General features: G+C 71.2%; 47 protein-coding genes (1 of these 47 only partly in view). 27 read left to right on the top strand and 20 right to left on the bottom strand.

Going from position 1 to position 46,580, the window contains the following annotated elements; genetic code table 11:
- Positions 1-155: 155 nt before the first annotated feature.
- The gene (locus tag AB0C15_RS24835; protein ID WP_357355654.1) at positions 156-632 is read right to left on the bottom strand and encodes a MarR family winged helix-turn-helix transcriptional regulator; all 477 of its coding nucleotides are present in this window, start codon (positions 630-632) and stop codon (positions 156-158) included.
- 83 nt (positions 633-715) lie between these two features.
- On the opposite strand from AB0C15_RS24835, the gene AB0C15_RS24830 reads away from it, so the two are divergent.
- Complete coding sequence (locus AB0C15_RS24830; protein WP_357355652.1) at positions 716-1,270, top strand: carboxymuconolactone decarboxylase family protein; 555 nt, start codon at positions 716-718, stop codon at positions 1,268-1,270.
- Between the two features lie 10 nt (positions 1,271-1,280).
- Here AB0C15_RS24830 and AB0C15_RS24825 read toward each other — a convergent pair whose 3' ends face one another.
- On the bottom strand, positions 1,281-2,156 hold the full coding sequence (locus AB0C15_RS24825; RefSeq protein ID WP_357355650.1) for an alpha/beta hydrolase: 876 nt from the start codon (positions 2,154-2,156) through the stop codon (positions 1,281-1,283).
- Positions 2,157-2,396: 240 nt separating this feature from the next.
- On the opposite strand from AB0C15_RS24825, the gene AB0C15_RS24820 reads away from it, so the two are divergent.
- On the top strand, positions 2,397-3,857 hold the full coding sequence (locus tag AB0C15_RS24820; protein ID WP_357355648.1) for a menaquinone biosynthesis decarboxylase: 1,461 nt from the start codon (positions 2,397-2,399) through the stop codon (positions 3,855-3,857).
- Positions 3,857-4,768 carry a menaquinone biosynthesis prenyltransferase MqnP gene (gene mqnP / locus AB0C15_RS24815; protein ID WP_357355646.1) on the top strand — a complete coding sequence of 304 codons (912 nt, stop codon included), beginning with the start codon at positions 3,857-3,859 and terminating at the stop codon, positions 4,766-4,768. Before AB0C15_RS24820 ends, mqnP begins: the two co-directional genes overlap by 1 nt.
- On the opposite strand, the gene AB0C15_RS24810 is transcribed toward mqnP, so the two are convergent.
- Positions 4,757-5,740, bottom strand: a complete 984-nt coding sequence (locus tag AB0C15_RS24810) for a terpene synthase (RefSeq protein ID WP_357355644.1) — start codon at positions 5,738-5,740, stop codon at positions 4,757-4,759. The two genes, mqnP and AB0C15_RS24810, sit on opposite strands and share 12 nt — an antisense overlap.
- Before the next feature lie 151 nt (positions 5,741-5,891).
- Between AB0C15_RS24810 and AB0C15_RS24805 the strand changes: the two genes are divergently transcribed.
- Entirely contained in the window at positions 5,892-6,521 is a 630-nt protein-coding gene (locus tag AB0C15_RS24805; protein ID WP_357355642.1) for a UbiX family flavin prenyltransferase, read from the top strand.
- A 125-nt stretch (positions 6,522-6,646) separates the two neighbouring features.
- On the opposite strand, the gene AB0C15_RS24800 is transcribed toward AB0C15_RS24805, so the two are convergent.
- On the bottom strand, positions 6,647-6,913 hold the full coding sequence (locus AB0C15_RS24800) for a BldC family transcriptional regulator (RefSeq protein WP_007454516.1): 267 nt from the start codon (positions 6,911-6,913) through the stop codon (positions 6,647-6,649).
- A gap of 270 nt (positions 6,914-7,183) precedes the next feature.
- Between AB0C15_RS24800 and AB0C15_RS24795 the strand changes: the two genes are divergently transcribed.
- The 3 genes from AB0C15_RS24795 to AB0C15_RS24785 are packed head-to-tail and all read left to right on the top strand — an operon-like array spanning position 7,184 to position 9,634.
- Positions 7,184-7,642 carry an Lrp/AsnC family transcriptional regulator gene (locus AB0C15_RS24795; RefSeq protein WP_091395696.1) on the top strand — a complete coding sequence of 153 codons (459 nt, stop codon included), beginning with the start codon at positions 7,184-7,186 and terminating at the stop codon, positions 7,640-7,642.
- Positions 7,643-7,692: 50 nt separating this feature from the next.
- Complete coding sequence (locus tag AB0C15_RS24790; RefSeq protein ID WP_357355640.1) at positions 7,693-8,520, top strand: SDR family NAD(P)-dependent oxidoreductase; 828 nt, start codon at positions 7,693-7,695, stop codon at positions 8,518-8,520.
- A 22-nt stretch (positions 8,521-8,542) separates the two neighbouring features.
- Positions 8,543-9,634, top strand: coding sequence for a PLP-dependent cysteine synthase family protein (locus AB0C15_RS24785; RefSeq protein ID WP_357355638.1), 1,092 nt, complete (start codon positions 8,543-8,545; stop codon positions 9,632-9,634).
- Positions 9,635-9,698: 64 nt separating this feature from the next.
- On the opposite strand, the gene AB0C15_RS24780 is transcribed toward AB0C15_RS24785, so the two are convergent.
- The 4 genes from AB0C15_RS24780 to AB0C15_RS24765 form a co-directional block, all read right to left on the bottom strand.
- The gene (locus AB0C15_RS24780; RefSeq protein WP_357355636.1) at positions 9,699-10,328 is read right to left on the bottom strand and encodes a putative glycolipid-binding domain-containing protein; all 630 of its coding nucleotides are present in this window, start codon (positions 10,326-10,328) and stop codon (positions 9,699-9,701) included.
- Between the two features lie 93 nt (positions 10,329-10,421).
- Positions 10,422-12,275 (bottom strand): DEAD/DEAH box helicase, encoded by a 1,854-nt coding sequence (locus AB0C15_RS24775; RefSeq protein ID WP_357355668.1) that lies wholly within the window; start codon positions 12,273-12,275, stop codon positions 10,422-10,424.
- Positions 12,276-12,603: 328 nt separating this feature from the next.
- On the bottom strand, positions 12,604-14,160 hold the full coding sequence (locus AB0C15_RS24770; RefSeq protein ID WP_357355634.1) for a hypothetical protein: 1,557 nt from the start codon (positions 14,158-14,160) through the stop codon (positions 12,604-12,606).
- 114 nt (positions 14,161-14,274) lie between these two features.
- Complete coding sequence (locus tag AB0C15_RS24765) at positions 14,275-15,858, bottom strand: NlpC/P60 family protein (protein WP_357355632.1); 1,584 nt, start codon at positions 15,856-15,858, stop codon at positions 14,275-14,277.
- Between the two features lie 239 nt (positions 15,859-16,097).
- Here AB0C15_RS24765 and mqnE point away from each other — a divergent pair, with 239 nt between their 5' ends.
- The 3 genes from mqnE to AB0C15_RS24750 all read left to right on the top strand — a co-directional run bounded on the left by mqnE (position 16,098) and on the right by AB0C15_RS24750 (position 18,084).
- Positions 16,098-17,267, top strand: a complete 1,170-nt coding sequence (gene mqnE, locus AB0C15_RS24760; protein WP_357355630.1) for an aminofutalosine synthase MqnE — start codon at positions 16,098-16,100, stop codon at positions 17,265-17,267.
- A 23-nt stretch (positions 17,268-17,290) separates the two neighbouring features.
- Positions 17,291-17,728 (top strand): hypothetical protein, encoded by a 438-nt coding sequence (locus AB0C15_RS24755; RefSeq protein ID WP_357355628.1) that lies wholly within the window; start codon positions 17,291-17,293, stop codon positions 17,726-17,728.
- Between the two features lie 74 nt (positions 17,729-17,802).
- Positions 17,803-18,084 (top strand): DUF4229 domain-containing protein, encoded by a 282-nt coding sequence (locus AB0C15_RS24750; RefSeq protein ID WP_357355666.1) that lies wholly within the window; start codon positions 17,803-17,805, stop codon positions 18,082-18,084.
- A gap of 147 nt (positions 18,085-18,231) precedes the next feature.
- Here AB0C15_RS24750 and AB0C15_RS24745 read toward each other — a convergent pair whose 3' ends face one another.
- Positions 18,232-19,569 carry a C39 family peptidase gene (locus tag AB0C15_RS24745; protein WP_357355626.1) on the bottom strand — a complete coding sequence of 446 codons (1,338 nt, stop codon included), beginning with the start codon at positions 19,567-19,569 and terminating at the stop codon, positions 18,232-18,234.
- Between the two features lie 210 nt (positions 19,570-19,779).
- On the opposite strand from AB0C15_RS24745, the gene AB0C15_RS24740 reads away from it, so the two are divergent.
- The 4 genes from AB0C15_RS24740 to AB0C15_RS24725 all read left to right on the top strand — a co-directional run bounded on the left by AB0C15_RS24740 (position 19,780) and on the right by AB0C15_RS24725 (position 24,899).
- A complete protein-coding gene (locus tag AB0C15_RS24740; RefSeq protein WP_357355624.1) occupies positions 19,780-21,660 on the top strand; it encodes a M14 family metallopeptidase in 1,881 nt (626 codons plus the stop codon).
- Between the two features lie 353 nt (positions 21,661-22,013).
- Positions 22,014-22,943, top strand: a complete 930-nt coding sequence (locus AB0C15_RS24735; protein WP_357355622.1) for an ABC transporter substrate-binding protein — start codon at positions 22,014-22,016, stop codon at positions 22,941-22,943.
- 127 nt (positions 22,944-23,070) lie between these two features.
- Positions 23,071-24,099 carry an iron ABC transporter permease gene (locus tag AB0C15_RS24730; protein ID WP_357355664.1) on the top strand — a complete coding sequence of 343 codons (1,029 nt, stop codon included), beginning with the start codon at positions 23,071-23,073 and terminating at the stop codon, positions 24,097-24,099.
- Positions 24,096-24,899, top strand: coding sequence for an ABC transporter ATP-binding protein (locus AB0C15_RS24725; protein ID WP_357355620.1), 804 nt, complete (start codon positions 24,096-24,098; stop codon positions 24,897-24,899). The genes AB0C15_RS24730 and AB0C15_RS24725 overlap by 4 nt, the downstream gene beginning before the upstream one ends.
- A gap of 16 nt (positions 24,900-24,915) precedes the next feature.
- Here the strand turns inward: AB0C15_RS24725 and AB0C15_RS24720 are convergent, their stop codons facing one another.
- The 5 genes from AB0C15_RS24720 to AB0C15_RS24700 all read right to left on the bottom strand — a co-directional run bounded on the left by AB0C15_RS24720 (position 24,916) and on the right by AB0C15_RS24700 (position 28,424).
- Positions 24,916-25,680, bottom strand: a complete 765-nt coding sequence (locus AB0C15_RS24720) for a VOC family protein (RefSeq protein WP_357355618.1) — start codon at positions 25,678-25,680, stop codon at positions 24,916-24,918.
- 95 nt (positions 25,681-25,775) lie between these two features.
- Positions 25,776-26,513 (bottom strand): ABC transporter permease, encoded by a 738-nt coding sequence (locus AB0C15_RS24715; protein WP_357355617.1) that lies wholly within the window; start codon positions 26,511-26,513, stop codon positions 25,776-25,778.
- Between the two features lie 11 nt (positions 26,514-26,524).
- Complete coding sequence (locus AB0C15_RS24710) at positions 26,525-27,481, bottom strand: ABC transporter ATP-binding protein (protein WP_357355615.1); 957 nt, start codon at positions 27,479-27,481, stop codon at positions 26,525-26,527.
- Positions 27,478-27,789, bottom strand: a complete 312-nt coding sequence (locus AB0C15_RS24705) for a transcriptional regulator (RefSeq protein WP_357355613.1) — start codon at positions 27,787-27,789, stop codon at positions 27,478-27,480. Before AB0C15_RS24705 ends, AB0C15_RS24710 begins: the two co-directional genes overlap by 4 nt.
- Positions 27,786-28,424: a transporter gene (locus AB0C15_RS24700; RefSeq protein WP_357355611.1), complete on the bottom strand. Its 639-nt coding sequence runs from the start codon at positions 28,422-28,424 to the stop codon at positions 27,786-27,788. Before AB0C15_RS24700 ends, AB0C15_RS24705 begins: the two co-directional genes overlap by 4 nt.
- 133 nt (positions 28,425-28,557) lie before the next feature.
- Here AB0C15_RS24700 and AB0C15_RS24695 point away from each other — a divergent pair, with 133 nt between their 5' ends.
- Genes AB0C15_RS24695 through AB0C15_RS24680 form a run of 4 tightly spaced genes read left to right on the top strand, consistent with a single transcriptional unit; the run spans position 28,558 to position 30,838 of the window.
- Positions 28,558-28,953 (top strand): type VII secretion target, encoded by a 396-nt coding sequence (locus AB0C15_RS24695; protein WP_357355609.1) that lies wholly within the window; start codon positions 28,558-28,560, stop codon positions 28,951-28,953.
- Positions 28,950-29,876 carry a WXG100 family type VII secretion target gene (locus AB0C15_RS24690; protein WP_357355607.1) on the top strand — a complete coding sequence of 309 codons (927 nt, stop codon included), beginning with the start codon at positions 28,950-28,952 and terminating at the stop codon, positions 29,874-29,876. The genes AB0C15_RS24695 and AB0C15_RS24690 overlap by 4 nt, the downstream gene beginning before the upstream one ends.
- Before the next feature lie 9 nt (positions 29,877-29,885).
- Positions 29,886-30,233 (top strand): YbaB/EbfC family nucleoid-associated protein, encoded by a 348-nt coding sequence (locus AB0C15_RS24685; RefSeq protein ID WP_357355605.1) that lies wholly within the window; start codon positions 29,886-29,888, stop codon positions 30,231-30,233.
- Entirely contained in the window at positions 30,230-30,838 is a 609-nt protein-coding gene (locus tag AB0C15_RS24680) for a hypothetical protein (RefSeq protein ID WP_357355603.1), read from the top strand. Before AB0C15_RS24685 ends, AB0C15_RS24680 begins: the two co-directional genes overlap by 4 nt.
- Here the strand turns inward: AB0C15_RS24680 and AB0C15_RS24675 are convergent.
- Together AB0C15_RS24675 and AB0C15_RS24670 are read right to left on the bottom strand one after the other, a co-directional pair.
- On the bottom strand, positions 30,827-33,121 hold the full coding sequence (locus tag AB0C15_RS24675; protein ID WP_357355601.1) for an AAA family ATPase: 2,295 nt from the start codon (positions 33,119-33,121) through the stop codon (positions 30,827-30,829). The two genes, AB0C15_RS24680 and AB0C15_RS24675, sit on opposite strands and share 12 nt — an antisense overlap.
- A gap of 401 nt (positions 33,122-33,522) precedes the next feature.
- Positions 33,523-34,773 (bottom strand): DUF222 domain-containing protein, encoded by a 1,251-nt coding sequence (locus tag AB0C15_RS24670; protein WP_357355599.1) that lies wholly within the window; start codon positions 34,771-34,773, stop codon positions 33,523-33,525.
- 550 nt (positions 34,774-35,323) lie between these two features.
- Between AB0C15_RS24670 and AB0C15_RS24665 the strand changes: the two genes are divergently transcribed.
- The 3 genes from AB0C15_RS24665 to AB0C15_RS24655 are packed head-to-tail and all read left to right on the top strand — an operon-like array spanning position 35,324 to position 38,145.
- Positions 35,324-35,908 carry a winged helix-turn-helix domain-containing protein gene (locus AB0C15_RS24665; protein ID WP_357355597.1) on the top strand — a complete coding sequence of 195 codons (585 nt, stop codon included), beginning with the start codon at positions 35,324-35,326 and terminating at the stop codon, positions 35,906-35,908.
- A 42-nt stretch (positions 35,909-35,950) separates the two neighbouring features.
- Positions 35,951-37,342 (top strand): MFS transporter, encoded by a 1,392-nt coding sequence (locus AB0C15_RS24660; protein ID WP_357355595.1) that lies wholly within the window; start codon positions 35,951-35,953, stop codon positions 37,340-37,342.
- Positions 37,294-38,145 carry a menaquinone biosynthesis protein gene (locus tag AB0C15_RS24655; RefSeq protein ID WP_357355593.1) on the top strand — a complete coding sequence of 284 codons (852 nt, stop codon included), beginning with the start codon at positions 37,294-37,296 and terminating at the stop codon, positions 38,143-38,145. The genes AB0C15_RS24660 and AB0C15_RS24655 overlap by 49 nt, the downstream gene beginning before the upstream one ends.
- A 40-nt stretch (positions 38,146-38,185) precedes the next feature.
- On the opposite strand, the gene AB0C15_RS24650 is transcribed toward AB0C15_RS24655, so the two are convergent.
- Together AB0C15_RS24650 and AB0C15_RS24645 are read right to left on the bottom strand one after the other, a co-directional pair.
- Positions 38,186-39,148: a hypothetical protein gene (locus AB0C15_RS24650; RefSeq protein WP_357355591.1), complete on the bottom strand. Its 963-nt coding sequence runs from the start codon at positions 39,146-39,148 to the stop codon at positions 38,186-38,188.
- Positions 39,148-40,137, bottom strand: a complete 990-nt coding sequence (locus AB0C15_RS24645; protein WP_357355589.1) for a hypothetical protein — start codon at positions 40,135-40,137, stop codon at positions 39,148-39,150. The genes AB0C15_RS24650 and AB0C15_RS24645 overlap by 1 nt, the downstream gene beginning before the upstream one ends.
- Before the next feature lie 372 nt (positions 40,138-40,509).
- Between AB0C15_RS24645 and paaA the strand changes: the two genes are divergently transcribed.
- The 5 genes from paaA to paaE are packed head-to-tail and all read left to right on the top strand — an operon-like array spanning position 40,510 to position 44,296.
- The gene (gene paaA / locus AB0C15_RS24640) at positions 40,510-41,589 is read left to right on the top strand and encodes a 1,2-phenylacetyl-CoA epoxidase subunit PaaA (protein ID WP_357355587.1); all 1,080 of its coding nucleotides are present in this window, start codon (positions 40,510-40,512) and stop codon (positions 41,587-41,589) included.
- 32 nt (positions 41,590-41,621) lie between these two features.
- On the top strand, positions 41,622-41,906 hold the full coding sequence (gene paaB / locus AB0C15_RS24635) for a 1,2-phenylacetyl-CoA epoxidase subunit PaaB (RefSeq protein ID WP_238668904.1): 285 nt from the start codon (positions 41,622-41,624) through the stop codon (positions 41,904-41,906).
- 43 nt (positions 41,907-41,949) lie between these two features.
- Positions 41,950-42,675 (top strand): 1,2-phenylacetyl-CoA epoxidase subunit PaaC, encoded by a 726-nt coding sequence (gene paaC, locus AB0C15_RS24630; RefSeq protein ID WP_357355585.1) that lies wholly within the window; start codon positions 41,950-41,952, stop codon positions 42,673-42,675.
- A gap of 23 nt (positions 42,676-42,698) precedes the next feature.
- Positions 42,699-43,190, top strand: a complete 492-nt coding sequence (paaD, locus tag AB0C15_RS24625) for a 1,2-phenylacetyl-CoA epoxidase subunit PaaD (RefSeq protein WP_357355662.1) — start codon at positions 42,699-42,701, stop codon at positions 43,188-43,190.
- Positions 43,187-44,296, top strand: a complete 1,110-nt coding sequence (paaE, locus tag AB0C15_RS24620; RefSeq protein ID WP_357355583.1) for a 1,2-phenylacetyl-CoA epoxidase subunit PaaE — start codon at positions 43,187-43,189, stop codon at positions 44,294-44,296. Before paaD ends, paaE begins: the two co-directional genes overlap by 4 nt.
- A 204-nt stretch (positions 44,297-44,500) precedes the next feature.
- Here paaE and AB0C15_RS24615 read toward each other — a convergent pair whose 3' ends face one another.
- Positions 44,501-45,028: a hypothetical protein gene (locus AB0C15_RS24615; RefSeq protein ID WP_357355581.1), complete on the bottom strand. Its 528-nt coding sequence runs from the start codon at positions 45,026-45,028 to the stop codon at positions 44,501-44,503.
- A gap of 39 nt (positions 45,029-45,067) precedes the next feature.
- Positions 45,068-45,463: a hypothetical protein gene (locus AB0C15_RS24610; RefSeq protein ID WP_357355579.1), complete on the bottom strand. Its 396-nt coding sequence runs from the start codon at positions 45,461-45,463 to the stop codon at positions 45,068-45,070.
- 177 nt (positions 45,464-45,640) lie between these two features.
- Here AB0C15_RS24610 and mqnC point away from each other — a divergent pair, with 177 nt between their 5' ends.
- Positions 45,641-46,580: the 5' portion of a cyclic dehypoxanthinyl futalosine synthase gene (gene mqnC, locus AB0C15_RS24605; protein WP_357355578.1), read on the top strand. Its footprint extends 251 nt past the window's final position; 940 of the gene's 1,191 nt are visible here — the first part of the coding sequence; its start codon is at positions 45,641-45,643; its stop codon lies off the right edge, out of view.

Genomic DNA, 46,580 nt, shown 5'->3' with positions numbered 1-46,580 from the left:
CGAACTCAACGCACGGCCACGCCAAACCCTCGACTGGCAGAATCCAGCCGAGGTACTCCACAAACACCTGGTTGCAACCGCCGCTTGAAACCGCCGGCCCAGGAGGCCGCGATTCCCTGCAACCAGAGTTGATCTTGTCGCGCAGCCGCACGCGGTCAGCCGCCGAACCAGCCGGGCACGTCGAGCCGGAACCAGTTGGCCGAGGCCATCGTGCCGAGGTCGTCTTCCATCGCGGTGACCCGTTCCGGGCCGAGCGTGTCCGCCCACTGTGCACGCAGCCGGTCGAAGATCTCGGCCGAGCGGCGTAGCCCGTCGGCGCCGCGCGCTGTCACCCGGACCAGTCGCCGTCGGGCGTCGGAGGGGTCGTCGACCCGCTCCAGGTAGCCGACGGCGACCAGCCGGTCGACCGTCTTGCCCGCGGCCTGCTTGGAGATGCCCAGCCGTTGGCCCAGCTCGGTGGCGGTGGTGCCGTCCGCACCGACGGCCTGGAGCACGAACCCGTGCAGCGGTCGCAGCTCCGGATGCCCCTCCCGGGCCAGTTCGGCGTGCAGGTCGTCGATCAGCGTTCGGAAGCCGGCCAACAGCAGCAGCGGCAGCGCGAAGCCGGGGCGCGCGGGATCAGCGGTTGCCATGTTCGACAACCACGTTTACTATTTCGTCAACCACGTTGACTATCGTACCGTCCCCCGAACCAGGCTCCGGAGAGCAGGTAACCATGTCCGTCTTCACCGCCCACACCGCTGAGACAGCACCCGCCGCCGCCCGTCGGTCCATCGAGGGAGTACGCGGCCGGTTCGGCTGGCTGCCCACCCCGGTGGCGCTGATGGCCGACTCGCCGCAGTTGCTCAGCGGTTTCCTCACCGCCAGCACGGGCTTCGAGCAGACCGACCTTGCCCCGCTGGACCGGGAGGTGGTCATCCTGACGGTCTCCACCAGTCATGAATGCCATTTCTGCGTCGCCCTGCACACCGGCAAGCTCATCGGACTCGGCGCGACCCCCGAGCTGATCACCGCGCTGCGTGCAGGCTCGGTGCTGCCCGACCCGCGCCTGGAGGCGCTGCGCCGCTTCACGCTGGCCGTGCTCGACAACCGGGGCGCGGTGCCCGACGACGAGATGGACGACTTCCTGGCCGCCGGCTACCAGCCCCGGCACGCGCTGGACGTGGTGCTCGGCGTCGGTGCCTACACAATGTCCACCTTCGCCAACCGGCTTACCCGCGCACCGCTCGACCCGCCGCTGGCCGCCCACGCCTGGTCGCCCACCGTCTGACAGCCCCTGCTCAGCCCGCCTGGAGGAAATCACGCAGCAGGGCGAGCATCTGGTCCGGGCGCTCCTCGTAGAGCCAGTGCCCGCAGTCCCCGATCACCTCGCCGCGGACCGTGTCGGCGTACCGGCGGACCTGCTCGGCGATCTGCCCGCCGAGGCTGGCCGCCGCCCCGACGGCCAGCACCGGCATCGTCAGCTTCGTGGCGCGGTACGCCGCGTTGTCCGCGATGTCCTGCTCGAACGCCCGGAAGTAGGCGAAGCTGGCCCGCAGATGCGCCGGGTCGCGCAGATGGCCGGCGAACTCCTCGATGTCCGGCGCGGCGATGCTGCCCTTGCGCACCATCAGCGCGTCGGTGAACCGGTCCACCCAGAGCGACTCCCGCCCGTTGACCAGCTCTTCCGGAAGCCCGTTGCCGATGGAGAAGTAACCGAAGTTCCACACCCCGGGCCCGGCCGAGGTGAGCGCGGGGAACGTGTAGATGCTCTCGTCGGGGATCGGCGCTTCGCTGAGCACTAGCCGACTCACCCGCTGCGGATGGGCGGCGGCGTACGCGTACGCCACCATGGTCCCGAGGTCGTGCCCGACCAACCGAAGGTCACTGACCAGACCGAGTTGGTCGAGTAGTCCGTGCAGGTCGGCGGCGACCGTCTTCTTGTCATACCCGCCATCCGGGGCGTCGCTGCCCCCGAAGCCGCGCAGGTCCGGTGCGACCACGTCGAAGGAGCGCCCCAGCTCGGGCAGCAGGTGCCGCCACATGTACCAGCACTGCGGGTACCCGTGCAGCAGCACCAGTGGCGGGCCGGCGCCGCCACGGACGTAGTTCATGCTGATCTGGCCGACCCGCGCCCGTTGCTCGGTGAACCCCGCCGGAACCCGCTCCCCGCCCATAGCCGCCCCCGTCCGCTGCCCGCCCGCGCGCGTCCTCTGCCGCCTGCCCGGCTACCCGCTCAACCGGCCGCCATGCCCGCGAGGTGCCGGTCCTGCTGGTTGATCAACTCGCCTTCCTTGAAGTCGCGGTGTCCGGAGGCCCGGAACACCGCGACTTCATGGAACCCGAGTTGATCTAGAAGCGAGCGTCACAGCACCCGGCTGGGGTCGTCCGGGAGCCGGTGCGGGAGACTTGGCGACATGGCTGCTCGTGGCTTCCCGTACACCGATCTCAAGGACTTCCTCGCGGCGCTGGAGCGCGCGGGGGAGTTGCGCCGGATCGACGTCCCGGTCGACCCCACCCTGGAGATCAGCGAGGTGGTCACCCGCACCGTGCGGGCCGGCGGCCCGGCGCTGCTCTTCGAGCGGCCGACCCGGGGTGAGATGCCGGTGGCGATCAACCTGTTCGGCACCGAGAAGCGGATGGCGATGGCCCTCGGCGTCGACTCGCTCGACGAGGTCGGCGCCCGGATCGGCGCGCTGATCAAGCCGGAGTTGCCGGTCGGCTGGTCGGGCATCCGGGAGGGCCTCGGCAAGGTCATGCAGCTCAAGTCGGTGCCCCCGCGCAAGGTGAAGACCGCCCCCTGCCAGGAGGTCGTCTACCGGGGTGACGACGTCGACCTCAACCGGCTGCCGGGGTTGCAGGTCTGGCCCGACGACGGCGGGATCTTCCACAACTACGGGCTCACCCACACCAAGCACCCGGAGACCGGCAAGCGCAACCTCGGCCTGTACCGGCTCCAGCAGCACGGCCGCAACACCCTTGGCATGCACTGGCAGATCCACAAGGACTCGACCGCCCACCACGCGGTCGCCGAGCGGCTCGGGCAGCGCCTGCCGGTCGCGGTCGCGATCGGCTGCGACCCGGTCGTGTCGTACGCGGCGAGCGCGCCACTGCCGAGCGACATCGACGAGTACCTGTTCGCCGGGTTCCTGCGTGGCGAACGGGTGGAGATGGTCGACTGCCTCACCGTCCCGTTGCAGGTGCCGGCGCACGCGCAGATCGTGCTCGAGGGCTACCTGGAGCCCGGTGAGCGGCTGCCCGAGGGGCCGTTCGGTGACCACACCGGCTTCTACACCCCGGTCGAGCCGTTCCCCGTGCTGCACATCGAGGCGATGACCATGCAGCGCAAGCCGGTCTACCACTCGATCGTCACCTCGAAGCCGCCGCAGGAGGACCACGGCCTCGGCAAGGCCACCGAGCGGATCTTCCAGCCGCTGCTCAAGCTGATGATCCCGGACATCGTCGACTACGACCTGCCGGCCGCCGGGGTGTTCCACAACTGCGCGATCGTCTCCATCCGCAAGCGCTACCCGAAGCACGCGCAGAAGGTGATGAACGCGATCTGGGGCGCGCACCTGATGTCGCTGACCAAGCTGATCGTGATCGTCGACGAGGACTGCGACGTGCACGACTACAACGAGGTCGCGTTCCGTGCCTTCGGCAACGTCGACTACGCGCGGGACCTGCTGCTCACCGAGGGTCCGGTGGACCACCTCGACCACTCGTCGTACCAGCAGTTCTGGGGCGGCAAGGCGGGCGTCGACGCGACCCGCAAGCTGCCCACCGAGGGCTACACCCGCGGTTGGCCGGAGGAGATGAGCATGGCCCCCGAGGTCACCGCCCTGGTCGACAAGCGCTGGAAGGAGTACGGAATCTGATGGCCGTCCTCGAAGCACCGGCGGCGAAGCCGGGCCGGACCAGATCCTTCCTGAAGCTCGTCGCCGTCGAGCACTCCGTGTTCGCGCTGCCGTTCGCGTTCCTCTCGGCGCTGGCCGCGATGCAGCTCGACGGCGGGCGGGTCCGGTGGCTCGACCTGTTGCTGATCACCGTCGCGATGGTCGGTGCACGGACGTTCGCGATGGCCGCCAACCGGATCATCGACCGCCAGATCGACGCGCGGAATCCGCGTACCGCCGGTCGCGAGCTGGTCACCGGAGCGGTGAGCGTGCGGACGGCCTGGACCGGCGCGGCCGTCGCGCTCGTGGTCTTCCTCGTCGCTGCCGCCCTGCTCAACCCGCTCTGCCTGCTGCTCGCGCCGCTCGCCGTGGTGCCGCTCGTCGTCTACCCCTACGCCAAGCGGTTCACCAACTGGCCGCACGCCATCCTCGGCGTCGCCCAGGCGGTCGGCCCGGTCGGGGCCTGGCTGGCGGTCACCGGCACCCTGAACGGCTCCGGGCCGGCCTGGCTGCTCGGCGCGGCGGTCGGGCTGTGGATCGGCGGGTTCGACCTGATCTACGCCTGCCAGGACTCCGAGATCGACCGGGAGATCGGTGTGCACAGCGTGCCCGCCCGGTACGGCAGGCGCTTCGCGCTGCACGCCTCCACGGTCGCGCACGTGGTGACCTTCGCGCTGTTCATCTGGTTCGGTGCGTTGATCGGTCTCGGCTGGCTCTGGTGGATCGGGCTGGCGTTGACCGCCGTGGCGTTCGGTTACCAGCACCTGGTGGTCACCCCCACCGACCTCAGCAAGGTCAATCGGGCGTTCTTCACCGCCAACGGGTTCGTCGGCATCGCGCTGTTCCTCTTCGCCCTGCTCGACCTGGCGATCCGGCTCGGCCTACGGGCATGAGGCTGGCGGGGTGGCGCTGACGGGGTAGCGGGCGCTCTCGAAGGTCCAGTCGACGGTCCCGCGCACGGCGTACGCGATCCCGTCGAGGTGGTCGGCGACCGCCTCGTCCAACGCCGGGCCGAACGACGGCACCGCGGCGCGCAGCGCGACGAAGCGTCGCATCGCCGCCCGCCAGTGCTCGGCCGCCCGTTCGACCGCCTCGGCCTCCGACACGGCCAGCTCGGCCTCGATGGCGAGGACCAGGTTGTGCCCACCGGCGGTCACCCGGTCCTGTTCGATCGAGCCCAGGTCGTTGTACCAGGAGAGCAGGTCGTTGCCGGTGCGGGCGATCTGACGCAGCAGGGGGTGGCGGTAGACGGGGTCGGGCAGCGCCCGGCCGCTGACGAACTCCACGAGCGGGTACGACACCTCCGCCGCCGACGTCGACCGACGCAGCTCGACGTACTCGTCGACGCTTAGACAGCGGCCGGCCTCCTTGTTCGCGGCCTCCTGCCAGGTGCCGTCGAGGTGTCGGGCCACCGCGTCGGCGAAACGCTGCCGCCACCGGGCCGGCATCCGGCGGCGGGGCTCCCGCCAGGCCAGTACCAGCAGTCGCCGCAGCGGGCCGGTCAGCCCGGTGTGCCGTAGCCGGGTGCCGTCGCGCAGCAACGTGAGCGTGCCGTCGCGCAGTGCCCGGATCTGCTCCGGGGCCAACCGGTCCGACCCGTCACAGGCGTCGTCGACAAGGAAGAACCAGGTGAACAGCGTGGCCACTACCCGCAGGTCGGCCTCGGTCGCGTCCGGGTAGAGCCGACCGGCGTAGCGGGCGAACGCTCCCCGGGACAGCCGGCGCAGCGTGGCGTCGTCACTTCGGAGGCCAAGCTCGGGCAGCAGACCGAGCAACCAGTCCTGCACACGGTCGGCGTGCGGCGAGAGCCGCGGCGGGATCGGACATTCGGCGCGCAGCGTCCGGAGGATCTCGCCGGTCGTCACCGATGCCTCCCCTACGAGATCGTTCCGGTGCGGGTCACCAGCGGCAGCATCTCAGGACGGTCGGATGCGCAGCTACCCGCGGACGATGTCGGATCGGATCATCCCCGGGGGTGCCCATCCGCCGACCGCCTGGACCAGGCAGGCTGGGGGCATGCGGGAACCATGGGTGATCGGCGTCTCCGGTGCCTCCGGTACGCCGTACGCGGCGGCCGTCATCGGCGGACTGCTCGACGCGGGCGAGCCGGTGGACCTCATCGTCTCCCGGGCGGCGCGACTCACCGTGCTCGACGAGACCGGCCGACCCTTCCGGGACGGGCACTGGGCCGAGGACCTCGCCGCGTGGCTCGACCGGGACCTGGCCGCGGCGGACGTGCGGCACTGGCCCGCAGGTGACCTGGCCGCCGGGCCGAGCAGCGGCTCCTACCGGGTACGCGGGATGGCAGTGGTCCCGGCCAGCACGGCAGCCTGCGCGGGCGTCGCGATCGGGCTGTCCAAGGACCTGTTGCAGCGCGCTGCCGAGGTCAACCTCAAGGAGCGCCGCCCCGTGGTGATGGTCCCCCGGGAGACTCCGGTGACCCGCAGCCACCTGGAGCACCTCATCGCGCTGCACGACGCGGGCGCGGTCGTGCTGCCGGCCAGCCCCGGCTTCTACGGTGCCGGGGCGGCGGCCAGCGCCCAACAGTTGGTCGACTTCGTCGCCGGCAAGGTGCTTGACGCACTGGGTGTCCCGCACACCCTGTTCCGGCGGTGGTCCGGCCAGCTCGGCGCCGCGCGCGACTGAGCCCGTCCGCGCGTGCTGAGGCCCGTTGGTCGGCTCAGCACGTGTGCTGCTGCCGCCCGGCGGTTGGCCGAAGCGGGACGCGGACCGGACTGGTGTCCGGTCCGCGTGGCGTTGTCCGCACCAGTTCAGTACATGCCGGCGTTGGCCGGACCCGGCCCGGTGGACGCGGCCGGCCCCACATTTCGTGGCTTTCCGACCTCATCCACCTCGTCAAGCATGCCCTCCCCCTCAAGCAGGGCTCGCACCTCGGATTCCCGAAACCGGCGATGCCCGCCTGGAGTCCGGATGCTTCCTATCCGGCCGGCCGCCGCCCATCTCGTCACAGTTTTCGGGTCTACCCGAAACAGCGCGGCGACCTCACCCGGTGTCAGCAGGCGATCTCCAGTGTCCACAGCCCCCTCCTCGCGTCGACGAAGCCCCCGGCTGAACACACTGCCCCCGGCTGGTGCGTAGCCCAGAGCCGTCATGAGGGACGTATGGCAATTACAGCACCGGGGACATGGCCTGTCCGCCCAAACGCGAAAAATGCACTGAGTGAGGAGTTAGTAATGTTACTGGTGCTACCTCAGCCCTGACCGGCGGTTTGCGAACAGTGACTCACCGCTCAGTCCAACGGGTGCCGAGGGTCTCACGTTACGCCTGAGCAGTTAGGGTCACTCCCTGTGGATGCCATCGATCTGAGCCTCGTCGACCTGCTGCGCGGCAACGCGCGCCTCTCGTACGCCGAGCTGGCCCGGCAGGTGGGCCTCTCGGCCCCGGCCGTGCACGAGCGGGTCGGAAAGCTGGAGAGCAGCGGGGTGGTCCGGGGCTACCGGGCGGACGTGGCGCCGGAGTCGATCGGGTTGGGCGTCACCGCGCTGATCGGCATCGTCGAGGACTCCGGCGCCGACAGCGACGACATGCTCGAGTCACTGCGGGTGCTGCCCGAGATCGAGTCCTGCTACTTCATGGCCGGCGTGGAATCCTTCCTCCTCAAGGCGCGGGTCGGCACGATCGCCGAGCTGGAGCAGTTGATCGTGCGGTTGAACCGGACGCCCGGCGTCGCCTCCACCCGGACGGCCATCGCGCTCTCCACGAAGTGGGAGAACCGCCCCCAGCCGGTGGGCCCGCCGGCGGCCTGACGGCCGCGTACCCCCGGTGTCGCCCGGGCGGCCGGCGGTAGCGTGCGCCGATGACCCCGCCGGTGCGTCCCGTGGCCGTCGTGACCGGCGCTGCCGGCGGCCTGGGCCGTGCCATCGCGACCGCGCTGCACGCCGACGGCTGGTCGGTGCTGCTCACCGACCTCGACCCGGCGGCGGTGCGGACCGCCGCGGCGCCGCTCGGCGGTTGGTCGGCAGCCCTGGACGTCCGGGACGAGGACGCCTGCGCGGCCGTCGCCGCGCAGGCGGCGAGCCGGGGCGACCTCGCCCTCTGGGTCAACAACGCAGGCATCCTGGTCACCGGGGCGTCGTGGGAGCACGACGCGACGACCCGCCGTCGGGTGTTCGACGTGAACACCCTCGGGGCCGTCAACGGCACCCTCGCCGCGCTCACCCTGATGCGTACGCAGGGCCACGGCCACGTGCTCAACGTCGTCTCGCTGGCCGGGCTCGTCGCCGCACCCGGCGAGACGGTGTACGCGGCGAGCAAGCACGCCCTGCTGGCGTTCAGCCTGGGCACCCTGTCCGACCTGCGGATGGCCGGATACCGGCGGGTGCACGTCTCCTGTCTCTGCCCGGACGGCATCTGGACCCCGATGCTGCACGACCGGCTGGACGATCCGGGGGCGGTGTCCTCGTTCACCGGGTCGATGCTCACCGCGCAGCGGGTGGCGGCCCGGGCGGTCCGGCTGGCCCGTCGGCCACGTCCGGTGGTCAGCCTGCCCCGCTGGCGGGGAGCGCAGGTGCGGCTGTTGGACGCGCTACCCAGGTTGGCCGTCGCGCTCACCCCGCTCGTCCGCGCCGCCGGCCGGGCAGGTCAGCGCCGCCAACGCCGTCGGACCGGCGCTGACCAACGCTGACCTGCTTGCTAGGTTCTCGAACGTGACTCATCTCGACAGGTGCGACGAGGCCGGCCGGACCTGGGTGACCGAGGCGATCGCCGCCGTCGAGGCGGACGCGAACCGGTCGGCCGACACCCACCTGTTGCCGTTCCCGCTGCCCCGGCAGTGGGGGATCGACCTCTACCTCAAGGACGAGTCGTCGCACCCCACCGGCTCGCTGAAGCACCGACTGGCCCGCTCGCTGTTCCTCTACGGGCTCTGCAACGGCTGGATCGGGCCGCGCACCACGATCGTCGAGGCGTCGTCGGGTTCCACCGCGGTCTCCGAGGCGTACTTCGCCCGGATGCTCGGCCTGCCGTTCATCGCGGTGATGCCCGCTTCCACCTCGCCGGAGAAGATCGCGCAGATCGAGTTCCAGGGCGGCCGCTGCCATCTGGTCGACGACCCGGCAGGTGTGGTGGTCGAGGCCCGGTGGCTCGCCGAGGACTCCGGCGGGCACTTCATGGACCAGTTCACCTACGCCGAGCGGGCGACCGACTGGCGGGGCAACAACAACATCGCCGAGTCGATCTACGCGCAGTTGGAGCTGGAGCGGCACCCCATCCCGGCCTGGGTGGTGGTGGGCGCCGGCACCGGCGGCACCAGCGCGACAATCGGCCGGTACGCCAGGTACCGCCGGCTAGCCACGAAGCTCTGCGTGGTCGACCCGGAGAACTCCGCGTTCTACCCGGCCTGGCAGGCGGCCGACTGGTCGGTGCGGACCGGCAAGGGCTCCCGCATCGAGGGGATCGGCCGTCCCACCGTGGAGGCGTCGTTCGTGCCCTCGGTGGTGGACCGGATGGTCCAGGTGCCGGACGCGGCGTCGCTCGCCGCCATGCGCGCCGGCTCGGCGCTGCTCGGCCGCCGGGTGGGCGGGTCCACCGGCACCAACCTGTGGGGTGCGTTCGGCCTGATCGCGGCGATGCTCGCCGAGCGTCGGACCGGTTCGGTGGTCACCCTGATCTGCGACCCGGGCGACAGGTACGCCGACACCTACTACGCCGACGACTGGGTGGCCGCCCAGGGCCTCGACCTGACCCCGCACCTGGCCACGATCGACCGCTTCCTGGCCAGCGGGGCCTGGCCCGTCTGAGCGCGGGTCGGCCGGGCCTGGCCGCCTCAGGCGGTCAGCGGGGCTCGGCCCGTCTGAGCGCCGGTCAGCGTGGGTCGATCCGTTCGGCCAGCCCGGGGTAACGCACCACGTAGCCGCTGTCGTCCAGATCGATGTCGGCGCTGAAGGTGCCGCTGGCGAAGCGCACCCGACCAGGCCCGAGCCCGGTGTAGACCTGCTCGGCCGGCACCACCTCCAGGCCGGGCAGCAGCACCCAGGCGACGGTGATCCGGTGTGCCACGTCGGCCGGCTCGGCCGGAATCCCGAGCCGGTGGACCGGCAGGGTGTTGAACAGCGGTGAGCCACTCAGGTCGACGTCGAACGCGTCGGCCAGCCGGTCCGGGTCGTCGGTCCCGGGCAGACCGGCCCGGGGGTGACCGGCCGCGACCAGGGCCGCGTCCAGGTCGCCCTGCTCGGCGGTGGTCACCCGCCACCGGCCGGCGGCCCGCTCCAGGGTCACCCGGCGCAGCCAGCCGAGACCCTCGGCCTCGACCTCTACCCGGGTGGTGGCCCAGTCCGGCGTGGTGCTCAGTTGGTAGCGGGCGGTCCACGGGATCGGGTCCACGGCGAGCAGGGTGCCCCGGGCCGCCAACCCGCGGCCGTCGTCGAGCAGCACCTGCTCGCTGCCGGCGGTGTCCGTCCGGGACCAGAAGATCGTCTTCGGCATGGTCGGCATGAGGCGGACGTTACGCGACCGTGTCGACATCGGCAGGACATGCGCGAACGCCGCCGCGAAGCCCAGGCTTCGCGACGGCGTTCGGTGGATCAATCAGTGGGTACGCGCCGGCGGTCGCCCGCCGAAACCGCGCCGGTCGTCACGCGGGCGGTCGTCGCGGGGCCGGTCGTCGCGGCCCCGGCTCTCCGAGCGGAAACCACCCCGAGCGTCGCGGTCGCCGAAGCGCCGCTCACCGCTCGGTCGGCCGTCCCGGTCGCCGAACTGCGGCCGGTCGCCGAACCGGCGCTCGCCCTGCGGCCGGTCGCCGTAACCCCGGGTGTCCCGATCGGCGTAACGCCGCTCGCCGGTGGGCCGGTCGCCGTAACGCCGCTCGCCCTGCGGGCGGTCGCCGTACTGCCGGTCACCTTGCGGGCGGTCGCCGTACTGCCGGTCGCCCTGGGGGCGGTCGCCGTAGCGGCGCTCGCCGGTCGGGCGGTCGCCGTACTGCCGGTCGCCTTGCGGACGGTCGCCGTAGCGGCGCTCGCCCTGGGGGCGGTCGCCGTACTGCCGGTCGCCCTGCGGACGGTCGCCGTAGCGGCGCTCGCCCTCGGGCCGGTCGCCGTAGCGGCGCTCACCCTGGGGCCGGTCGCCGTAGCGCCGGTCGCCCTGGGGCCGGTCGCCGAAGCGGCGCTCGCCCCCGGTGCGGTCACCGAACCGACGAGGGCCACCGGAGCGGTCGTCGAACCGGCGCGGGCCGCCGGAGCGGTCGCCGTAGCCCCGCGGCTCCGCCTCGACGCGGACCGGGACGCCACTGGGCTCGCGTGCGCCGACCAGCTCGGCCAACGCCGCGTCGCCGACCCGGACCCGGGTCTCGGCCGGCGCGACGCCGGCCTTCTCCATCATCGCCAGGGTGGTGCGGCGCTGCTTCGGCAGCACCAGCGTGGCGACCGCGCCCGACTCGCCGGCCCGGGCGGTACGTCCCGCGCGGTGCAGGTAGTCCTTGGGGTCCTTCGGCGGGTCGACGTGCAGCACCAGGGTGACCCCGTCGACGTGGATGCCCCGGGCCGCCACGTCCGTGGCGACGAGCACGTTCATCCGGCCCTCACGGAACTCGGCGAGCGTCTTGGTACGCATCCGCTGGGTCTTACCGCCGTGCAGACCACCGGCGCGTACGCCGACGGCCGCGAGCTGCTCGACCAGCCGGTCCACCCCGAGCTGGGTACGGGCGAAGACCATCGTCCGGCCGTCCCGGGCGGCGATCGAGGCCGCCACCGGGAACTTCTCGTGCGGCGGGATCAACAGCATGTGGTGGTCCATGGTGGACACCGAGGCGGTGGACGGCGCGGTGGAGTGGGTGACCGGGTCGTTCATGAACCGCTTGACCAACGCGTCGACGTCACCGTCCAGAGTGGCCGAGAAGAGCAGCCGCTGACCGTCCGCGGGAGTCTTCGCCAGCAGTTCGGTCACCTCGGGCAGGAAGCCCATGTCGGCCATCTGGTCAGCCTCGTCGAGCACCGTGACCTCGACGTCGTCGAGCTGGCAGATGCCCCGCTCGATCAGGTCGCCGAGCCGGCCCGGGGTGGCCACGATGATCTCCACGCCACGGCGCAGCGCGTCGATCTGGCGGTCGTACGGAACACCGCCGACGGCGGTCTTGAGGAAGATGCCGACGGCCTTGCCCAACGGCACCAGCGCGTCGTTGACCTGCATGGCCAGCTCGCGGGTGGGCACCAGGATCAGGGCGCGCGGGCGCATCGGCCGGGCCCGGTTGCGGTTGGACAGCCGGGCGATCACCGGCAGGCCGAAGGCGAGCGTCTTGCCCGACCCGGTCTGCCCGCGGCCCAGCACGTCGCGACCGGCGAGTGCGTCCGGAACGGTGGCCCGCTGGATCTCGAACGGGCTGGTGATGCCCTGCTGCGCAAGCGCGCGGACCACCGGCTCGGGCAGGCCGAGGGAGGCGAAGGTGATCGGCTCGACGGTCTCCGTCGGCTCGACCTGCTCGGTGCCGGCCTCGCCGGGGACGACGTCGAGCTGCTCCCGCGCGACATCGGTCGCGGAGACTGAGTTGAAAACGGACGAAACGGTGCTGGGGTCAGCAGAGGTGGTCAAAAAAAACCTTTCGAGCGGGGCGCATCTTCGCGATGGCCCGCCGCGGCTTTACCGCCGGATCGCCCGCAAGATCGCCCAGGGGCACGCACCACGCGCGCCGGGTCAGTGATCCCAACCAGTGTACGGCGGTCCGCCGCAGCCGCCAGTCGGTTGACCGAGGGTAGTGGGCGGACTCACCATCGCCGACTCACCCCTTGAGCACGCTGCCCACCAGACCGTCCAGGGCGTCACCGGCCAGCAGGACGACCACGACGCTGATCGCCACCAGCAGCCCCAGGGCAGCGGCCAGGACGATCATCACCCGGGCGTTACTGGACCGTTCGGCCGTCGTGTCCGACCAACCCTGGGCCAGGATGTGCCCGGTCAACGAGCCGGACGTCTCCACCGCGTTGGCGGGAATCGCGATCGTGGTGAAGCCGACCCCCTCGCCGTCGCCGTAGACGGTGCCGGCCAGGTCGGAGGTGCCATCGTGTCGTCCACCGCGGGCTCCGGCCGATTCCCGTCCGGCGAAACCACCGCCCGGGTTGCTCGGCGGCGCGGTCGTTCGGGAGTCCCCGCTGCTGTTCCGGGTCGACGACGCAGTCCCGGTGGTGGACGGCGGCCAGCTCGGCAGGGCGGGCGCGGGCACCACCGGCGGTGCGGCGGCGGCCGTTCCGGTCCATCCGGGGGCGGATGTCGGGCGGGTCGCCCCGGGGGCGGACGGCCACCCGGCCGGCGGTGCGGAGACCGAAGCGGTGGCCCGTACCCCTGGCGGGTCGGTCATCGCCGGCGGCGGCGGAAACGGCGGTGCCGGCATCGGGCCGGGCGGAGCCGGTGGTGCCGGCACCGGCGGACCGGGCGGTGGCAGCGGCGGGCTCGGCACGGGTGGCGACGGCGGACCGGGCATCGGCGGCACCGGTGAGGGCGGTGGGCTGGGCGGCCCCGGAACGGGCGGGACCGGACCGGGCGGCGGCGTGGGTCGGGGGCCCGGCGTCGGCGTCGGACCGGGCGGGTACGGACCCGGGGCCGGTGCGGGCTCCGGTTCCGCTGGCGGCGGCTCGGTCGGCCCGGGACCGGGTGGCGTGGGCTCCGGCTCCGGAGTCGAGGACTGGGTCGGCTCGGTTGCTACCGGAGCAGCTCGGTAGACCCCGGGTGTGCTCTCGGGAAGGTTCGGGGTGCCCAGGGCAGCGGCCGTGCTGCGGCTGCTGCTCGGCACCGTGGCGCTGGCCCGGGCCGGTGCGGGCGAGTCGTTCCGCTGCCCCGGCAACGACACGTCGGCTGGGCTGGTCGTGCCTTTCGCACGGTAGGTGGTCGCGGTGACCGGGGTGCTTGCCGGCAGGTCGCTGCGGAGAGCCCCGGCGGTCACCACGCTCGCGCGTGCGCGTACCGGTGCGGCGGCCGGGCCCGGACCGGCGTCGACAGCGGCCGACGTCCCGACGGAGGTCCCGGAAACGTCCGCGGCCCTGTCGTGGGATGCGGCGTCGACACCGGCGGGAGCGTCGTCGCCGGCTGCTACGTCGTCGTCGGGGGCGGGTACGTCGTCGACGTCGGTCGAGGCGTTCGCGACAACCAGTGCGGAGTCGGTGCCCGACGGGCGGGCGTCGCCGTCAGCGGAGCCGGTGTCGGCCGGGCTGGAGGCCGCCGGGCTGGCGTCTGCCGGGCCGGTGTCGTTGGTGGCCACCGGGTCGGCGGTGTCCGGCCCTGGTGGGCCGGCCTGGTCGACCACGGGGTCGACAGTCTCCGCCGGATCTCTCTGCTCGGCCATTTCCGCCCTCCGCGCCATGCTCGCACCCGGACCCGTGACGTCGAGCCGGATGTGCCTGGTTGTCACGGTGCCACAGATCTTCCCGAGCGGACAGCCGGAGTCGGTCGTGGCGGATCAGCCCGCGGTGCTGGGGCTGCCCGTCGCGCTGCCACTGCCCGTCGCGCTGGTGCTGGCCTTCGGCGTGGTCGTCGGAGACATGCTGCCCGGCGCGTTGGTCGGCGCCGGGGGCAGCGTCGTCGGGGTGTTGCTCGGGCCGTCCGTCGGCTTCGGCGTGCCGCTCTTGGTCGGCGTGGGCGTCGGGCTGGTCGTCAGCGTCGGCGTCGGCGTCGGCGTGGTGGTCTTCGTCGGCGTGGGCGTCGGCGTGGGCTTGGTGGTCTGCGTGGGCGTCGGCGTGGGCGTCGGCTTGGTGGTCTTCGTCGGCGTCGGCGTCGGCGTGGGCGGCGGCTTCGGGGTCGAAACGGGCGGGGTCGGGTTGGTCACGACCGGCGCCGGCACCGCGCCGATCACCCGGGTGGCGGCGTACAGCCGGGTCCAGCGGACGACCGAGATCTTGACGACGTCGCCGGTGGTGGGCGCCTGCACCATCTTGCCGTTGCCGATGTACATGCCGACGTGGTGGATCGTCGTCCAGCTGCTGCCCGAGGCGAAGAAGAGCAGGTCGCCGGGGAGCAGCGCGCTCTGCGGAACGGTACGGCCACGGGTGGCGGCGTACTGGTCGCGGGAGACCCGGGGCAGGTCGAAGTAGTCGGCACCGGGGGACCGGTACGCCGCCCACATCAGCCCGGAGCAGTCGAACTCGTCCGGCCCCTCCTCGGACCACTTGTACGGGTCGCCGAGTTGGGCGAGCGCGTAACGGACGGCGGCGAGTGCCCGGGGGTGCGCGGCCATGCCGCTGATGTTCTGGTTGGAGACGTAGCCGGCGCCGACCTGCTGCTCGGCGGCCTCCTGCTGCCGTTCGATCTCGATCAGCGCGGCGGCGTTGTCGCGGCGCAGCTTGAGCAGGCTCGCCTCGGCGGTACGAAGCGCCGTCTCACCGGTGGTGAACTCGGTCTCGGCGGCGGCGAGCAGCTCCTTGGCCTGGGTGTGCGCCTGGTACGCGGCCTGCTCACCGGCACGGGCACGGGACAGCTCCCCGGCCACGCCTGTGGTGCCGCCGTCGACCTTCTCGCCGCGGGTGATCTGCTGGAGGCGGCTCAGACCACGGATGTCCTGGGCGAGGTCGCCCGGCGGCAGCGCGGCGGCTTCCTTGATGGCCTCGGCGGCTGCGGTGTCGGCCGTCTGCTGGGCCCGCAGCAGGGCGTCCTGCGCGGTCGCCAGCGCCTTGCCGGCCGTGGTGACCTGCGCCTGGGCGTCGACGCGTTTCTGCCGGCTCACCAGTAACGCCTCGCCGAGCGCGCCGACCTGGACCTCGCCAGCGGAGATCGCGGCGGCCAGCGGGCCGTTGCCGATGTTGACCACCGGCGGGGCGGGCACGCCAGCGACCGGAGGGCCGCCGGGGAGCTGGATCGAGCCGGTGACCGCCGGTCGCGAGCCGGTGTCCGGCACCGTGCTCGGCACGCCGGGCTCGGCGTACGCGGGGGTGGCGAGCACGGCTGCGGCGATCGCGCTGAGCAGGGCGGCCCAGAGCTTCGGACGCAGGACCGGCGAGATCACCGGGCTCCGTCGTCGCATCCGTCGCCCGCGCCCGCTGTAGACCATTCCGCTCCCCGTCCGACTGCTCGTCGCCGCGCTCGGTGGGCGCGACCGCCGGGACGGTACCAGTGTGTGTGTTCCGCCCCACCTTGTTACTACCGCACCTCGCCACTCATGTCGATGCGTTGTCGGGTTACGGGAGCCTGAGAGTCTGGTGAAGTGGGTCGCTGCCGGCGACCGTGCCGCCGGCACCGTCGGCGTCGCGACGTACGCTCGATCCGGACCGCAGGTGGAAGGGACGTGCCATGGACGCCGGACTCAAGCGTGAGCTCGAAGCGAAGGTGTACGCCGGTGAGCGGCTGACCCGCGAGGACGGGATCGCCCTCTACGAGAGCGACGACCTGACCTGGCTGGGGCGGCTGGCCCACCACAAGCGCACCGAGCTGAACGGTGAGCGGGTGATGTTCAACGTCAACCGGCACCTCAACCTGACGAATGTCTGTTCGGCCTCCTGTGCGTACTGCTCCTTCCAGCGCAAGCCGGGCGAGAAGGACGCGTACACGATGCGCATCGACGAGGCGGTCCGCAAGGCCAAGGAGATGGAGGACGAGCAGCTCACCGAGCTGCACATCGTCAACGGCCTGCACCCGACGCTGCCCTGGCGTTACTACCCGAAGGTGCTGCGCGAGCTGAAGGCGGCGCTGCCGAACGTCAAGCTCAAGTGCTTCACGGCCACCGAGGTGCAGTGGTTCGAGAAGATCAGCGGCCTGAGCGCCGACGAGATCCTCGACGAGCTGATGGACGCCGGCCTGGAGTCGCTGACCGGTGGTGGCGCGGAGATCTTCGACTGGGAGGTCCGGCAGCACATCGTGGACCACGCCTGCCACTGGGAGGACTGGTCGCGCATCCACGCCCTGGCACACAGCAAGGGCATGAAGACCCCGGCAACCATGCTGTACGGGCACATCGAGGAGCCCCGGCACCGCGTCGACCACGTGCTGCGGCTGCGCGAGTTGCAGGACGAGACAGGCGGCTTCGCGGTCTTCATCCCGCTGCGCTACCAGCACGACTTCGTCGACTCGGCGGACGGCAAGATCCGTAACCGGATCCAGGCGCGCACCACGATGGCCTCGCCGGCCGAGTCGCTGAAGACGTTCGCCGTCTCCCGGCTGCTCTTCGACAACGTGCCGCACCTGAAGAACTTCTGGGTGATGCACGGGCTGTCGGTGGCTCAGCTCTCGCTGAACTTCGGCGTGGACGACCTGGACGGCTCCGTCGTCGAATACAAGATCACGCACGACGCCGACTCGTACGGCACCCCGAACACCATGCACCGCGACGACCTGCTGCACCTGATCTGGGACGCCGGCTTCCAGCCCGTCGAGCGGGACACCCGCTACAACGTGGTCCGGGAGTACGACAAGGCGCCGTCGCTGGCGCAGCGGCGCGCCGAGCCGCAGCAGGTCTGGGCCTGAGCCACCACGTACCCTCGCAGTCGATGACCGAGCAACGAGGACCTGAGCAGCAGGGCGGGTTTCCCCGCCGGGACGCCGACGGGCACATCCGTACCCTGGGCGACCTTCTCGGGGTGTGCCTGGCCGGCCTGGTCATCGGCGTGCTCGCGTTGGTGCTGTTCGACTGGGCGTTCGCCTCGATGGGCGCCGGCGACTTCGGGCACACGAATGGTTGGCTGGCGGTGATCCTGCCGGCCTGGCTGTTCTGGGACGACTTCCGGGCCTGGGAGTTCGGCGCGGCCCGGGTGGTGGCGGCGGTGGTCGCCGCTGCCGTCGGGGTGTTCGCCGGGCTGCTGATCGCCGGTCTGGGCGCGGGGTTGCCGCCGCTGCTCTCCGGCGCGTTGGCGGCGGGCGCGTTCACCGTGGCGTACGCGGCCCTCTGGTTCCCGGGCGTCCGCTGGCTGGCCCGCCGGACCGGCTGACCGCGACCGCCCACCGGGGCGGCTCGATCCTTCCGCCGGCAGTGGCGGGCGACGGAGAGAACGGAGTGGTGCAGGTGAGCGCCGCGCTCAAGTACACGCTGGGCCGGATCGGGCTGTTCGTCGCCGTGCTGGCGGGCCTCTGGCTTGTCGACATGAACGTGTTCCTGAAGCTGATGCTGGCGTTGGTGTTCTCCGCCGCGCTCTCCTTCTTCCTGCTGCGTGGCTGGCGGGACGAGATGGCCGGGGAGATCGCCGAGTCGACCGAGCGCCGCCGCGCGGAGAAGGAACGCCTCCGCTCCGCCCTGGCCGGCGAAGACGAACCCCCCACCCAAACCCCCGACCAGCCCTCGCGCTGACCAGCCCTCGCGCTGACCAGCCCTCGCGCTGACCAGCCCTCGCGTTGATCAAGAGGTTTGCGTCACGGAAGGCCCTTCCGGTGACGCAAACCTCTTGATCACCCGCCTGAGGGCGGGGGGCGTGGGGGGGGTGGGGGGTGGGGGGGGTTACCAGGTGGTGGAGTTGGGGGCCTTGGGCCAGGGTTTTGTGGTGGGCTTGATCAGGTAGGCGATGCCGCCGGAGCCGCCGGAGGTGCCTCCGCTGGCGTTTGTGCGCTTGGTCCGCAGCCAGATCTGCTCGAACTGCGCACGCTTGTAGACGTTGCGCACCACGTCGTTGCTCGACGAGGCGGGGTCGTTGACGATCACGTCGCCGTCGGCGGTGAAGCCGATCACCACGAAGAGGTGCCCGGAGGTGCCGTAGTTCGCCCCGTCCAGCTCGCTGGCGAGGAAGGACTGGCTGGTCACGACGGGGATGCCGGCGGCGATGAAACGCTCCAGCTCGTCAAGCGAGTGCAGCCGGGTCACCCGACCCTCCAGCCCGGGGAAGCTCGCCGCGTACGCGGTGTTGAACGGCCAGTTGCCCGCGCCGTCGTACGCGTAGTCGTAGGTCATCCGGGCGGCGTGGTTGACCGTCGGGTCGGGGTAGGTCGGGTCCACCCAGGAGGTGTCGGCCGCCGACGGCTTGCGACCCCAGTACTCGACCACCATTTCGGTCGAGGTGGGTGAGCACCACGCCTCGCCGCCGCCGTCGTACTCGGGGTAGTGCCCGGCGTGCACGTTCTGCGAGTAACGCGGCACCGGCAGTTCGACGCCCCAGGCGATGTGCCCGGCGCTCGGCGGCACGCTGAACCGGTCCGGCACGGTGGAGCTCATCGCGCCGAGCATCCGCACCACCGGCGCGGCGGTCTGGCCGGGTGCCCGGTAGAGGGTGAGCTTGAGCTGGTACGACCGCAGCAGCACCCCGGCTGCGGCGTCGTCGATGCTGAACGGGTCGGTCCAGATCGACGACCAGGGGTCGCCCTGCCGGTCGACGCTCGTTCGCTTGATGTCGGCGTCGCCGGACGCCCAGCGACCCAGGACGTACCACGGGGTCTGGTCGCCGCTCGTGTAGTTGCCCTGCATCTCCACCTGGATCCAGGTGCCGGCCGGGGTCTCCGCGTTCCAGGAGGCGATCAGCTCGGTGGCGTCGAACCCGATCCGGGTCACCGGCGAGGTCCAGGTGCCGTACTCCCAGGTGCGGGTGGCGCCGGTGTGCGGGTCGGCGTACTCCGTGGTGCCGGCCGGGCGGGCCAGGGTGACGCCCGCGCGGGCGCCGGGCACGACGCGGGTGCCGGCCCGGCTGCCCCGGTGCCAGTCGGCGGGCCCGGACCAGTCCTGGTAGGTGATCTGCTCGTCGTGGGTGGCAGCGGGCGGGTGTGCCGCCAGCGCGGGCGCGGCGCTGGTGAGCAGGGTGAGCGTGGTGACGCCGGCGAGGGCGGCCGCGCGCAGGCGGGATCTGGCCATGGGTGCTCCGCGGTGTCGAGGGGGCATCGTCGCTGGTCAGTTTTCCGCTTGGAGGGAAGTTTCGCCAGATGTTGATAGGTGGAAAATCATTGCCGCCGTGATGATCCGCCTGGGATGGCAAACAAAGCGATCAATATTGATATGACCATGTGACAGATGGTGAAGTGTGCTTCACCGAGCGGGATCTCCCGCCCATCGAGGAGGTAGTCCATGGCCCTCCGCCCACCCAACCCCCTCCGCCGTGTCCTGGTGCTCGCTGTCGTCACCGGGCTGGGCATCGTCACCGTCGCCGCCGGTCCGGTCGCCGCCCGACCGGCACCGGACCGCGCCACCGAGCCGGCCGCCGCCGCCGGCTACCGGGTGCTCGGGCCCCGGACCCTCGCCGACCGCAACGCGGTGGCCCGCACCGGAGCCGCCATCGACTACTCCGAACACGGCGTGCTGCACATCTCGGCCACCGCGGCCGAGGCCGCCGCGATCGGCAAGCTCGGCTTCCGGCTGGAACCGCTCGCCCCGCCGCCGAACGCCGAGCGCGGTGCCGGTGAGATCGGCACGCAGGCATTCCCGCCGGCCGACTCCAACTACCACGACTACGCGGAACTGACCGCCGTCGTGAACCAGGTGGTCGCCGACCACCCGGCCATCGCCCGCAAGATCAGCATCGGTTCGTCGTACGAGGGCCGCGACCTGATGGCGGTGAAGATCTCCGACAACGTCGGCACCGACGAGAACGAGCCGGAGATCCTGTTCAACTCCCAGCAGCACGCCCGCGAGCACCTGACCGTCGAGATGGCGATCTACCTGCTCAACCTCTTCACCGACAACTACGGCAGTGACTCCCGGATCACCAACATCGTCAACGGCCGGGAACTCTGGATCGTGCCGACGGTCAACCCGGACGGCAGCGAGCACGACATCGCCACCGGCTCGTACCGCTCCTGGCGCAAGAACCGGCAGCCCAACAGTGGCTCGTCGAACGTCGGCACCGACCTGAACCGCAACTGGTCCTACAACTGGGGTTGCTGCGGTGGGTCGTCCGGCAGCACCTCGTCGGAGACCTACCGGGGGCCGTCGGCGTTCTCCGCACCCGAGACGCAGGCGCTGCGCAACTTCGTCAACGGTCGGGTGGTCGGCGGTGTGCAGCAGATCAAGGCCAACATCGACTTCCACACGTACTCGGAGCTGGTGCTCTGGCCGTACGGCTACACCACGGCGAACACCGCGACCGGGATGAACGCGGACCAGTACAACACCTTCGCCACCATCGGACAGCAGATGGCGGCCACCAACAACTACACGCCGGAGCAGTCGAGCGACCTCTACATCACCGACGGGGACAGCCTCGACTGGATGTGGGCCACCCACAACATCTGGGCGTACACCTTCGAGATGTACCCCGGCTCGTCCGGCGGTGGCGGTTTCTACCCGCCCGACGAGGTGATCGGCGCGCAGACCTCCCGCAACCGGGAGGCGGTGCTGATCCTCAGCGAGTACGCCGACTGCCCGTACCGGGCCATCGGCAAGCAGGCGCAGTACTGCGGCGGGGGTGGCGGCACCACGATCTGGTCGGACACCTTCGAGACGGCCACCGGCTGGACCATCAACCCGTCCGGCACCGACACCGCAACCGTCGGCGCGTTCGAGCGGGGCGCCGGGCAGGCGACCAACTCCTCCGGCGCCAAGCAGCTCACCCCGTACGCCGGGTCCAACGACCTGGTCACCGGCCGGCTGGCCGGATCGGCGGCCGGTGACTACGACGTCGACGGCGGCGTGACGAGCGCCCGGTCCCCGGCGGTGACCCTGCCGTCGTCCGGCACGCTCACCCTCTCGCTCGCCTGGTACCTGGCGCACGGCTCGAACGCCTCGTCGGCTGACTACCTGCGGGTGAGCGTGGTGCACAACGGCGGCACCACGGCGCTGCTCACCCAGGCCGGCGCGGCAAGCAACCGCAACGGGAGCTGGGCCGTCGCCAACCTCAACCTGACCCCGTACGCCGGCCAGTCGGTGCGCATCCTGGTGGAAGCGGCGGACGCGTCCGGGGCCAGCCTGGTGGAGGCGGCTGTGGACAACGTCACCATCACGTCCTCCTGATCGGGTGGGGCCCCGTCCCGCCCCGACGGGGCCCCACCACCCGCTCCGAGCCTCCAGATCCGGGACATATCCCTCGTGCGCCACGCCCTCGGCAATCGACCGGCGCTGATCGGTCCTTGATCGATCCGGCACGTCCCGGCGGTGCGCTACCGTCTTAGCGACCAGTCCGCAGCGAAGCCGGTGCTCATCCCGGCGCTGTCCCGCAACTGTGATGCCCCACCCAACGGTGGGGACGAGCCAGGTCGCCTACGGATCGGTCGCGAAACGCGCTCTCGAGGAAGGGCGCCTCGTGGGCGGGCGTACGAAAGACCCTGTCGGCGAAGCACCACACTCCTCGACCGACAGGAGGCCCCATGTTCAGACGTACCCCTCGGCTCTTCGCGGCGTCCCTCGCGGTCGCCGCGCTCGCCCTCGGCGCCTGCGCCGAGAAGGCCGCCGACAAGCCGAGCAACGGCACGGCCGCCGCCGCCTACCCGGTCACGGTCGGCGCGCTCACCCTCGACAAGCGTCCCGAGAAGATCGTGGTGCTGTCGCCGAGCGCCACCGAGATGCTCTTCGCGATCGGTGCCGGCCCGCAGGTGACCGCCGTCGACGACCAGTCGAACTACCCGACCGACGCGCCCAAGACCGACCTCTCCGCCTTCCAGCCGAACGCCGAGGCGATCGCCGGCAAGAACCCCGACCTCGTGGTGCTCTCCGACGACCGCAACAAGATCGTCGACCAGCTCGGCAAGCTGAAGATCCCGGTGTACCAGACTCCGGCGGCGACCACGCTCGACGACTCGTACCGGCAGATCACCGAGCTGGGCACGCTGACCGGGCACGCCGACCAGGCCACCGACGTCGTGACCCGGATGAAGGACGACATCGCCAAGCTGGTCAAGGACCTGCCGCAGCGCGCCGAGAAGCTCACCTACTTCCACGAGCTGGGCCCGGAGCTGTACAGCGCCACCAGCAAGACCTTCATCGGCTCGCTCTACAGCCAGGTCGGCCTGACCAACATCGCCGACCCGGCCGACGCGGACGGCAAGAACGCGGGCTACCCGCAGCTGTCCCAGGAGGTCATCGTCAAGGCCGACCCGGACTTCATCTTCCTGGCCGATGCCAAGTGCTGCCAGCAGAGCGGCGACACGGTCAAGGCCCGCAGCGGCTGGGCCGGGCTCACCGCGGTGAAGAACAACCAGGTCGTCGCCCTGGACGACGACATCGCCTCCCGCTGGGGCCCGCGGGTGGTGGACCTGCTCCGGGTCATCATCGACGCGGTCGCCAAGGTGCCCGCGTGACCCTCGTCCGTCGGTGACCGGGCCGCGACACATGTCCGATCCGGCGCCGGCCGACCGGCCGGCCGAAACCCCGCAGTCGACCGAGCGGGCCGAGCCGCACACCGCGGCCCGGCCCGCCGGGCTGCGCATGTGGTGGCTGGTCGCGGGGCTGTTCGCGGTACTCGTCGCGCTCGTCGCCGGGGTGTCGCTCGGCCCGGTGAGCCTGCCCCCGGGCAGCGTCGCCGCCGAGCTGCTCAACCTGCTTCCCGGGGTGCACCTCGACAGTGGACTGACCGAGCGTGAGATCGCGATCGTCACCGAGCTGCGCCTGCCCCGCGTCGTGCTGGGCCTGCTCGTCGGCGGTCTGCTCGCCCTCGCCGGCGGTTGCTACCAGGGCGTGTTCCGTAACCCGCTGGCCGACCCGTACCTGCTCGGGGTGGCCGCCGGTGCCGGCCTCGCGGTCACCGCGGCGATCGCCCTCGGCGGGGGCGGACGGCAGGGCACCCTGTCCGGGCTACCGATGACCATTCCGCTTGCCGCGTTCGCCGGATCGCTGCTCGCCGTGACGATGACCTACGTGCTCGGCGCGGCCGGCGGGCGACGCGGTTCACCTGCCATGCTGATCCTGGCCGGGGTGGCGGTCTCCGCGTTCCTCTCCGCCGGGCAGACGTACCTCCTGCAACGCGACGCCGACAGCATCCAGCCGGTGTACTCCTGGCTGCTCGGCCGGCTGGCTACCGCCGGCTGGCACGACGTGCTGCTGGTGCTGCCGTACGCCGCGCTCACCACCGTGGTGGTGCTCCTGCACCGCCGCGAACTGGACGTCCTCGCGGTCGGCGACGACGAGGCGAGGAGTCTGGGCCTGCACCCGCAGCGCACCCGCTACCTGTTGATCGCCGCCGCCTCCCTGGGTACCGCCGCGGCGGTCTCCGCGACCGGTCTGATCGGCTTCGTCGGCATCATCGTGCCGCACACCGTCCGGCTGCTCGCCGGATCCAGCTACCGGGTGATCCTGCCGATGTCACTGCTGTTCGGCGGCGCGTTCCTGGCGCTGACCGATGTGGTGGCCCGCACCGTGGCCGCTCCGTCCGAGCTGCCGATCGGCGTGGTGACCGCCCTACTGGGTGGCCCGTTCTTCGTCCTCGTGCTGCGCACCGCTCGGCGAGCCCTCACGTGAGCCGCGAACCCGCCGTCGGTGTCCCGGCTGTCGAGGTGCGCGGGTTGCAGGTCGACCTCGGTGGCACACCTGTCCTGGCCGGCGTCGACCTCAGCGTCGCCGTCGGCGAGTGGGTCACCGTGATCGGCCCGAACGGCGCCGGCAAGTCGACCCTGTTGCGCGCCGTCGGCGGCCTGCTGCCCGCGCCGGGGGCGATCACCCTCTTCGGTACGCCGAGCGCGGCACTCCGCCGTCGGGACCGCGCCCGGGTGGTGGCCACGGTGGCGCAGTCCCCGGTGGTGCCACCCGGTATGTCGGTGCTGGACTACGTGCTGCTCGGCCGCACCCCGTACATCCCGGCCCTGGGCCGGGAGTCGACCGCAGACGTCGACGCCGTGCACGAGGTGCTGGGGCGGTTGGACCTCACCGGCTTCCACCGTCGCGAGCTGGCCACCCTCTCCGGAGGTGAACGGCAGCGGGTTTTCCTCGCCCGCGCGCTCGCCCAGGGCGCGACGCTGCTGCTGCTCGACGAACCGACGAGCGCGCTCGACATCGGCCACCAGCAGGACGTGCTCGAACTCGTCGACCAGTTGCGCCGCGAGCACGGCCTGACCGTCCTGGCCACGATGCACGACCTCTCGCTGGCCGGCGAGTACGCCGACCGGATGGTGATGCTCGCCGGCGGCCAGGTGGTGGCCGCCGGAACTCCGTCCGAGGTGCTGACCGAGCAACTGCTCGCCACCCACTACCGGGCCAGCGTCCGGGTGGTCCCCGGAGCCCACGGCCCCCTGGTGGTTCCCGTCCGCCCCACCCGACCCTGAGCACGCGGACGCTGGGTCAGGGGCCCAGGTCGATGACGGAGAAGAGGGCGCCCTGGGGGTCGCGGAGAGCGGCGAAGCGGCCGGCCGGGATGTCGCGGGGCGGGACCAGGATCGTTCCGCCCAGCTCGGAGGCGCGGGCTGCGGCGGCGTCCGCGTCGGCGACCGCGAAGTACACCGTCCAGTACGCGGGGAGGTCGGCCGGGAAGTCGTCGGCCAGCGGTGGCATCATCCCGGCGACGATCTGCGTCCCGAGCCGCCACCCGGTGTACGTCATCGCACCCACCGCCTGGTCGTCGGGCTGCCAGCCGAACACCAGCTCGTAGAAGACCTTCGCGCCCTCGGGGTCGGGGGTGACCAGCTCGTTCCAGCTCATCGCGCCCGGCACGTTGAACACCTCGGCGCCGGCCATGGCCAGCGGCTGCCAGACGCTGAACGTGGCGCCGGCCGGGTCGGCGAAGACCGCCATCCAGCCCCGGTCGAAGACCTCGAACGGTGGTACGACGACCTGCCCGCCGGCCCGTTCGACGCGGCCGGCGACCAGTTCGGCGTCGTCGGTGGCGAGGTACGTCGACCAGATCGGGATCTGGTCCGGGATCGCGGGCGGGCCGGCGCCGGCCACCGGCTTGCCGTCGAGCAGGAAGACCGTGTAACCGCCCGCCTCGGGTTCCGGGGTGACCTGGCCGGTCCAACCGAACAGCTCCGGGTAGAAACGCCGCGCGTCGGTCAGGTCCGGGGTGGCCAGGTCGGCCCAGCAGGGCGTACCCGGCGGGACGGTGCTCACGTCAAGACCCCTCTCGGCCCGGGCGGCCACGGTGGCCCCCTTGCCGGAATCCTGGCACCGTCCCGCCGCAGCCCGGGGCGGAAACGGACGAATCGTCAGCTGAACCGGCGACCCTCGTCCCGCCGGTACGCCCAGCCGGCGAGCGCGGCGAGCAGCACCACCCAGACACCGAGCATGATCAGTGCCAGCGGCTGCACGGCGTAGTCGGCCACCGCCGCCCACATCAGTTCGGCAGCACCCCGGGTGGGCAGGTACGGCGCGATCGTCTCGATGAACCCGGGCGCGTCGCCCGGCGCGGAGAGCAGGCCGCCGCCGAACGCCAGCGGCAGGAAGACCACCTGCGCGACGACGATCGCCGCCTTGCTCGGCAGCGAGTAGCCGATGGCGAGCCCCATCAGCGTGAACGGCACCGAGATGACGGCCACCGTGCCGAGGGCCAGCAGGAACGCCGCCGGGGTGATCCGGGCCGCGGTCAGCGTCGCGCCGATCACCACGACCGGGATCAGCGAGAGGTAGGTGAGTGCCAGGCCGGCAAGCACCCGGCCGGCGAACCGTGGCGCCGGCCCGGCCGGCAGAGTTCGGGTGTACGGGTTCCAGGGCTGGTCGCGGTCCTCGGCGACACCGACGCCGTACTGGAAGATGTTGGCGCTCATCACCGAGAAGGTGACCATCGACGCGGTGGCGTAGGTGGCAGCGACCGGATCGTCACCGGCGAACGGCACCACGAAGAAGATCATGGCGGCGGCCGGGAAGAAGGCGCTGCCGAAGACGGCCACCGGAATCCGGATGATCTCCAGCAGTTGGTAGCGGGCGTGGACCAGGGCGAGCTGCACGGTCGGCCTCCTCAGACGGTGGTGGGCTGGCCGCCGGCAGCGGCGGTGGTGGGTAGGCCGGCGCTGGCGGGCACGGCCCCGCTTGCGGCGTCGCCGCTGGACGCGTCTCCGCCGGTGATGGCGAGGAACGCCTCCTCCAGCGAGGTCGGCCGTACCTCCAGGTCGGTGAACGGCGTCCGGGTCGTGACGAGCGCTCGGACCAGTTCGTCGGCGTCGGTGGTGAGCAGGTGCAGTCGACCGTCGATCCGTTCGGTGCGGACCACCCCGGGCAGGTCGGGCAGGTGATCGGCGACCAGGCTGACCCGGCGTACGCCCACGATGCCGCGTACCGCGTCCACCGTGTCGTCGGCGAGCACCCGACCCTGCCCGATGACCACCACCCGGTGGGCGAGCGCCTCCACCTCCTCCAGGTAGTGGCTGCTCAGCAGCACGGTGCCTCCGTCCTCGTGAAAGGTCCGGATCGCGTCCCACAGGGTGTGCCGGGCGGCCACGTCCAGACCCGTGGTGGGCTCGTCGAGCAGCACCAACCGGGGTCGACCGACGAATGCCAACGCCACCGCCAACCGGCGGCGCTGCCCTCCGGAGAGCCCACCGGTCTGCCGTCGGGCCAGGTCGTCGAGGCCGAAGCGGTCGAGCAGTTCGGCCCGGGGCACCGGGTCGCTGTAGTGCGCGGCGACGAAGTCGACGACCTCGCCGACGCGCAGTGTGCCGGGGAGGCCGGTCTCCTGCGGGGTGACCCCGATCTGCCGTCGGCTGGCCGGGTCGCGAGGGTCGCCGCCGAACAGCTCCACCCGCCCCGAGCTGGGGCGGCGCAGACCCATCAGAAGATTCATCAGGGTGCTCTTGCCGGCGCCGTTCGGCCCGAGCAGGCCGACCAGCTCACCGGCTTGGACTTCCAGGTCGACACGGTCGAGGGCGAGGACGTTGCCGTACCGGCGGCTGGCCTGGTCGGCGCGGGCGAGGGTCATGGCTGCTCCTTCGACGAGGTGGGGTCGAGCAGGGCGCGAATGGCTTCGGTGTACTCCTCGAACGCGAGCCGGCCGCGCCGGCTGAGCCGGACCAGGGTCGCCGGGGTGCGTCCACGATGGGTCTTGCTGATCTCCACGTAGCCGGCGTCCTCGAGTTTGCGCAGGTGCACCGAGAGGTTGCCGGCCGTCATCGCGAGCAGCTCCTGTAGGCGGGGGAATGCGATCCGGTCGCCGTCGCCGAGGGCGGAGAGACTGGCGACCACCCGCAGTCGGGCCTGCGCGTGGATGACCGGGTCGAGTTCGGTCACTGTTGCTGCCGCTGCCGCCGCCGGGCGAGCGCGCCGGCCACCAGGATTCCGCCGCTGCCGGCCACCGCCATGACCAGCGCGTGCCAACCCGGCCCGGCGATTGCGCCGACCACGTTGATCACGCTGATCCACACGCCCAGGCGGAACAGGTCCCGGTTCAGCCAGATCGCCCCGCCGGCCATCTGCAGCGCGCCGATCAGGCCGACCGAGGTGGTCGACCAGAGCAGTGACTCCAGGTCGTCGGGCAGGTGCCCGCTGATGCGGCCGAGCCCCGCGTAGACGCTAAGCGAACCCAGGCCCCAGGCGTACCCGTACCAGCGGCCACGCTTGGCGGAGTCACCCGTCACCTGGTCGTAGGCCCGCTCCCGGGCCGTCGCCTGCACCACGGCGGCGGCCACCAGCAGTACGAAGAGGACGGTCAGCGGCAGCCAGCTCGGCAGGTCGACAAGCGCCCGGTCGCCGGGGGTGAACCGGAGGAAGAACAGCCCGAAGCCGACCAGCCAGGCGACGCCCCAGGGCCAGTAGAGCAGGCGGGCATCGGGGTCGAGTCGGCGTGCCGTCGCCGACCGCTGATCCTGGATCAGCTGGAGTGCCGCCGCCGCGTCGGTGGGCGGAGGATCATCGTCGGGGTCCACGCAAACTACTTTACGGCACAAAGTTGAGAGCTGATGCCCCGTCATCACCCGCCGGACCCCCGATCGCGGCGAGCAGTGCCTATGGTGGGAGTCGCGGCGACTGATCCGCCGCACAGGCCACTGGGGAGGGTCCGTGTCGAGCCCGAACAACGAGCTGGAGGTCCAACCGGAGGCCCTGCTGGCGTTCGCCGCAGGGTCGACGGATCGGGCGGCCCGCTTCCGCGAGCTGCACCGCGCCTTCGGCGACGGGCACGTGCCGCGGCACGCCTTCGGGGTGATGCCGGCGTCGTTCAACCTCGCGGCGGCGTACGAAGAGCAGTTCGAGGCATGCCTTCAAGGTCTCGCCGACGGTGCCGAGATGATGGCGGACATCGCGGAGGGGCTGACCGACACCGCGGGCGCCTACACCGGCACCGACGTGGCCAACACCGACCTGTTCGTGCCGGGCCGACCGCCAGCTCCCGACGTGATCGCACCCGGCCCCTGGTCGGGTGGCCCCGGCGCGTCGAGCGGGTCGGTGCCCGCGTGAGCACCGAGGCGTTGCAGCGCAACAAGACCTACTTCGAGCAGATCGTCTCGGGCACGCCCGACCCCTTCAAGCCGCTGTCCAACGCGGTGCTCTGGCCGTTCGAGCAACTGCTCGAGCTGGTCGCCGGCGAGCCGGACGACCTGATGCGGGCCGCTCAGCTCTGTCTGGACACTGGCGCGGCGGTTCGGGAGATCGCCGGTGACCAGATCGCGGACCGGGCCCGGTTGCGCGGCGCCTGGACGGGCGACGCCGCCGAGAGCTTCCACGCCTCGATGGAGTCGGTGGAGGCGGCGATCGAGGAGCTGGCGCAGGGGCTGGACGGCACCAAGGAGGTGCTCGTCGAGGCGGCGAACGCGGCGGTGGACGCTTTCAACCTGCTGGTCGAGCTGATCCTCGAGTTCCTGCTCTGGTTCCTCACCGAGGTGATCATCGCGGCGGTGGCGGCGGCGTTGAGCGCCGGCGTCTCGCTGGCCGCCACCGTGGTTCGGGTGCTGGCCCGGCTGGCCACCACCGTGGGGCGGATGGTCAAGATCGTCGCCCGGTTCGCCGAGGTGCTCACCCGCCTCGCCGCCCGACTGGGCAAGGTCGCCGGGCAGCTCCGCAAGTACGCGGACACCGTCATGGAGCTCAAGAAGCGCAAGAAGCAGTACAAGGTGCTCAGCAAGGGTGGCTGGACGGCCGAGGGGCGTGCCTTCCAGGTCGAGAAGTTCAAGACCCTCTTCCCTGGCCGGTTCGCCATCAACCAGGTCTCGCCGGTCAACATCCCCGGTTTCGGTGGCGCGCTACTGGACACCGGCGTGGGCCTGCACGACATCTCCGACGGGCAGAAGGACCGCAACTATCTGGTGGACGGCACGTACCGCGAGGACCTGGGCCCATACACCGTGGGTGTGCAGAATATCTTCGACTCCATCGTGAACTGAGAGGCAGCCATGACCTTCCCCGCCCTGGACCGGATCGAGGCGCTGGCCCGCAACCTGGACGGGTGGCAGCGGCAACTCGCCGACCGGATGGCGGAGTTGGAGCAGAGCAGCGCCGAGGGCGTTAGCGACTCCGGCCTGGTCCGGGTCACCGCCGCCGCCGACGGCAAGATCGTTGCCACCGAGTTGAACGCGCGGGCGATGCGACTCGACTCCTACACCCTGGCGGAAGAGTTCACCGCGGCAGCCAACCGGGCCCAGGAGGCAGCCGCGGCCCAGGTCCGCGAGTTGGTCGGTGAGGTCATCGGCGAGCCAGGTGCCGCCTCTGGCCGACCCGGCGATCACGAGGAGCACCGATGACCGACGACACCCGGTCCCGGTACGTCGAGGGGATCACCCGACTGCTGCCGGTCGAGGAGCGGGTGCGCGCGGTGGCCCAGGTCCGAGCGGGCGGAGGGCTGACCCCGGCGCCGCCCCCGCAGCCGTCGGCGCCGCCCGCCACGGGTGGGCCGGGCTTTCTGGGTGTCCTGCTCAACGTGCTGTCACCGAACATCACCTTTGGTCGGGCGGACAATGCCGTCGACTGGCTCTTCTTCGGTGTCGGAGGCCGAGGCGAACCAGGCTCCCAGGCGTCCGTGCTGCACCAGGCCCTGACCGTGGCGGCGAAGGGCTCCGGCATCCGCAACCTCGTGCTTGGCGTCACCGACCAGCGGTTGCTGCTCGGCGCGACAGCACCCGTCGGCCTGCTCTCCAACTCGGCGGCCGACGAACGGGCGCAGGCCGACATCGAACTGCTCGGGTCGGTGCCGCGCACGGCCGTCACCGCCCGGTTCGGCAGGTACCGGTTGAACTGGAAGCGGCTGCGGCTCGACTTCGCCGACGGGTCGTGGCTGTCGTTCCACGTGCCGCTCGCCGACTCCGGCCGCCCGTTGCGGGAGATCGCGGCGGCCCTGTCAGCCGGCTGACCCACCGACGAGCGGGGCGGGCAGCGGCGCGACGTGCAGCACCGCCAAGCGGGACACCGCCCGCGTGAGCACCACGTACAACCGGTGCAGCCCGCGCGGCTCGGCCGCGACGATCGCGGCCGGCTCGACCACCACCACGTGGTCGTACTCAAGGCCCTTGACCAGGGTCGCCGGCACCACGGTGACCCGCTCCGCGGCCGCCACGTCGTCGGCGGTCGCGGTCTCCACACCCGCCTCGGCCAGGGCCGCGCGCAGGCCGTCGACCGCGTCGTCCGCGGCGATCACACCGACGGAACCGTCGTGCGCGAGCGCCGCGCGCACCTCGGCCACCGTCGCCGAGGTCAGGTCGGTCACGGTACGCACGTCCAGGCCGCCGTCGTGCCGCAGCGACTCGGCCGGGGGTACGTCCACCGCGAGCGCCGGCAGCAGCAGGTTCGCGAATGCGACAACAGCGGCCGGTACCCGGAATCCGACGGTCAACGGCACCACCACCGCGTCCGGCTTGCCCAGGTGGGCAAGGGACTCCCGCCAGTCCGTCGCCGCCCACGGCGCGGTGCCCTGGGCGAGGTCACCCAGGAGCGTGACCGAGCCGTCCTCGCTGCGCCGAGCGATGGCCCGACACTGCATCGGGGAGAGGTCCTGCGCCTCGTCCACCACCACGTGCCCGAACCCGGGGAGCCTTTCCAGCAGCCCGGTCGCCTCGTCGACGAGCACCGCGTCGGCGGCGGTCCAGCGGGTCGCCTTCGGCGTGCGGGGTGGCTTGGCCCAGGTGAGCTGCGCCTGCTCGACGTCGCTGAGCAGCCCGTCCGCCACGGCGGCGAGCCGGACCGGGTCGGAGAACAGGCTGTGCACCAGCCCTTCCGGGGTGAGCGCCGGCCAGACCGCGTCCAGGAAGTCGAGCACCGGACGGCAGCGGCTCATCCGACGCAGCCAGGCATCGCTCGGCGACTCCGCACGCCGCGCCTCGGCCTGCCGTTGCAGCAGGCTGACCACCCGAGCCTGGACGCGTTCCCGGCCCGTGCCGTACGGCAGCCCTTCCCGGCGGGTCTCCTCGACGATCCGGTGCAACGGCTCCACGCCGATCCGCCAGCGGAACGAACCGTCCGACACGGTGATCGAGTCGGTCGGCGCACTGATCCGTGCCCGCACCGCGCGCCGCAGCACGCTCGCCATCCGTACATCGTGTTTGAGCGCGGCCACCGCCGGTGCCTCGACCGCCCGGACCGGCACCCGGGAGATCAACTCCTCCACCGTGGCCTGCTCGACCTCGACCTCACCGAGCGCCGGAAGCACAGCCGCGATGTACGACAGGAACGCCCGGTTCGGCCCGACGATCAGCACACCCGCCCGCCGCAACCGCTCCCGGTGCAGATAGAGCAGGTACGCGGCCCGGTGGAGACCCACCGCCGTCTTCCCGGTGCCCGGCGCGCCCTGCACGCAGATCGAGTCGGCGAGGTCGGCCCGGACCAGCTCGTCCTGCTCCGGCTGAATCGTGGCGACGATGTCCCGCATCGGCCCGACGCGCGGCCGCTCGATCTCGGCGGTGAGGATCCGGCTTGTCGTACCCAGCTCCTCCCCCCGGTCCAGCCGCTCATCCTCGAAGCTGGTCAGCACGCCACTGCTGAACCCGAACCGCCGCCGGACCGCCACCCCCTGCGGATCCCGCACGCTGGCCCGGTAGAACGAGCGCGAGACCGGTGCCCGCCAGTCCAGCACCAACGGCTCACCACGCTCGTCGGTGACATGCCGCCGCCCCACGTGGTACCGCCGCCCGCGATGATCACTGTTGGTGTCGGGTGCGGCCAGGTCGTTCGTACCCCTGCTGCGTGGGGTGCTGGTTGTGGCCCTGCTGTCGGCGGCCCCTGTGCTACCGGTGGTCCTGGCCGCGCTGTCGGCGGTTCGGTTGTCGCCGGCCCTGCCAGCGCTGGCCTCGCTGTCGGTGCCGCTGTCGGCGATGCCGCTGGCGGTGGCGGTGCTGCTGTCGGTGGCGGTGCTGCTGTCGGTGGTGGTGCTGCTGGCGGCCCCGGCGAAGTCGAGGCGGCCGAAGAAGAGGGGCGTGGTCGGGTCATCGGCCAACTCGGCAACCCGGCGGGCCAGGGTGCGGCCGAGCGTCTCGGCCGCGTACGCGTCGCCGGCCACCTGATCACCATTGGCGAAGAGCGACTCGGCCCGCTCCCGCATGCGACGCAGCGCCGCCCGCGAGGTGGTGAGGTGTGCCCGTTCGGCGGCCAGGTCCCCGTCGAGGTCGCTGTCGAGTTGGGTGTGGAGGTCAAGTGCGGGCATGCTGACGTCCCATCGTTCACATCTGCTGCGCGCTCGCGTGTCCGGGGGCGGATGGCCGGCCGCCCGGCGCGAAGACGTCCGTTCCGGTGCAGCTCACCTCGGCCGTCAAGCGGGCTGCAACCCTACGCCGCTGAACCCACCACATCCAGCGAATTACCGACGCGGTCACCCGACCGAGACGGCGTGTCACCCGTTCGGAAGCCGAAAGTGCGTTGCCAGGTGCTGCGGCACCGAGACTCGGATTCCGTGAAGTCGCGGTGTCCTGGTCGTAGCGACGGCCCGGTTACCGTGAAGCCGAGTGGATCACCGCAGCGCGGCCCGCGGAGGTGGGCGAGGAGGTTTCTCGTGCGCCTGGTCGCGGCCGCTGCGCGACCTCGGGTGGCGTGGCGTGTCCGGCCGTATCAACAGCGGCGGTGGTAGAGGTTGCGACGTGGGGTGCGCAGCGGGTCGAGCCAGCTGGGTGGGAGGAAGTCGGGTCGACCGTCCGCGGCGATGCGGACCGCCCAGTCGCCACGGTGGATGAAGCGGTGGTGGTAGCCGCAGAGCAGCACCGCGTTGCCCAGCTGCGTCGCCCCACCGTCAGCCCAGTGCCGAACGTGGTGACCGTCGCACCACCTCGGCGGCCGATCACAACCAGGGAAGGCGCAACCGCCGTCCCGAAGGACCAGGGCGCGCCGCAACGGGCCGGTGAAGAGCCTCCGCTGGCGACCGACGTCCAGGACCTGACTGTTACCGCCCAGCACCGCCGGCAGCACACCCGCGTCGCAGGCCAGGCGGCGGACCGCACCGGGCGTGAGGCGCGTCCCGGTCTCCAGCGTTCCGGCGCGTACGCCGTTGACCAGGTCGCCCAGCGACACCGTCACCACCAGTTGAGGACGGTCGCCGCCATTGTCGGGCAGCTGACCGGTGCGTAGCACCAGTCGGCAGACCTCGGCCAACGCGTCGGCCCGGCGCTGACCAGGACTGCGGTCATCATGTTCGCCGGCTGGCGCGCAGAGCGGATCCATTGCCTCGCGTAGCAGGCTCGCGGTCTCGGTGTCGAGGCTGCCGCTGAGGCGTACCTGCCCGTCTCGCTGCTCGGAGAGCGTGACATGCCGGCGGGCCTCGGCCCGCTCGGCGGCCCGCTCCAGGGCCTTCAACTCAGCTTCGTCGGCCAGATCCGGGGCGACGTGCGTGAGGACACGCTCGCCAAGGCGGCTCAGACTCGTCGGATCGAATCGGTCGGCCCAGGCAATCAGCAGGTGGGTGGCCTTGTCCGCCACTTCGGCACCGGCTTCCAGCGGGAGGGCGGCGATCGTCTCGGCTATCACCCGGCCCTGCTCGACGGTGACGGCACCGCTGAGCAGCGCGTCACGCACCGTGGGTGGGGCGGCGTCGATGGTGGCGGCGAGCTGCACCAGTTGTCGTGCACTACGACCGGAGAGCCGGAGCCTGTCCCGCAGCCAGACGGCGGTCGAGGAAGCTCCCTGGATGACCGCCACCCCGCGGCCGTCCAACTCACGAACCAGGCCGAGCTGAATGGCGGCCAACCGCTGCGCCACCACCTGGGTCGCGTCGAGACAGGCGAGCAACTCGTCATCGGAGAAGCCCCAGAGCGCGGCCTCGGCGCAGTCGTCAACTGCGCCACTCACCTGCTCCAACGCCTCCAACATGAACTCAGAATAGAACTGACGTACGACACTTTGGGGTCCATGATGATCAATGGCGAGAACCGAATTCCCGATCATTATCAGGAGGTCAGCAGCCGGCAATCGGGTAGTGGCGTAACCCGGTAGCCCCGTAGCCCAGCCGCCTGCTGCTTCCAGCAATGGGTGTGCTGCTGCCGTGTCGCTCCCATGCCACGTCATGCCGTCCCGCAGCCTGGCCGCCCACGCCCCGCCGCCGCCTGATTCCGCCCGGCCCCACCCCACCCCACGTCGCCCCCCCGCCTCGCCCCGCGCGTCGCCGCCGCGCCGCATTGCCCGACGACCCCGCGCCCGCCGTGTTGGCGTCCGCGCCCCGAGCCGTGACCACCGCCAGATCCGCCTGTTCACTGCCGGAGCCGGGATGCGGTCGCCAAGACGAGCCAAGACGAGCCAGGACGAGCCAGGACAAGCCGAGAGGAGACGAGCCGAACCGAGCCGAACCGAGCCGAGTCGAGACGATCCGCGCTGGACGCGGGGGTGATGGCAGGTTGGGGGGCCTGCCGGGATCATGGGGTCCATGACCGAGGCGCGCTCCGACTCGCACCGCATGATGATCAGTGACCCGCAGGTGATGAGGGCTTTGGCTCATCCGGCCCGGATCGCGATCGTGGAGTACCTGAACAGCCGCGACGGCGGTGGAACCGCCACTGAGTGCGCGGAGATCGTCGGGCTGTCGCCGAGCGCGACCAGTTATCACCTCCGGGCGCTGGCGAAGTTCGGCCTCATCGAACAGGCGCCGAGCCGTGGGGATGCTCGGGAGCGGGTGTGGCGGGTGCCGAGCGCGAGTTGGATGTTCGATGCGGGGCGGGAGGCTGGGCCGGCTGCGCGTGCGGCCGAGCAGGCGTTGACGGAGGCGCATGCGGCACGGGCCATGGAACGGGTTCGGGACTGGTCGCGGCGCGCCGGGGACGAGCCCGCCGAGTGGTACGACAAGGCCCTCTTCAGCGACACGCTCCTGCTGCTCACCGCGGAGGAGTTGGCCGAGTTGAACGAGGCGGTGCTGGCGCTGCTCCGGCCGTACCACCCGCGACGGCGGGAGGGTGATCCACCGCCGGGGGCGCGCACCGTCGCTGTGCAGTACCGGACGGTGCCGTTGGCATAGGCGGGGTTGCATGAATCAGTTGTGAAGGATTATTTTCGAAGTATGTCCTTCACAACTGACGAGTCGCGCTGGTCGGACGTCTGGCTCGCTGCCGCTGCCCGGGGCACCACGATCTGCGGTGACTTCCTCGCGGCGACCGCCCTGGCGCTGGCCCTACAGGGTGCCGGTGCTGGTGGGCTGGCCGTGTCAGGGCTGATGTTGGCCGCCACCCTGCCCCTGGTGGTGCTCGCCCCACTCGCGGGGCGACTCGCCGACCGGGTGGACAGCCGTACCCTGCTGGTGACTGTCGGCCTCGGACAGGCCGCGGTCTGCGCGCTCCTCGCCGTCGTCGAGCAACCGGTGGCAGTGGTGGGGCTCGTCGCCCTGCTGGCCTGCGGCCTCGCGGTGACGCAACCCTGCCTGGCGGCGCTGCTGCCGGCGATGGTCCGTCCAACCGACCTGCCAAGAGCGAGCGCGATCAGTCAGACCGCCGTCTCGCTCGGTGCGCTCGGGGGGCCGGCGTTGGCCGGACTGTTGGTGGGGCAGTTCGGCGTCCGCGTACCGCTGCTTCTCGATGCCGCGACCTACCTGGCACTTGTGGTCGCGGGCCTGCTGCTGCGGACCCGACGCGGCGGCCGCCGGCCCGCCGCCGGCCCGGCCGTCGTGAGCAGCGGGGCCGCCGCCGGCCCGGCCGCCGAAAGCAGCGGGGCCGTCCTGGGCGGTGTGGCGACCACCGGGGGTACGGAGGGCGGCTGGCGGCTGCGCCGCGACCCGCTGATGCTCGTCATGGTGGTGAGCACGGCCGTGGTGATCGCGGCGATCGGCGGCATCAACGTGATCGAGGTCTTCTTCATTCGGGAGACGTTGGGTGGGTCACCGACCACGTACGGACTGGTCAGCGCTGCGTGGATGGCCGGAATGCTGCCGGGCGGCTGGCTCGCCGTGCGACTCGCCAAGCGGCTCGACGACGACGGGGCGTTGGTACGTGGAGTGCTGGCCACGCTCGGCGTGTGCAGCCTGATGGTGTTGCTGGCGGCGACGGTGCCGGCGGCGGGGGTGTTGGTGCCGCTCTGGCTGGTCGGCGGTGCGGCGAACGGTGGCGAGAACGTCTTCGCCAATCTGCTCACCGCCCGGCGGGTGCCGGAGGCGATGCGCGCTCGGGCGTACGCCAGCTACGGCGCGGCGGTGCAGGGCGGCTCGATGACGGGCTTCCTGATCGGCGGGGCGTTGCTCGCGGCCGTTCCGCCTCGGCCGCTGATCGCCGGTGCCGGAGTGGTCGGGCTCGTGGTGGTGCTGGTCTTCGTGCCGGTCGTGACCCGCGCGGTACGACGGTCGCCAAGTGCGGGCTTGGCCACTCCGGGCCGGCCCGCCGAGCCCGAGCCGGCCGCCGGGGATACGGTCGGGCCATGGCTGAGCGCATCGCACGCCCGCGGGTCGGGCACATCCAGTTCCTGAACTGCCTGCCGATCTACTGGGGTCTGATGCGCTCCGGAGCCCTGCTCGATGTCGACCTGCACAAGGACTCGCCGGACCGGTTGAGCGCGGCGCTTGTCGCCGGTGACCTCGACATCGGCCCGATCACGCTGTTGGAGTACCTGAAGCACGCCGACGAGTTGCTGCTCCTGCCGGACCTGGCGGTGGGCAGCGACGGGCCGGTGCTCTCGGTCAACATGGTCTCCACCCGGCCCCTCGGCGAGTTGGACGGCGCGCGGGTGGCGTTGGGCTCGACCTCGCGGACCGGGGTGATGACGGCGCAGCTGCTGCTCGCCGAGCAGTACGGCGTGCGGCCCGAATACTTCCGCTGCCCGCCGGATCTGACCCAGATGCTGCTGGAAGCCGATGCCGCCGTGCTGATCGGGGATGTGGCGCTGCGGGCGTACTACGAGGCGCCGCAGAAGGGCCTCACGGTCACCGACCTCGGGCAGGCCTGGCGGGACTGGACCGGGCTGCCGATGGTCTTCGCCGTCTGGGCGGTCCGCCGCGACTTCGCCGCCGCCCACCCGGGCCTGGTCAAGGAGGTGCACGAGGCTTTCCTGCGCTCGCGGGACCTCTGCCTGGCGGAGCTGGACCAGGTCGCCGAGTCGGCGGCCCGCTGGGAGACGTTCGACGCGGCGACGCTTGCCACGTACTTCCGGACCCTCGACTTCTCCCTCGGCGACCGGCAGGTCGCCGGGTTGCGCGAGTGGGCCCGACGGGCCGCCGCCATCGGCGAGGCCCCGGCGCTGCCGGACGACGGCCCGGAGTTCTTCGCCGGCTGAGCCGGCGTCGCCGGGTCGACCCCCTGGCACGGGGCGTGGCTCAGGTGCCGGGGCGGAGCAGCGCTTCGGTGATCTTCTGGCAGTTCTTCATGCCGTAGTCGTACCCCATGTTGATCGGGTACTTGACCATCACGCCCATCGTCCAGGTGTCACCGATGGCCAGGCAGTTGATGTGCATCTCCTGCTCCCTGGTCCGGTCGATCCACCCGTTCTTGATGGCGATCTTCTTCTGCTCGCTGGCCGGGAAGGCCTTGCGGATGCCGAAGTCGCCGGCACCGCGAACCAGTTTCATCTCGTTCAGCAGCCACTTGGTCCACTTCGGCCCGGCGGCGGTGCCGGTGACGATGCAGTTGCCCATCCGGGCGGTGTCCCGGGGCGAGAGCGCCGTCCGGCTCCAGCCGCCGTCGGGGGCGACGCTGCTGTCGGTCAGCTTGCACATGGAGATGAGCCGCTTGATCGAGGCTTCCCGGTCGACGAGGTTGTAGAACTGTTCGGCCCGGGTGTTGTCGCTGTCCCGGATGATCCGCGTCGCGTCGGCGAGCTTCGCGTTGCTCGGGGTCTGGCCGGCATCGGCGGCGCGACGCAGGTAGTCGGCCACGATCCAAGCCTTGATCATCGAGGCGGTCGTGCTGGTCTCGCCCATGTTCTTCGAACCGATGATCTTGCCGGTGCGGCGGTCGAGGACGCTCCACGAATACCAGCCCTCGATGTCGAGGTCGAGGTTCCTGGCCACGAAGGGCAGCGGCTCCAGCGACGGGCTGGGTTTCGGCGACGGCGCGGACGGCTGGCGAGCGCTGCGGTCGGTGCCCGAGCCGGTGGGGCGGTCGCTCGTGCTGGAGCCGGCGTCGCCCCACTTGGCGGCGGCGGACGACTCGAACGGCGACCCGGGCAGCAGTCGCAGCGACACCAGGACCAGCCCGATCAGGATGACCGCGACAGCGATCAACCGAAGCGGGGAGGCGTCGCCGCCATTGCGCCGGTCGACCCGACGGTTGCCGGCCATCAGAGCTTCCCGACCGGCTGCTGCGGCACCTTGAGCGCGGCGCCCGGCTGCGGGGTGACCAGTTGGGTGGCCACACTGGCGCAGACCTTCGCGCCGTAGTCCAGACCGGTCCTGATCGGGTAGCGCAGCATCACGGCGAGGCTCCACTTGCTGGTGACGGCGAGGCAGTTGACGTGCCAGTCACCGTCGCCGTAGATGGGGGTCCAGCCGTTCTTCATGCTGACCGGGCCCTGAGCGGTGATCGACTTGGGTAGGCCGTCGATGATCCCCCAACGGCCACCACCTGACGACGCCCGCTGGTCCTTGGCGGCGGTGGTGCCCCTGACCTTGCTCATCTGGTCCAGCACCCACTTGGTCCACTTCGGGCCGGCGGCCTTACCGTCGGCGATGCAGTCGCCGACCCGGGCCGCGTCGCGGGGAGACATCCGGGTGAAGCTCCAGTAGCCGGTGTACGGCTTGACGTTGCCCCGTTTGGTGTCGGTCAGCCCGCAGATCTTGATCGCCCGCTGGATGACCGGGTCGGGCGTGCTGCTGGACGAGGGCTTGTAGGAGCCGCCCGCGGCGGCGTAGACCTTGTTGGCCGCCCCGTCGTTGCTGTCGATGATGGCGAGTCGCGCCTGCTCCTTCAGCGCTTTGGACGGCTCCTTGTCGCCGAGCTGCCGCAGGTAGTCGGAGACGATCCACGCCTTGATCATCGACTCGGTGGAGCTGGTCGCGGCCATGTTCGGTGAACCGGCGATCTTGCCGGTCTTCCGGTCGAGCAGAGCCCACGAGAAGAACTCACCCTTGAAGCTCACCGCCACCGGGCCGGCCGCCAGGGTGGGCGGCGGTGGTGGGGTGGGTGCCGGCGCGGCGACGCTGGTCGTGGCGCCTCCACCACCTCCGCCGCTGTCGTCGCTGGCGAGTCGGGCGTACGCGGTGGGGACCAGTAGGACGCCGCCGAGCACGACCGCCGTGATGGCGAGCACCAAAGTCACGCGAGATCGCATGAGTGGGTGAACTCCAGGTGTCAGGGCCGGGGGGACCGGCTTGTCGTCGGGACTGATCGGGTGCGATCGCCGAGGCCGGGGGAGGTGGCCTCGGTGGAGATGTCGATTTTCGGCAGCCGATCGGTTGTCCGGCAGAAGTCTACGTCCGGACCGGCTGCCTGCCAGGGTTCGACACTAGGCAACCTGCGATAAAGGCGGGATATGGGGCCGCTATGAGGTTTTTGCAGGGATTCATCTTTGTTTCGTGGCCCATGTCACGCCGACGTGGCGACGCCCAGGTGGCACAAAGCAGTCAATCGATTACGGATCGGATGCCCGGATTCCTGTTACACCCCCTGGCGCAACATGGCGCAAGCTGTAACACTTAGCCTCATGTATGGCAACGACTTCTCCGCCCCGAACGGCGCTCCGGACGAGACGCCCGGCGGCGGCCTGCTGGGTGAGGTCGAGGCCGCCGAGGCCGAGCTGCGGGCCGCCGCGGCGCGCGGGCGGCGGGGCGGGCCCGCGCCGGACGAGGACCTGGCGGCCTACTTCGCCGAGGTGGTCGACGCCGAGCAGAAGATCGAGCCGCGTGACTGGATGCCCGACGCGTACCGGCGGACACTGATCCGGCAGATCGCCCAGCACGCCCACTCCGAGATCATCGGCATGCAGCCCGAGGGCAACTGGATCAGTCGGGCGCCGTCGCTCAAGCGCAAGGCCATCCTGCTGGCCAAGGTGCAGGATGAGGCGGGTCACGGCCTCTACCTGTACGCCGCCGCCGAGACCCTCGGCATCAGCCGCGACGAGCTGGTCCAGTTGCTGCTCGACGGCCGCCAGAAGTACAGCTCGATCTTCAACTACCCCACCCTGGGCTGGGCCGACGTGGGCGCCATCGGGTGGCTGGTGGACGGCGCGGCGATCGTCAACCAGGTGCCGCTCTGCCGCTGCTCCTACGGTCCGTACGCCCGCGCGATGATCCGGGTCTGCAAGGAGGAGTCGTTCCACCAGCGGCAGGGCTACGAGATCCTGCACACCCTGGGGCACGGCACCCCCGCGCAGCGGGCGATGGCCCAGGACGCGGTGGACCGTTGGTGGTACCCGTCGCTTGCCATGTTCGGGCCGCCGGACGGCGACTCCACGCACTCCGCCCAGTCGATGGCCTGGAAGATCAAGCGCTTCTCCAACGACGAGCTGCGTCAACGCTTCGTCGACATGTGCGTCCAGCAGGCCGAGATCCTCGGGCTCCGCATCCCCGACGCCGACCTGCGCTGGAACGACGAGCGCCAGGCGTACGACTACACCCAGCCGGACTACGACGAGCTGATGCGGGTCATCTCCGGTGACGGGCCGTGCAACCGGGAACGGATCGCCCACCGCCGGGCCGCACACGCCGACGGCGCATGGGTACGTGAGGCCGCCGCGGCGTACGCCGCGAAGCGGGCAGAACAGCGGGAGAAGGTGGCCGCGTGAGCGAGCGTAGCGAGCAAGCCGAGCAATCCAGCATGACGAGTCACTCGCCGCTGTGGGAGGTCTTCGTGCGGGCCCGGCGCGGGCTGTCGCACACGCACGTCGGCAGCCTGCACGCGCCCGACGCCGAGCTTGCCCTGCGCAACGCCCGGGACCTCTACACCCGCCGCCAGGAGGGCGTCTCGATCTGGGTGGTGCCGGCCGGCGCGATCACCGCGTCCAGCCCGGACGAGAAGGACGCCTTCTTCGACCCGGCCGCCGACAAGGTCTACCGCCACCCCACCTTCTACGAGGTGCCGGACGGGGTGGCCCACCTGTGAGCGAGCGCAGCGAGCGAACCAGCCAGCACAGCGGGGTGACGGCGTGAACGGGCCCTTCGACTTCACCCTGGCGCTCGCCGACGACGCGTTGGTCGCGGCCCAGCGGCTGGCCGAGTGGACCACCCGTGCTCCGGAGATGGAAGAGGACATCGCGCTCGCCAACATCGCCCTCGACCAGCTCGGCGCGGCGCGCCTGCTGCTGTCGTACGCGGGCGAGCTGGAGGGCGCCGGGCGCGACGAGGACGCGCTGGCGTACCTGCGCGACGACCGCGAGTTCCGCAACGCGCTAGTGGTCGAGCTGCCAAACGGCGACTTCGCGGTGACGATGGCGAAGCTGTTCTTCCTGGCGGCGTACCAACTGCCGCTGTACACCGCCCTGGCTGGTTGCCCGGACGAGCGGTTGGCCGCGATCGGCGCGAAGGCGCGCAAGGAGTCGGCGTACCACCTGGACCACGGTGCGACGTGGGTGAAGCGGCTCGGTGACGGCACCGAGGAGTCGCACCGCCGGATGCAGGCAGCGGTCGACCACGTGTGGCCGTACACCCACGAGCTGTTCGGCGCGGACCGGGCGGCGCCTGTCGACCCGGCCACCCTGCGGCCGGCGTTCGACGAGGTGGTCGGCGCGGTGTTGGCCGAGGCGACGCTGACCCGGCCGGAGAGCGCCTGGGCCCCGGCGGGTGGACGGGCCGGCGTGCACACCGAGCACCTGGCCTACCTGCTCGCCGAGATGCAGGTGCTGCACCGCGCCCACCCCGGAGCGACGTGGTGAGCGCGAGGAGTGCATGCCCCACGATCACCGGCACCGGGGGGACGAGCGCCCGGGAGGCCGCCGCCAGCGTGGTGGACCCGGAGATCCGGGTCGTCACCATCGACGAACTGGGCATCCTGCGCGCGGTCGAGGAAGATCCGGCCAGTGGCCGGGTCACCGTCACGATCACCCCGACCTACACCGGTTGCCCGGCGATGGACGTGATCCGGGCCGACATCCGCCGCGCGCTGAGCGCTGCCGGTCACCCGGAGGCGCAGGTCCAGACCGTCTACAGCCCACCGTGGAGCACCGACTGGATCTCCGAGGGCGGGCGGGCCAAGCTCGCCGCCGCCGGGATCGCCCCGCCGACCCCGGTGTCCGCCGCCGGCGTCGTGTCGCTGACGCTCGCGGTCCGCTGCCCGCAGTGCGGCTCACCGGAGACCGAGCAGGTCAGCCGGTTCGGTTCCACCGCGTGCAAGGCACTGTGGCGGTGCCGCTCCTGCTCCGAACCCTTCGACCACCTGAAGGCGCTGTGACTGTCACCATCACCCGCCCGGTTCGCCGCCGCCCGGTCTTCCACCCGTTGTCCGTCGCCGCCGTCGACCGGCTCACCGACGACTCCGTGGCGGTGACCTTCGCCGTACCCGAGGAGTTGCGGGAAACCTTCGCGTTCCGCGCGGGCCAGCACCTCACCGTGCGGCGGGTCGCCGAGGACGGCACGGACGTGCGCCGGTCGTACTCGATCTGCTCCACCCCCGACGACCTGGCCCGGCGCGGTCGGCTGCGGATCGGGGTGCGGGAGGTTCCCGGCGGGGCGTTCTCGGCGTTCGCCTGCGGGGCGCTGCGCGGCGGCGACACGGTCGAGGTGCTGCCGCCGCTGGGCACCTTCACCACGGCGTTCGCGCCGGACCGGGTGCGGCACTACGGCGCGGTCGTCGCCGGCTCCGGCATTACCCCGGTGCTCGGGCTGGTCGCGACCGCCCTGGCCGTCGAGCCGGCCAGCACCTTCACCCTGGTGTACGGCAACCGCACCGCGAACACGGTGATGTTCGCCGAGGAGTTGGCCGACCTGAAGGACCGCTACCCCACCCGGCTGCACCTGGTGCACGTGCTGTCCCGGGAGCAGGGCGAGTCGCCGCTGCTCTCCGGCCGGATCGACGCCGAACGGCTCGGCCGGTTGCTTGGCACCATCGTGCCGGGCGACCTGATCGAGGAGTGGTTCCTCTGCGGCCCGTACGGCATGGTGGTCGACGTCCGGGACGTGCTGACCGCACGCGGGCTGCCCGAGTCGGCGGTGCACACCGAGCTGTTCCACGTCGACGCGCCGCCGGAGCCGGTACGCCGACCCGTCGACCAGGCGGGCGCCGGGGCCGAGGTGACGATCGTGTTGGACGGCCGGTCGTCGAGCTTCACCATGGGTCGCGAGGAACGGGTGCTCGACGCCGCGCTGAAGGTGCGGGGTGAGCTGCCGTACGCCTGCAAGGGTGGTGTCTGCTCGACCTGCAAGGCGAAGGTCGTCGACGGCGCGGTCACGATGGCCCGCAACTACGCGCTGGAGCCCGACGAGTTGGCCGCCGGCTACGTGCTGACCTGCCAGTCCAGCCCAACCACCGACAAGCTCACTATCGACTACGACGCCTGAGGGTGCTCCAGAAGGAGCTGCCTGAGCGGGTGGACAGCTCTCTTGTGAGACTCGCCGTTGGCTGTTCCACGGAACGGCCCAAATCCTTGCCCGTCGGGGACGGGCAGAGGTAGCCTGCAACTGCCAGGAGCAATAGCTCCCTGGAAGTGGACCCGGCAGCCTTCCGGACGGTGGGTGGGCCGGGTCTCGCGTTTTTGGGCGTTGTCAGACCTGCCGAGACTCACTGACGATCCGTTGCACGGATGTCTTCCAACGGCCGCCCTTGGCCCAGCACCAGGCTAGTGCGTCGGGAATGGCTAGCAGGCACTCCTCGTGCGCTCGTAGGTGGTCGTAACGAAGGGTCCCCGAGATTCCCGACTTCCTCACCTGCTCGAAGAGCAGACGCTGGTCGGCTTGCAACGTCGAATCATCACGTTCCAGAACAAGGCGTCCAGCGCCTATCTTCGCTGCGTGCTCCACGAGCTCGATGAGGCAGGCCTCGCGTGCCGCCCTCGGGTCACGGTGTCTCGTCGCATCGAAGATCACCGCAGAAGCAGACAGCGTGACGACAGCAGCAACAATCTGCCGGCGTCGATCGTCTCTCTCCTTGTGGAAGTGGATTCGGCGCTGACCCGGGAGAATCAGGTCGCGAATGGTCCGCCGGGCAGCAGCCAGGTCAGCCGGCAGTACGACCGCAGCCGCGACGAGAAGCCCTCGCTCCTTGGTTTCGTCCACGAAGACATGCGCGTTCATCGCGCGCGGTCCCTTCCTCTGGCGGCCAAAGGGCTCGGGTCAGGCGTTGACGATGTCCCGGATCCGGTCAAGCCTCTGTTGGGGAGTCAGCGCTTCGAGGTGCTTGGTGTCGATGGCGTCGAGTTCTGCCCGAACGTCGCAGTCGTCAGGCTGAAGCACCGCGTCGATCACCCGTGCCCGGGATCCCCCGTCTCGAACGTAGATCCATACCGTTTGTGACTGTCGTGGCTCAGTGTTGAGTTCGGCGTCGAGACGTTCCGGAGGAAAGAAGCCCAGGCCGGTCGCCCTGAGCCTCTCGGCGATCTCCACCAGGACCCAACGGCCCAGCTTTCGGTAGCCCAACTCTCCCCGTAACTCGCCGAGGGTTGCTTCCGTTAGCCCGCCGTCGGCCCGGCATCGGGCAGCAATGCCCGGAGCGGTATCCATCTCGCTCATGTCGCACCTCTCCCGCACGTCGATGCCGTGGAGAAAATGTTCGCGTTCGCAAGAACATCTTGTCAAGGCTGCATCCGCAAGTAATCCATGAACTCGAAATATAATAGGGGGCCAGCTTGGGTCACATCCATGTCACCGGGCCGAGAGGTAGGCGAGGGGCCGACGTAGGCTCGGGGTGTGACGGTGAGCCGGGAGATCGACGACATCCTGCAGCGCGGCGCGGACGGCGGGCGGATCACGCCCGAGGAGGCGCTGCTGCTCTACACCGAGGCGCCCTTCCACGCGCTTGGCGAGGCGGCGGACGCGGTGCGCCGCCGGCGCTACCCGGACAACGTTGTTACGTACCTGATCGACCGCAACATCAACTACACGAACGTCTGCGTGACGGCGTGCAAGTTCTGCGCGTTCTACCGGGCACCGAAGCACACGGAAGGGTGGACCCACCCGACCGAGGAGATCCTGCGCCGGTGCGGTGAGGCGGTCGAGCTGGGCGCCACCCAGGTGATGCTCCAGGGCGGGCACCACCCGGACTACGGCGTGGACTACTACGAGGAGCTGTTCTCCTCGGTCAAGCAGGCATACCCGCAGCTGGTCATCCACTCGATCGGCCCGAGCGAGATCCTGCACATGGCGAAGGTCTCCGGGGTGAGCCTGGACGAGGCCATCGCCCGGATCAAGACCGCCGGCCTGGACTCGATCGCCGGTGCCGGCGCGGAGATGCTCCCCGAGCGGCCCCGCAAGGCCATCGCACCGCTCAAGGAGTCGGGCGAGCGCTGGCTGGAGGTCATGGAGCTGGCCCACCGGCAGGGCATCGAGTCGACGGCCACCATGATGATGGGCACCGGCGAGACGCACGCCGAGCGCATCGAGCACCTGCGCATGATCCGCGACGTGCAGGACCGCACCCGCGGTTTCCGGTCCTTCATCCCGTGGACGTACCAGCCGGAGAACAACCACCTGAAGGGCCGCACCCAGGCGACCACGCTCGAGTACCTCCGGCTGGTCGCGGTGGCCCGGCTCTTCTTCGAGACCGTGCCGCACCTGCAGGCGTCCTGGTTGACCACCGGCAAGGACGTCGGCCAGCTCTCCCTGCACATGGGCGTGGACGACCTCGGTT

This window comes from Micromonospora sp. NPDC048835 (assembly GCF_040649995.1).
Lineage (GTDB): Bacteria > Actinomycetota > Actinomycetes > Mycobacteriales > Micromonosporaceae > Micromonospora.
This window is presented reverse-complemented; position numbering and strand designations above follow the sequence as displayed.

Excerpts from the sequence above, each read along its gene's own strand:
- AB0C15_RS24835 (WP_357355654.1), bottom strand. The coding sequence starts at position 632 with ATGGCAACCGCTGATCCCGCGCGCCCCGGCTTCGCGCTGCCGCTGCTG.
- AB0C15_RS24830 (WP_357355652.1), top strand. The coding sequence starts at position 716 with ATGTCCGTCTTCACCGCCCACACCGCTGAGACAGCACCCGCCGCCGCC.
- AB0C15_RS24825 (WP_357355650.1), bottom strand. The coding sequence starts at position 2,156 with ATGGGCGGGGAGCGGGTTCCGGCGGGGTTCACCGAGCAACGGGCGCGG.
- AB0C15_RS24820 (WP_357355648.1), top strand. The coding sequence starts at position 2,397 with ATGGCTGCTCGTGGCTTCCCGTACACCGATCTCAAGGACTTCCTCGCG.
- mqnP (WP_357355646.1), top strand. The coding sequence starts at position 3,857 with ATGGCCGTCCTCGAAGCACCGGCGGCGAAGCCGGGCCGGACCAGATCC.
- AB0C15_RS24805 (WP_357355642.1), top strand. The coding sequence starts at position 5,892 with ATGCGGGAACCATGGGTGATCGGCGTCTCCGGTGCCTCCGGTACGCCG.
- AB0C15_RS24790 (WP_357355640.1), top strand. The coding sequence starts at position 7,693 with ATGACCCCGCCGGTGCGTCCCGTGGCCGTCGTGACCGGCGCTGCCGGC.
- AB0C15_RS24780 (WP_357355636.1), bottom strand. The coding sequence starts at position 10,328 with ATGCCGACCATGCCGAAGACGATCTTCTGGTCCCGGACGGACACCGCC.
- AB0C15_RS24770 (WP_357355634.1), bottom strand. The coding sequence starts at position 14,160 with ATGGCCGAGCAGAGAGATCCGGCGGAGACTGTCGACCCCGTGGTCGAC.
- AB0C15_RS24765 (WP_357355632.1), bottom strand. The coding sequence starts at position 15,858 with ATGGTCTACAGCGGGCGCGGGCGACGGATGCGACGACGGAGCCCGGTG.
- mqnE (WP_357355630.1), top strand. The coding sequence starts at position 16,098 with ATGGACGCCGGACTCAAGCGTGAGCTCGAAGCGAAGGTGTACGCCGGT.
- AB0C15_RS24755 (WP_357355628.1), top strand. The coding sequence starts at position 17,291 with ATGACCGAGCAACGAGGACCTGAGCAGCAGGGCGGGTTTCCCCGCCGG.
- AB0C15_RS24745 (WP_357355626.1), bottom strand. The coding sequence starts at position 19,569 with ATGGCCAGATCCCGCCTGCGCGCGGCCGCCCTCGCCGGCGTCACCACG.
- AB0C15_RS24740 (WP_357355624.1), top strand. The coding sequence starts at position 19,780 with ATGGCCCTCCGCCCACCCAACCCCCTCCGCCGTGTCCTGGTGCTCGCT.
- AB0C15_RS24735 (WP_357355622.1), top strand. The coding sequence starts at position 22,014 with ATGTTCAGACGTACCCCTCGGCTCTTCGCGGCGTCCCTCGCGGTCGCC.
- AB0C15_RS24730 (WP_357355664.1), top strand. The coding sequence starts at position 23,071 with ATGTGGTGGCTGGTCGCGGGGCTGTTCGCGGTACTCGTCGCGCTCGTC.
- AB0C15_RS24710 (WP_357355615.1), bottom strand. The coding sequence starts at position 27,481 with ATGACCCTCGCCCGCGCCGACCAGGCCAGCCGCCGGTACGGCAACGTC.
- AB0C15_RS24685 (WP_357355605.1), top strand. The coding sequence starts at position 29,886 with ATGACCTTCCCCGCCCTGGACCGGATCGAGGCGCTGGCCCGCAACCTG.
- AB0C15_RS24680 (WP_357355603.1), top strand. The coding sequence starts at position 30,230 with ATGACCGACGACACCCGGTCCCGGTACGTCGAGGGGATCACCCGACTG.
- AB0C15_RS24675 (WP_357355601.1), bottom strand. The coding sequence starts at position 33,121 with ATGCCCGCACTTGACCTCCACACCCAACTCGACAGCGACCTCGACGGG.
- AB0C15_RS24670 (WP_357355599.1), bottom strand. The coding sequence starts at position 34,773 with ATGTTGGAGGCGTTGGAGCAGGTGAGTGGCGCAGTTGACGACTGCGCC.
- AB0C15_RS24665 (WP_357355597.1), top strand. The coding sequence starts at position 35,324 with ATGACCGAGGCGCGCTCCGACTCGCACCGCATGATGATCAGTGACCCG.
- AB0C15_RS24660 (WP_357355595.1), top strand. The coding sequence starts at position 35,951 with ATGTCCTTCACAACTGACGAGTCGCGCTGGTCGGACGTCTGGCTCGCT.
- AB0C15_RS24655 (WP_357355593.1), top strand. The coding sequence starts at position 37,294 with ATGGCTGAGCGCATCGCACGCCCGCGGGTCGGGCACATCCAGTTCCTG.
- AB0C15_RS24650 (WP_357355591.1), bottom strand. The coding sequence starts at position 39,148 with ATGGCCGGCAACCGTCGGGTCGACCGGCGCAATGGCGGCGACGCCTCC.
- AB0C15_RS24645 (WP_357355589.1), bottom strand. The coding sequence starts at position 40,137 with ATGCGATCTCGCGTGACTTTGGTGCTCGCCATCACGGCGGTCGTGCTC.
- paaA (WP_357355587.1), top strand. The coding sequence starts at position 40,510 with ATGTATGGCAACGACTTCTCCGCCCCGAACGGCGCTCCGGACGAGACG.
- paaB (WP_238668904.1), top strand. The coding sequence starts at position 41,622 with ATGACGAGTCACTCGCCGCTGTGGGAGGTCTTCGTGCGGGCCCGGCGC.
- AB0C15_RS24615 (WP_357355581.1), bottom strand. The coding sequence starts at position 45,028 with ATGAACGCGCATGTCTTCGTGGACGAAACCAAGGAGCGAGGGCTTCTC.
- AB0C15_RS24610 (WP_357355579.1), bottom strand. The coding sequence starts at position 45,463 with ATGAGCGAGATGGATACCGCTCCGGGCATTGCTGCCCGATGCCGGGCC.